The 57671-nt window shown below is 38.6% G+C and carries 54 protein-coding genes and 3 pseudogenes (1 of these 57 only partly in view); 32 read left to right on the plus strand and 25 right to left on the minus strand.

Features of this window, described 5'->3' with window-relative positions:
- The 7 genes and pseudogenes from G2999_RS13725 to G2999_RS08150 form a co-directional block, all read left to right on the plus strand.
- Nucleotides 1–401 (plus strand): annotated as a pseudogene (locus tag G2999_RS13725) (beta-ketoacyl-ACP synthase II); the annotation flags it as partial.
- Nucleotides 402–543: 142 nt separating this feature from the next.
- On the plus strand, nt 544–1422 hold the full coding sequence (gene pabC, locus G2999_RS12220) for an aminodeoxychorismate lyase (RefSeq protein WP_010180549.1): 879 nt from the start codon (nt 544–546) through the stop codon (nt 1420–1422).
- Complete coding sequence (gene mltG, locus G2999_RS08130; RefSeq protein WP_010180550.1) at nt 1419–2447, plus strand: endolytic transglycosylase MltG; 1029 nt, start codon at nt 1419–1421, stop codon at nt 2445–2447. The genes pabC and mltG overlap by 4 nt, the downstream gene beginning before the upstream one ends.
- 8 nt (nt 2448–2455) lie before the next feature.
- The gene (gene tmk, locus G2999_RS08135; protein ID WP_010180551.1) at nt 2456–3091 is read left to right on the plus strand and encodes a dTMP kinase; all 636 of its coding nucleotides are present in this window, start codon (nt 2456–2458) and stop codon (nt 3089–3091) included.
- Complete coding sequence (locus G2999_RS08140; protein WP_010180552.1) at nt 3088–3984, plus strand: AAA family ATPase; 897 nt, start codon at nt 3088–3090, stop codon at nt 3982–3984. Before tmk ends, G2999_RS08140 begins: the two co-directional genes overlap by 4 nt.
- 2 nt (nt 3985–3986) lie before the next feature.
- A complete protein-coding gene (locus tag G2999_RS08145; protein WP_010180553.1) occupies nt 3987–4757 on the plus strand; it encodes a TatD family hydrolase in 771 nt (256 codons plus the stop codon).
- Complete coding sequence (locus G2999_RS08150) at nt 4754–5302, plus strand: pyridoxamine 5'-phosphate oxidase family protein (RefSeq protein ID WP_029257465.1); 549 nt, start codon at nt 4754–4756, stop codon at nt 5300–5302. Before G2999_RS08145 ends, G2999_RS08150 begins: the two co-directional genes overlap by 4 nt.
- A gap of 65 nt (nt 5303–5367) precedes the next feature.
- On the opposite strand, the gene G2999_RS08155 is transcribed toward G2999_RS08150, so the two are convergent.
- The 6 genes from G2999_RS08155 to G2999_RS08180 form a co-directional block, all read right to left on the minus strand.
- Entirely contained in the window at nt 5368–5727 is a 360-nt protein-coding gene (locus G2999_RS08155; protein WP_010180557.1) for a hypothetical protein, read from the minus strand.
- An 83-nt stretch (nt 5728–5810) separates the two neighbouring features.
- Complete coding sequence (locus G2999_RS08160) at nt 5811–7133, minus strand: anti-phage deoxyguanosine triphosphatase (RefSeq protein WP_010180559.1); 1323 nt, start codon at nt 7131–7133, stop codon at nt 5811–5813.
- A gap of 84 nt (nt 7134–7217) precedes the next feature.
- Entirely contained in the window at nt 7218–9734 is a 2517-nt protein-coding gene (locus G2999_RS08165; RefSeq protein ID WP_010180561.1) for a chemotaxis protein CheB, read from the minus strand.
- A 124-nt stretch (nt 9735–9858) separates the two neighbouring features.
- The gene (locus G2999_RS08170; protein ID WP_083781697.1) at nt 9859–11784 is read right to left on the minus strand and encodes a hybrid sensor histidine kinase/response regulator; all 1926 of its coding nucleotides are present in this window, start codon (nt 11782–11784) and stop codon (nt 9859–9861) included.
- A gap of 48 nt (nt 11785–11832) precedes the next feature.
- Nucleotides 11833–12438 (minus strand): 5'-deoxynucleotidase, encoded by a 606-nt coding sequence (yfbR, locus tag G2999_RS08175; RefSeq protein ID WP_034955558.1) that lies wholly within the window; start codon nt 12436–12438, stop codon nt 11833–11835.
- A gap of 5 nt (nt 12439–12443) precedes the next feature.
- The gene (locus tag G2999_RS08180) at nt 12444–13661 is read right to left on the minus strand and encodes a pyridoxal phosphate-dependent aminotransferase (protein WP_010180568.1); all 1218 of its coding nucleotides are present in this window, start codon (nt 13659–13661) and stop codon (nt 12444–12446) included.
- A gap of 99 nt (nt 13662–13760) precedes the next feature.
- Between G2999_RS08180 and G2999_RS12225 the strand changes: the two genes are divergently transcribed.
- The 4 genes from G2999_RS12225 to G2999_RS12235 all read left to right on the plus strand — a co-directional run bounded on the left by G2999_RS12225 (nt 13761) and on the right by G2999_RS12235 (nt 16609).
- Nucleotides 13761–14198: a hypothetical protein gene (locus tag G2999_RS12225; protein WP_010180570.1), complete on the plus strand. Its 438-nt coding sequence runs from the start codon at nt 13761–13763 to the stop codon at nt 14196–14198.
- 25 nt (nt 14199–14223) lie between these two features.
- A complete protein-coding gene (locus G2999_RS08190; protein ID WP_010180572.1) occupies nt 14224–15018 on the plus strand; it encodes a DUF2189 domain-containing protein in 795 nt (264 codons plus the stop codon).
- 128 nt (nt 15019–15146) lie between these two features.
- Nucleotides 15147–15992: a putative RNA methyltransferase gene (locus G2999_RS12230; RefSeq protein WP_050751034.1), complete on the plus strand. Its 846-nt coding sequence runs from the start codon at nt 15147–15149 to the stop codon at nt 15990–15992.
- Nucleotides 15993–16000: 8 nt separating this feature from the next.
- Nucleotides 16001–16609, plus strand: coding sequence for a D-glycero-beta-D-manno-heptose 1,7-bisphosphate 7-phosphatase (locus G2999_RS12235; RefSeq protein ID WP_010180575.1), 609 nt, complete (start codon nt 16001–16003; stop codon nt 16607–16609).
- Here G2999_RS12235 and G2999_RS08205 read toward each other — a convergent pair.
- Together G2999_RS08205 and G2999_RS08210 are read right to left on the minus strand one after the other, a co-directional pair.
- On the minus strand, nt 16597–18153 hold the full coding sequence (locus G2999_RS08205; RefSeq protein WP_010180577.1) for a DUF3413 domain-containing protein: 1557 nt from the start codon (nt 18151–18153) through the stop codon (nt 16597–16599). The two genes, G2999_RS12235 and G2999_RS08205, sit on opposite strands and share 13 nt — an antisense overlap.
- A gap of 3 nt (nt 18154–18156) precedes the next feature.
- Nucleotides 18157–18372: a DUF1414 domain-containing protein gene (locus G2999_RS08210; protein ID WP_010180579.1), complete on the minus strand. Its 216-nt coding sequence runs from the start codon at nt 18370–18372 to the stop codon at nt 18157–18159.
- Between the two features lie 116 nt (nt 18373–18488).
- Between G2999_RS08210 and yejK the strand changes: the two genes are divergently transcribed.
- The 4 genes from yejK to G2999_RS08230 all read left to right on the plus strand — a co-directional run bounded on the left by yejK (nt 18489) and on the right by G2999_RS08230 (nt 21965).
- A complete protein-coding gene (gene yejK / locus G2999_RS08215) occupies nt 18489–19577 on the plus strand; it encodes a nucleoid-associated protein YejK (RefSeq protein ID WP_010180580.1) in 1089 nt (362 codons plus the stop codon).
- 12 nt (nt 19578–19589) lie between these two features.
- The gene (locus G2999_RS08220; protein WP_010180582.1) at nt 19590–20468 is read left to right on the plus strand and encodes a 6-carboxytetrahydropterin synthase; all 879 of its coding nucleotides are present in this window, start codon (nt 19590–19592) and stop codon (nt 20466–20468) included.
- Nucleotides 20469–20646: 178 nt separating this feature from the next.
- Nucleotides 20647–21642 (plus strand): rhodanese-related sulfurtransferase, encoded by a 996-nt coding sequence (locus G2999_RS08225; RefSeq protein ID WP_010180584.1) that lies wholly within the window; start codon nt 20647–20649, stop codon nt 21640–21642.
- A gap of 77 nt (nt 21643–21719) precedes the next feature.
- Entirely contained in the window at nt 21720–21965 is a 246-nt protein-coding gene (locus G2999_RS08230; RefSeq protein WP_010180587.1) for an EF-hand domain-containing protein, read from the plus strand.
- Here the strand turns inward: G2999_RS08230 and G2999_RS08235 are convergent.
- The 3 genes from G2999_RS08235 to G2999_RS08245 all read right to left on the minus strand — a co-directional run bounded on the left by G2999_RS08235 (nt 21962) and on the right by G2999_RS08245 (nt 24973).
- Complete coding sequence (locus tag G2999_RS08235; protein WP_029257468.1) at nt 21962–23302, minus strand: DEAD/DEAH box helicase; 1341 nt, start codon at nt 23300–23302, stop codon at nt 21962–21964. The two genes, G2999_RS08230 and G2999_RS08235, sit on opposite strands and share 4 nt — an antisense overlap.
- A 302-nt stretch (nt 23303–23604) precedes the next feature.
- A complete protein-coding gene (locus tag G2999_RS08240) occupies nt 23605–24264 on the minus strand; it encodes a CoA transferase subunit B (RefSeq protein WP_010180592.1) in 660 nt (219 codons plus the stop codon).
- Nucleotides 24265–24274: 10 nt separating this feature from the next.
- The gene (locus G2999_RS08245) at nt 24275–24973 is read right to left on the minus strand and encodes a CoA transferase subunit A (protein WP_010180594.1); all 699 of its coding nucleotides are present in this window, start codon (nt 24971–24973) and stop codon (nt 24275–24277) included.
- A 123-nt stretch (nt 24974–25096) separates the two neighbouring features.
- Between G2999_RS08245 and G2999_RS08250 the strand changes: the two genes are divergently transcribed.
- The gene (locus G2999_RS08250; protein WP_010180595.1) at nt 25097–25981 is read left to right on the plus strand and encodes a LysR family transcriptional regulator; all 885 of its coding nucleotides are present in this window, start codon (nt 25097–25099) and stop codon (nt 25979–25981) included.
- Nucleotides 25982–26126: 145 nt separating this feature from the next.
- Nucleotides 26127–27101 carry an HTH-type transcriptional regulator CysB gene (cysB, locus tag G2999_RS08255; RefSeq protein ID WP_010180597.1) on the plus strand — a complete coding sequence of 325 codons (975 nt, stop codon included), beginning with the start codon at nt 26127–26129 and terminating at the stop codon, nt 27099–27101.
- 142 nt (nt 27102–27243) lie between these two features.
- Here cysB and G2999_RS08260 read toward each other — a convergent pair whose 3' ends face one another.
- A complete protein-coding gene (locus G2999_RS08260) occupies nt 27244–27834 on the minus strand; it encodes a CoA pyrophosphatase (protein WP_010180599.1) in 591 nt (196 codons plus the stop codon).
- Entirely contained in the window at nt 27813–29300 is a 1488-nt protein-coding gene (pabB, locus tag G2999_RS08265) for an aminodeoxychorismate synthase component I (RefSeq protein ID WP_010180601.1), read from the minus strand. Before pabB ends, G2999_RS08260 begins: the two co-directional genes overlap by 22 nt.
- A 120-nt stretch (nt 29301–29420) precedes the next feature.
- Here pabB and G2999_RS08270 point away from each other — a divergent pair, with 120 nt between their 5' ends.
- Together G2999_RS08270 and G2999_RS08275 are read left to right on the plus strand one after the other, a co-directional pair.
- Nucleotides 29421–30953 carry a fumarate hydratase gene (locus G2999_RS08270; protein ID WP_010180603.1) on the plus strand — a complete coding sequence of 511 codons (1533 nt, stop codon included), beginning with the start codon at nt 29421–29423 and terminating at the stop codon, nt 30951–30953.
- A gap of 105 nt (nt 30954–31058) precedes the next feature.
- Entirely contained in the window at nt 31059–32330 is a 1272-nt protein-coding gene (locus tag G2999_RS08275) for a DNA recombination protein RmuC (RefSeq protein ID WP_010180605.1), read from the plus strand.
- A 166-nt stretch (nt 32331–32496) separates the two neighbouring features.
- Here G2999_RS08275 and G2999_RS08280 read toward each other — a convergent pair whose 3' ends face one another.
- Together G2999_RS08280 and G2999_RS08285 are read right to left on the minus strand one after the other, a co-directional pair.
- Nucleotides 32497–32892 carry an OsmC family protein gene (locus G2999_RS08280; RefSeq protein WP_029257470.1) on the minus strand — a complete coding sequence of 132 codons (396 nt, stop codon included), beginning with the start codon at nt 32890–32892 and terminating at the stop codon, nt 32497–32499.
- A 59-nt stretch (nt 32893–32951) separates the two neighbouring features.
- Nucleotides 32952–33806: a S1-like domain-containing RNA-binding protein gene (locus G2999_RS08285; protein WP_029257471.1), complete on the minus strand. Its 855-nt coding sequence runs from the start codon at nt 33804–33806 to the stop codon at nt 32952–32954.
- 64 nt (nt 33807–33870) lie between these two features.
- Here G2999_RS08285 and G2999_RS08290 point away from each other — a divergent pair, with 64 nt between their 5' ends.
- From G2999_RS08290 to G2999_RS08305, 4 genes are all read left to right on the plus strand, one after another.
- Nucleotides 33871–34593 (plus strand): 5-oxoprolinase subunit PxpA, encoded by a 723-nt coding sequence (locus tag G2999_RS08290; protein WP_010180611.1) that lies wholly within the window; start codon nt 33871–33873, stop codon nt 34591–34593.
- A gap of 13 nt (nt 34594–34606) precedes the next feature.
- The gene (locus tag G2999_RS12695; RefSeq protein ID WP_010180613.1) at nt 34607–35329 is read left to right on the plus strand and encodes an allophanate hydrolase subunit 1; all 723 of its coding nucleotides are present in this window, start codon (nt 34607–34609) and stop codon (nt 35327–35329) included.
- 4 nt (nt 35330–35333) lie between these two features.
- On the plus strand, nt 35334–36263 hold the full coding sequence (locus G2999_RS08300; protein ID WP_010180614.1) for a carboxylase: 930 nt from the start codon (nt 35334–35336) through the stop codon (nt 36261–36263).
- Nucleotides 36264–36402: 139 nt separating this feature from the next.
- A complete protein-coding gene (locus tag G2999_RS08305; RefSeq protein WP_010180616.1) occupies nt 36403–36816 on the plus strand; it encodes a CBS domain-containing protein in 414 nt (137 codons plus the stop codon).
- 34 nt (nt 36817–36850) lie between these two features.
- On the opposite strand, the gene fur is transcribed toward G2999_RS08305, so the two are convergent.
- From fur to G2999_RS08335, 6 genes are all read right to left on the minus strand, one after another.
- Nucleotides 36851–37273 carry a ferric iron uptake transcriptional regulator gene (gene fur / locus G2999_RS08310; RefSeq protein WP_010180619.1) on the minus strand — a complete coding sequence of 141 codons (423 nt, stop codon included), beginning with the start codon at nt 37271–37273 and terminating at the stop codon, nt 36851–36853.
- A gap of 156 nt (nt 37274–37429) precedes the next feature.
- Nucleotides 37430–37954 carry a flavodoxin FldA gene (gene fldA, locus G2999_RS08315; RefSeq protein WP_010180620.1) on the minus strand — a complete coding sequence of 175 codons (525 nt, stop codon included), beginning with the start codon at nt 37952–37954 and terminating at the stop codon, nt 37430–37432.
- A gap of 17 nt (nt 37955–37971) precedes the next feature.
- Nucleotides 37972–38193, minus strand: a complete 222-nt coding sequence (locus G2999_RS08320) for a DUF2788 domain-containing protein (protein ID WP_010180623.1) — start codon at nt 38191–38193, stop codon at nt 37972–37974.
- 106 nt (nt 38194–38299) lie between these two features.
- Complete coding sequence (locus G2999_RS08325) at nt 38300–39079, minus strand: alpha/beta fold hydrolase (protein ID WP_010180625.1); 780 nt, start codon at nt 39077–39079, stop codon at nt 38300–38302.
- Complete coding sequence (locus G2999_RS08330) at nt 39079–39483, minus strand: H-NS family nucleoid-associated regulatory protein (RefSeq protein WP_010180627.1); 405 nt, start codon at nt 39481–39483, stop codon at nt 39079–39081. The genes G2999_RS08325 and G2999_RS08330 overlap by 1 nt, the downstream gene beginning before the upstream one ends.
- Nucleotides 39484–39570: 87 nt before the next feature.
- Nucleotides 39571–41208: an electron transfer flavoprotein-ubiquinone oxidoreductase gene (locus tag G2999_RS08335; RefSeq protein WP_010180629.1), complete on the minus strand. Its 1638-nt coding sequence runs from the start codon at nt 41206–41208 to the stop codon at nt 39571–39573.
- Between the two features lie 174 nt (nt 41209–41382).
- On the opposite strand from G2999_RS08335, the gene G2999_RS08340 reads away from it, so the two are divergent.
- On the plus strand, nt 41383–42135 hold the full coding sequence (locus tag G2999_RS08340; RefSeq protein ID WP_010180631.1) for an electron transfer flavoprotein subunit beta/FixA family protein: 753 nt from the start codon (nt 41383–41385) through the stop codon (nt 42133–42135).
- Nucleotides 42132–43061 carry an electron transfer flavoprotein subunit alpha/FixB family protein gene (locus tag G2999_RS08345; protein ID WP_010180633.1) on the plus strand — a complete coding sequence of 310 codons (930 nt, stop codon included), beginning with the start codon at nt 42132–42134 and terminating at the stop codon, nt 43059–43061. Before G2999_RS08340 ends, G2999_RS08345 begins: the two co-directional genes overlap by 4 nt.
- Nucleotides 43062–43151: 90 nt before the next feature.
- Here the strand turns inward: G2999_RS08345 and G2999_RS08350 are convergent, their stop codons facing one another.
- Complete coding sequence (locus G2999_RS08350; RefSeq protein WP_010180634.1) at nt 43152–43460, minus strand: isoamylase early set domain-containing protein; 309 nt, start codon at nt 43458–43460, stop codon at nt 43152–43154.
- Between the two features lie 247 nt (nt 43461–43707).
- Between G2999_RS08350 and G2999_RS08355 the strand changes: the two genes are divergently transcribed.
- Nucleotides 43708–44889 (plus strand): efflux RND transporter periplasmic adaptor subunit, encoded by a 1182-nt coding sequence (locus tag G2999_RS08355; RefSeq protein ID WP_034955659.1) that lies wholly within the window; start codon nt 43708–43710, stop codon nt 44887–44889.
- Nucleotides 44889–48060 (plus strand): annotated as a pseudogene (locus G2999_RS12245) (efflux RND transporter permease subunit). Before G2999_RS08355 ends, G2999_RS12245 begins: the two are co-directional and overlap by 1 nt.
- 148 nt (nt 48061–48208) lie before the next feature.
- Here G2999_RS12245 and G2999_RS08365 read toward each other — a convergent pair.
- Complete coding sequence (locus tag G2999_RS08365) at nt 48209–50503, minus strand: TonB-dependent receptor (protein WP_010180643.1); 2295 nt, start codon at nt 50501–50503, stop codon at nt 48209–48211.
- Nucleotides 50504–50684: 181 nt separating this feature from the next.
- Between G2999_RS08365 and G2999_RS08370 the strand changes: the two genes are divergently transcribed.
- On the plus strand, nt 50685–52454 hold the full coding sequence (locus tag G2999_RS08370; RefSeq protein WP_010180645.1) for an acyl-CoA dehydrogenase: 1770 nt from the start codon (nt 50685–50687) through the stop codon (nt 52452–52454).
- A 30-nt stretch (nt 52455–52484) separates the two neighbouring features.
- Complete coding sequence (locus G2999_RS08375; RefSeq protein ID WP_010180647.1) at nt 52485–53258, plus strand: SDR family NAD(P)-dependent oxidoreductase; 774 nt, start codon at nt 52485–52487, stop codon at nt 53256–53258.
- A gap of 90 nt (nt 53259–53348) precedes the next feature.
- Here the strand turns inward: G2999_RS08375 and G2999_RS08380 are convergent, their stop codons facing one another.
- On the minus strand, nt 53349–54539 hold the full coding sequence (locus tag G2999_RS08380) for an amino acid aminotransferase (RefSeq protein WP_010180649.1): 1191 nt from the start codon (nt 54537–54539) through the stop codon (nt 53349–53351).
- A gap of 81 nt (nt 54540–54620) precedes the next feature.
- Nucleotides 54621–55391 carry an NRDE family protein gene (locus tag G2999_RS08385; RefSeq protein ID WP_010180652.1) on the minus strand — a complete coding sequence of 257 codons (771 nt, stop codon included), beginning with the start codon at nt 55389–55391 and terminating at the stop codon, nt 54621–54623.
- Nucleotides 55392–55545: 154 nt separating this feature from the next.
- Here G2999_RS08385 and G2999_RS08390 point away from each other — a divergent pair, with 154 nt between their 5' ends.
- The 3 genes and pseudogenes from G2999_RS08390 to G2999_RS08400 form a co-directional block, all read left to right on the plus strand.
- Complete coding sequence (locus tag G2999_RS08390) at nt 55546–56781, plus strand: cystathionine gamma-synthase family protein (RefSeq protein ID WP_010180654.1); 1236 nt, start codon at nt 55546–55548, stop codon at nt 56779–56781.
- A 115-nt stretch (nt 56782–56896) separates the two neighbouring features.
- A complete protein-coding gene (locus G2999_RS08395) occupies nt 56897–57409 on the plus strand; it encodes a helix-turn-helix domain-containing protein (RefSeq protein ID WP_010177648.1) in 513 nt (170 codons plus the stop codon).
- Nucleotides 57403–57671: pseudogene (locus G2999_RS08400) on the plus strand (IS3 family transposase); its annotated part runs 580 nt beyond the window's last position; the annotation flags it as partial. The gene G2999_RS08395 and the pseudogene G2999_RS08400, both read left to right, overlap by 7 nt.

A 57671-nucleotide genomic window follows, 5' to 3' on the forward strand; every position in this document is an offset into this window, starting at 1 on the left:
CGCAGCAGCATGCAAATGCAATTAATGATGCTTCTGTCGATGTTAAAGATATTGGTTATATTAATGCACATGGCACTTCAACACCTGCTGGTGATAAAGCTGAGATTGCAGCAGTTAAAGCCATTTTTAAAGAATCAGCGAAAGACGTATTGGTTAGCTCAACCAAATCAATGACGGGTCACTTATTAGGAGCTGCCGGTTCAGTAGAAGCTATTTTTACTATCCTAGCGCTTCGCGATAAGATGGCACCGCCAACGATAAACTTGGATAATCCTAGTCCGGAATGCGATTTAAATTTAGTACCACATACACCATTACCATTTGAACAGGCGTATGCCTTGTGTAATTCATTTGGCTTTGGTGGAACCAATGGTTCGCTACTATTTAAACGCCCTGATTAAGTTTCATACAATCATTTAAAAACGCAGGTATATCCTGCGTTTTTTTATGTCTAATAAGCACTATTTATCGTACTTTAAATGCACGGTTAATCATTTTCGAACAATAGTTGAATATCCCTTGGTTTTTGCTAATGTAGTGAACATGAAATTAGAAATTTACTCAGATACTGCCACTACATTGATCCCTAGTAATGACCGTGCCTTTAATTACGGAGATGGTTTTTTTACGACGATGTGCTGTCTTGATCAACAAATTCATTTATTTGATTTACATATTCAGCGATTACAATCTGATGCTAAGCGATTGTTCGTCGAAATCAGTGACTGGTCAGGATTGATTAAAGCGATACAAAATACTGCAATGTCAGCCCCAAGACAATGTGTTATAAAAGTGCATATATCCCTGGGACAGGGTGGGCGTGGCTATTCGCGAGGTGCTCAAAGTGAACCACGTGCGTTGATTAAAGTATCACCTTTTCCGGATAGTTTAGATGCATTAAGCTTATCTGTGGGACAAGGATATTTATCGGAACAATCCATGCTTGCCGGAATTAAACATTGTAATCGACTCGAGCAGGTTTTGTTTAAACGTCAAGCTGATGTACTGGGTCTTGACGATGTGGTCTGTTTAGATAGTAGACAACATATTATAGAAACAAGTAGTGCTAATTTATTTTGGTTTGCAAATAATACATGGCTTACCCCGTCACTTAACCACTGCGGTGTAAATGGTGTGTATCGTCAGTTTTTGTTGAATATGTTTACCTATTACGATATGGATTTTTTGGTTGGTGATTATGGGTTGATTGATCTCATTAATGCCGAATCTGCGTTTGCGTGTAATGCGGTAAGAGGTGTGATGCCGATAAAGCAAATAAATGTATCACATAATAATCAACAGACCTTATCGCTTAATCAGCAACAAACTCTTCAGGAACAGACAACCCTTTACACTAATAATCAATTGCCAGCGTTACAAACGTTGATACAACAATTTATGCTCATAGAGTCAAATAAATGACCAATAAAATTAAAGCAACGCTTATAACATGGTTGATGTGTCTGGCATTATTAGCAACAATAAGTGCCGCTTATCTAATCAATATTCAAGGCCGTACTTTATTTAAGTTACCTAATCAGGCAACAGTGTTAGTTGAAGTGAAATCTGGTTCTAATGTAGTGCAATTACTCAAGCAGATGAATCAGCGGGATTATCTGACCGACACTGGCGTGTTGCGAAAATTATGGCTCAAGACTAATCCTCATTTAAGTCAGATTAAAGCTGGTTGGTATCAATTATCCCATGATCAAAGTTTAGTATCTTGGCTGTCAGAAGTAGCAAAAGGGGAAGTGATCACTCATAAAATTACCCTAGTAGAGGGACAAACTCTTTGGGAATGGTTAGCGAAGATGAGCTCAACTGGCCTGATCAACATCGATGTGAAATTTGATGAAGGTAACTTTCGCTATACTGATTTAACTGGAAGGGTATGGTCTGAAGGTACATATTTACCAGAAACATACCAGTTTACCCATCTTGCCAGTGCAACAAGTATTCTCCGTCAGGCCAAACAGGCACAAGTTGATACCTTAAATCAATTATTATCTGAGTATGAATTACCAGAGTTAATTCCATCCAAGGCACAATGGATAACGCTTGCTTCGATTATTGAAAAAGAAACAGGTGCGGCTCATGAGCGTGAACATATCGCCGGTGTATTTTTAAATCGTTTGTCGCGTAATATGCGATTACAAACGGATCCCACAGTAATTTACGGAATAGGACCCTCCTTTGATGGGGATATTACTCGTGAACATCTTAAAACACCCACGCCATTCAATACTTATACAATGAAAGGCCTTCCACCATCTCCAATTGCAGCCCCATCTAAGGCTGCGCTTGAATCAGTTTTAAAGCCATTAGCGACACAAGATTTATACTTTGTGGCTAAAGGTAATGGTGAACATCATTTCTCAGAAACATTACAAGAACATAATCAAGCTGTGCGACAATATCAGCTTAATAAAACCATTAGTAAAGAATAGGCACAAGGATGACGAAGTTAGGACAGTTTATTGTTGTTGAGGGTCTGGAAGGGGCAGGGAAAAGTACTGTTATCAAGGCCATTCAGCGAGAGTTAGAAGCGCACGGACATGAACTCAAATTAACTCGTGAACCTGGTGGCACTCCCATGGCTGAAGCTATTCGTGACTGTGTTAAACACGATTGGCAAGATGAAATAGTCACAGAGCAAACTGAATTATTATTGATGTATGCAGCACGTAGTCAGTTGATTGAAAACACCATTAAACCGGCATTAGCGAATGGAATATGGGTGTTGGGTGACCGTCACGATTGGTCTTCCTTAGCGTATCAAGGTGGGGGGCGACAAGTTAATTTAGCGCATTTAAACGCGATACGTGAATTAACTTTAGATGGTTTTACTGCAAATTTAACTATTTATTTAGATATTAATCCCAAAGTAGGGTTAAGTCGTGCTGCCGCTCGAGGTGAATTAGATCGGATTGAACAGTCCGGATTAGCTTTTTTTGAACGCGCGCGTGAAACCTATTTAAACTTAGTGAAAAATTCAGATTCCGCTATCCTGATTGATGCTGAGCAAAGTATTGATAAAGTTCGCGAAGATGTGATAACGGCTGTTCGTCAATTTTTAGGGATGACTGAATGAGTATTTGTTATCCTTGGTTTACTGAGATTCACACGCAATTTATGCGTCATGCTCAGGCGAATACCTTGCACCATGCGATATTACTCCATGCTAAACCTGGTATGGGTAAACATGCTTATGTACATCAATTGGCGGATGATTTGCTATGTCATCATCTCAAATTTGGACACGCATGTGGTCAATGCCAAAGTTGTTTACTTAATCAAGCTTCATCACACCCTGATCGCTATGTCATTGCGAGTGATAAACAAATTTCAGTCAATGAAATACGTGAAGCATTAACTAAATTACAAGAACATGCTCAGTTACGTCAGCGTAAAATATTGATTATCGAACATGCCGACACAATGACTGAATCAGCGGCGAACGCATTGCTTAAGACGCTTGAAGAACCAAGCTTAAATACGTTCTTACTGTTAACTGTGAGTGATATTCAGCGCTTACTACCGACAATACTAAGTCGTTGTGAAAAAAACACATTGATCATACCTAGTTTAGATATGATCCGTGCATGGTTAAATGAACATTATCAAATCACAGCTGCAGATGATCTGATGCGCGCTTATCAATTTGCTCCTTTGAGTATTGTTAATGCGTTAACAGAAGATACTGAAATGAATTATAATGCGTTTAAACAAGATTTAGGTGCTATTAAGCAAGGCCAATTAAATAGTTTGGAGTTTGCTCAAAAGTGGCATTCACAAGCGCACCAGTCTCTTGGTTGGTTACAATTAATGCTGCAACAAAAGACAGCACAAGCAACTGATAAGAAGGAGTCATTGCGTTTTCTTGCCGTTTCAGATTTTGTCAGTCAACAAATGCAACGTATTCATCATCAAGGTACCAATAAACGTTTGGTACTCTCCCAAGTTATAGATAAGGTTATGAGTTAATCATGTTTGTAGATTCCCATTGTCATCTTGATAAATTAGATAAGTCACCCTCAGAGCTAGCCGAAGCTGTTAATTTTGCGCAACAACGTGGTGTTGAACACATGTTGTGCGTGGCTGTAAGTGTAAGTGAATTTGATGATATGGTCGAAACAGTGAGTGAGTTTGATAATGTTTCTGTGTCTTGTGGTGTACATCCTTGTTATGAGGATGAGATGACCGATTATGATACTTTGCTTGGTTATGCTGCTTTGGATAAAGTAGTGGCAGTAGGGGAGACGGGTTTAGATTACTATCACTCCACTGATACTAAAGCAGTTCAACAGCGCAGTTTTATTGATCATATCAAAGTCGCTTCCCAAGTAGGTAAGCCATTAATTATTCATACTCGTAATGCGCGTGAAGATACTATTGCATTATATAAGGCGCATAAAAATGAACAGACTTCTGGTGTATTACATTGTTTTACAGAGTCTATGGAAATGGCACAGCAAGCATTAGATTTAGGTCTATATATTTCTTTATCCGGGATTGTAACGTTTAAATCTGCTAAAGAATTACAAGAAGTTGCAAAAATGATCCCTATTGATCGTTTACTTATTGAGACTGATTCGCCATGGCTAGCGCCGGTACCATATCGTGGCAAACCCAATCAACCAGGCTACGTTGTCGAAGTAGGGGAGTTCATAGCTAATTTACGAGGGATATCAGTCGAAGCTTTAGCAAAACATACAACAGAAAATTTTTATCGTTTATTTAATACGGTTAAGCGATGACGTCGACATTTACTATTAGTGCTTGGCGACAGAGGTTAGCAAGAAGCCTACATGTGTCTCGGAGTAAACCCGAAGCTAAGTATATTCAACTAGCGACACTGAGTGATGAAGGTTTTGTGCAAAACCGAACGTTAGTGTTTCGTGGATTTGTCGATGAATCAGACCACATTATTATGATCACTGATACTCGTTCTGATAAATTCCTAGCACTACAAGCTCATTCTCATGCTGAGATATGTTGGTACTTTGCAAAAACTCGTGAACAATATCGACTTAGTGGCAACATTAACATTTTTGCCAATACTTCAGACTTAAGAACGTCAGTCTGGAATAAAATTTCTCCATCTGCTAAAGCCCAATTTTATTGGTATTTAGATGATAAACTAGTTAACGAGCTTAGTTTGAATAATAGTATTCCTGATACATTTTGTGTATTACTGTTAGAAACACAACAAGTAGATTACTTGTTGCTTGCTGATCAGCATGAACGTATTAAATATCAACTAATTGATAAAAAGTGGCAAGAAACACACATAAACCCATAGCATAGCCACTTTGCAAAAGTAGATACTGCCAACTTTGAATAGATTGATTATGTCTCATAAGATGTCTACCAGGGGCCAACCACGACATTATTTGTATTACTTACAGTATTTAATACGGTTACATTGACTTCAAAACGTTGAGCTGCTTGTTGAAGGAGTGCGGTTTGCATGTTAGAAAATTCATGATTTTCGATGTATATGCTTTCACATTGCCCTTGACTCACAATTCTCATTACCCATGCGAATACTTTTGCTTTTTCGGGTTTTTGTATACGTATTCCACTCTCAATATCTCGACCAAAACAAATAGTATCACTTAATAAATACTGCCATTTTGCTTGTTTCTTTTCTACTGAATGCTGCTTTATTCCATATTGTAATGTATCGATCGCATAAATTTGATGAAGTGCTTGAGTGGATGTCATGAGCTGAACCTTGTTTATTTATACAGTGGTTATAAATATAGTACTGTATAAATAAACAGTCAATGTTTTTTTATTGTTTTTTCCTAAAGATCCTGTCTAACAGGACTAAATAGACTTTGATGCATACGACTAGCAAATTCATCAGTCATGCCTGAGATATAATCAGCTAATATACGTTCGCCTAAACCTTCTGATTGAGCTTCTTGCCAGCGTTTTAAGGTATTACTAGGTAGTAATCGTTGTGGGTCTGAACTAAATGCCTGAAACAACTCCATGACAATTTGTTGGCCTTTGTATTCCATTATCTGAACTTCAGTGTTATTAATTACGTGCTTTCTGACATAATCTTTAAAATAGGTCAGGCAAGTCGCTTCAATTTTAGGTAATTGAGCTTGATAATCGAGTAGATTCGTTTTAAAGATCTGATGACGATGGATGTTAATTGCAGTGATGAAATTATTGACCAATGCACCTATAGCATTTTTACGTCGATAATTTTCTTCACTAAATAATTCTAATGCTAGGGTATGGATCCGCTGTGCAAGACGACCATCTGATTGTTGAATAGGCTTAACAATTTCATGCTCAAAAGTACTAATTGTTACCTTATTCATTACAATGGCGTCCTCGAGATCATGGATCCCATAAGCAATATCATCTGCGAGTTCCATCACTGAACAATCAAAACTTTTAAATTGCGTTTTAGCATGTTTATCTTGCTGTTTTTCAGCCTTTATAAACAACTGACTATCACTTGAATCGATCCCGGATAATAACCAATCAAATACAGCTGCATCACATTGATACAGGCCTTTTGGAGGTATATATGCGTTAGCAGTGATCTCTCTAGTACTACGAGCTTGACATTCGGGATAGGGATAAACTAAGTTATCAATGTAGTTTGGGTATTTCACTAAGCCTAATAATGTACGTCGACTTAAATTCATGCCATTTTTAATGGTATATGGTTCTAATTTTGAAACAATTCTAAAAGTTTGTGCGTTTCCTTCAAAGCCTCCATAATCTCGCATCATATAATTTAAAGCTATTTCGCCACCATGACCAAAAGGTGGATGACCTATATCATGAGCTAGACATATTGTTTCAATTAAATGCCCATCTAAACCTAAAAGCATTGATTGTTCAGGATATTTTTGTCTCAATTGCTCAGTAATACCGGCACCAATTTGTGCTGCTTCTAACGAATGTGTAAGACGGGTACGAAAAAAATCACTCAATCCAATGCCATGAATTTGTGTTTTGGCTTGTAGCCTGCGAAAAGCAGCAGAGTGCATTACTCTAGCCTTATCCCGCTGTGCTGCACTTCGATGGTCACCATCACGTGAATCTGTTCGAGGTTGATGACGTTGTTCCCAAATTAAATGTGATGTAGCTTTTGCAGACATTCTATAATTATCCTTTTCGAAATAAAAAAGGTAACCTTTGGTTACCTTTTTGTATGGTGTTCAATAGATATAAATAGCTAATCTCTATTTAAGTTCTCGCATACTTACCACTACACCATTATTGTCTTTACCAATTGTATATGGTGATATTGATATTTCAATTTGAGATTCCTCAGATATATCAATAACCTCATGTACTGGACCACCACCATCATTGACAGAATGAATTAATTGATGCAAACCATCAAAATCAAACTTCAATGACAGGTCCATAAATGGACGGTTTAAATCGAAGTCCATAATGTTCAAGAAGTTAGTTAATGGACGTGTATATCGACGAATACGTAATTCAGAATCTAAAAACAATACAGCAAGTTCTGTCGCAGTTAATAAGTTCTCTAAATCGTTATTAGTATCAGTAAGCTCTACAATTTTTTGCTGATATTCACTGTTGACTGTATATAATTCTTCGTTGACTGATTGTAATTCTTCATTAGTGGATTGAAGTTCTTCATTTGCAGCCATTAACTCTTCATTACTCGATTGTAATTCTTCACTGGTGGTGTCTAAATCTTCTAGTGCTTCACGGTACATACGTTGACATTCAACAAGTGACGAATCAAGTTCTAAAATACGTTGCTGAGTTTGTTCCTCGGGGGTATATACTAAATCTCCCGTTAATACCTTACTTGAAGCATTTTCAACAAAACTTATCGCAATATATTTTTCAGCTTCATCTTCTTCATTAAAAGAAAAGCAATTGAGACTATAACTTTTAAGCTCACCATTTGTATCGGTTTGATTAAATACACTCTCCATCAGTATGCCATTATTTTCTCTGATCACTTGATGAGCAGCAGATAAAACATGACTAGTTAATTCTGGCACCAGAATATCAGCTATATCATTGGTCACTTCACCAGCTTTCAACTTTGTCGTCAAAAACGAAGTATCACCATAGCTGTATATAAGTTGGAGTTTTGAATCAATAATAAACGTGGGTGGTAAAAACCGTTCTTGTAAGGTTTTAATACCAATTAAACGATTACGCGGCTTAACAGTACGTTTATTGATGCGTTCGATATATTGAGGAATTGTTTTCGGTTCATATCCTCCACGTCGAATACCTTGTGACGTAATTGAGGAGACTGGAATACGTAGATCCTGAGTTTTTTGATAAATACGTAATTTAGAATCGATAGTATGGAAGTAGTTAGAGAAATTCCCTGGTGATTCTGCACTACCGAGCACCATGTAGCCATTCTTCTTTAATGCAAAATGGAAAAATGCCAGTGCTTTTTGTTGTGCAGGTGTTTGCAAATAGATAAGGCAATTACGGCAACTTACGAGATCCATATTTGAAAATGGTGGATCTTGAATAACATTATGTGTTGCTAATACCACTAAGCTACGTAATTCTTTAGTGACTTGATAATTACCATCGGCTAATGTGTAAAAGTAGTTACTCAGGTAATTACTTGGGACTTCGTTACTAATACCGGTAGGGTAAATACCATTTGCAGCGTAAGCAACAGCTGTCTGGTCGATATCACTGGCAAATACTTTTACTTGACGCTCTAAGCCTAACTCTTTAATGGTGCTGTCAAATAACATCGCTATTGTATAAGCTTCCTCACCTGTTGAGCATCCTGTTGTCCAAACTCGAATTGGATCTTTTGGCGTTGCTTCAAGGACAAGTGGTTTGATCACTTCAACGCGTAACTTTTCCCATAACTCAGGGTCGCGGAAAAACTGTGTTACCCCGATTAACAAGTCCTGTTTAACGAGTTCTATTTCATTTTCATTTTCTTGTAAATATTCCCAATATTCCTGTAATGACAGTTTATTGTTAATACTCATTCGATGTTCAATACGACGTGATACTGTGGATTCTTTGTATGCTTTAAAATCTAAATCTGTTTGTTTTTGAATGAGCTTTAGAATTTGCTCTAGTAAACCCGTATTTTGAGATAGATGAAATTTGAATTGATCTGTCGTAGTCGCCGTAAGTGGATGTGAAATAAAGTTTTTGATGTAGCCAGGCATTTCAGCCACTTTCAATACAAAATCAACAGAACCTGTATTGATTGCGTTCTGCGGCATACCATTGAACTGTGCTTCCTCTGGGTCTTGAGAAATGACCATCGCACCTGCTTCTTTCATTGCTTGGATCCCACGGCAACCATCAGAACCTGTTCCTGATAATATAATACCCACCGCTTTATTTTGAGAATCTTCAGCTAATGTTCTAAAGAATTCATTAATAGGTAAATTAATTCGATTATCAGGCGGCAGTTCAGATAAATATATTTTACCGTCTGTGACCCGCATTAGTTTACCTGCAGGTATGAGATATACCGTGTTAGCTAGAAGAGTTTCGCCTTCTGTTGCCTGATGTGTAGGCATATTAGTATGCTTCTTAAGAAGCTCATCCATCATGCTTTTAAAATCAGGTGATAAATGTTGAACCACCACATATGAACAACCTAAGTCGTCTGGCAGTGCATCAAATAATACCTCTAAAGCTTCTAAGCCACCGGCAGAAGCTCCAATGGCAACGATATGAGAGGGGGAATCATTTACTGAATCATCATTGATCATAATATATTTGTTTTCCTAACACGCTTTTAACTGATTATAGTATGTAACTAAGATAATGCACCTATTTTTTTACACTAGAAATAAAAAGAGCAATCTTAATACTTTTATTAAGCCATTACGTTAATTATTGAGTTTGGCATTGTGACTTAATGAACTGATAAAGCTCAGGTAACTTGAGCGGTTTTGTTACTATATCGGTGAATCCATGGTCAATATATAGATGCTTATTTTGAAAATTGACATCCGCAGTCAAAGCTAAAATAGGTACCTCATTGTCATTCTCACGTATAGCTTTACACACATCGATACCATTTAATACTGGCATATGTATATCTAATATCAATAAATCAACATCTTGCATTTGATGATAAGTTTCAAGTGCTTGCTTGCCATTATCACAGATTTGAATATTATTATTTTTATTGGCCAAGATATGCTTCAATATGGTTTGATTAGATTCATTGTCTTCAGCAATAATAATATTTAAACCCGTTAAATCGGGTGGTTCAATTTGCATTTTTAAAGATTCATTAACTGTTGGAGCATCCGTTATTGGCATTGGAGCTTGAAATGTAAATTCAGTACCCACACCTTCTTCACTTGTTACTTTTAGCTTACCAGACATTAACTCAGTTAAGCTTGTACAAATTGCTAAACCTAATCCAGTTCCACCATAGCTCCTGGTGATTGAATCGTCAGCTTGTTTGAACGGTGAGAAAATGTTTTGTAATTGGTGTTTGGGGATCCCGATACCCGTATCTTTTACGCTTAACTCAATGCTCTCATCGTTACCAAGCAAACATATGTCAACAGAGCCTTTTTCAGTAAATTTAATCGCATTTGAAATTAAATTATTAATGATTTGGTTAAATCTGACGGGGTCTCCCACGCGATAAGGATTAAATTCAGGTGGGATAGTTAAATTAATTTCAATATCCTTATCTAAAGACAGCATAAATTTGTCGATAGCACTTGTCAGTAACTGTTGTAAATTTATTCCAATAGACTCTATAGCCATTTGGTGTGCGTCGATTTTAGATAAATCTAAGATGTCATTGATTATTTTTAGAAGATGATCGGAAGAGTCTATGGCCATGTTAACAAGGTTTAATGAGCCGGTATCTAAATCGTAACTTTCTAGAATTTGTAACGCTCCCATAATTGCATTCATGGGCGTTCTTATCTCATGACTCATGTTGGCTAAAAAGCGAGTTCTTGAAGCTGATGCATCTTGAGCAATGATCATATTTTCTTGAGCTTTAGTGGCTTGATTGACAATTTCTTTTTGTGAAATTTCTGATTCAGTGGTGTCTATACAGGTCCCTAATATACGTAGATTTCGCTTATTTTCATCCATATAAAATTTAGCGTTAATTCGTACATAAGAAATTCTTCCTAGTGGAGAAAGTGTGCGACAAGTGATAAGTATAGCGTTATTTTCAGCTAAGCCTCTAGAGCCTCTGTTAAATGCAGTAATAAAATCGTTGCGGTCGCTTGGGTGAATAAGATCAATCCAATGTTCGAATCGAGATACTTTTTGTTGGGGCGATAAATCAAATATCGATAACATTGAATCATCCCAATACAATATTTGATTCTCAACATGATAATCCCAAGTACCTGTTGCTGAAGTATTTAATGCAAGCGCAATACGTTGTTTTAGGAATTCGCTTTCAACGTTTTGATGATGTTGTTTCGTAATGTCTCGAATGATGCCATAACGTTTAGTAATGACATCATTGTCAAAATCCCCAGTCATAAAAATTTCTATTTTACGTTCTTCACCACTAGTATCACAAATATCATAGACACCCGTAAAGTTACTCTTATATTCTTCTAAAAAGTAAATATTTTGTGTCAGTCTCTTAATACTGTCAGTGGAGAAAAAACGCGTATTTTCTTCCAGCGAAGGAACGTAATCTTTAGAGCAACCAAAAATTACATATACATAATCACTCCAAGTCATAACATTGGTTGTGTAATCATATTCCCATAGACCAGATAATGTCTTGCTCTCAATGATGTGATTGTATTTTTGGTAAAGAAGCATTCTGCGATTGACTATTTAAATTTAAAAAATGTTACTTATTACTTTAATCTACTTTGTGTTTTTTGCCAGTTCATCTACGCCTACTGCGCAATTTTCTTCAAAACACTCTCTGAAATACTTAACTTCAGGCATATCATCAGAAAATGTTGCTAGCATTCGTTCTAGGCGAGTTTTAACGGGCTCAAATTCATGGTTTCCAAAACGAATTTCATCACATGCCTTTAAATAGGCAGATAATAGATCTGCTGCTTTGACAATTTTCTTATAGGGAGTGGGCACCTGATTCTGCACTAATAAATGACCAAATATGGGTTGTAAATCGCTGGGTAATGTATGCAAGCATTCAATTTCAGCTAATTCTTCGAGTTTTTTAAATTCACGGGTTAAGGTCGGGTTATGATATTTAGTCACATGGTTAATATCTTGTAATTTTGTTTCGCTGACTTCGTGGTATAAGGCAATAGTTGCTGCTTTTTCTGGTTCCAGTTGTCCATCAAAGTAAGTGTTACGAATTACTGCTAGTAAATGAGCAATCACAGCAACTTGGTGAGAATGTTCGGCGACATTTTCGGGTTTAATGGTATGCATCAATGCCCATCTTTTGATAAGAGGCATTCGTAACAGCCAAGCTAGAAAAGTACTTTTTTGAATCATCTCTATCAACGTTGTTGGTAATGATTGAAAAATTGACCTATACGACCAATTGCAGGAGCTAATACATCCGTATGGGGTAAAAATACGAGTCTAAAATAACAGCCTTGATTTAAATTGAAAGCTCGCCCATGGACCAGCAGAATTTTCTCACTTTCGAGTAAATCAAAAATCATTTTTTCATCATTGTGGATATTGAACTTTTTAGCGTCAACTTTAGCGAAACAATACATCGCACCTTTTGGCGGAACGCAGGAGATACCGTCAATCGCATTTAATGCAGTCGTTGCAGCATCACGTTGTAATTTTAATCGCCCAGTGTCATGAATTAGGTCATTGATGCTCTGATATCCACCTAATGCGGTTTGAATTGCATGCTGACAAGGCACATTTGCACACATACGCATTGAACTAAGCATATTTAGTGCATCTATGTATTCTTGGGCTATTCGTTTATTTCCAGAAACGAGTAACCAACCAGCTCTAAAACCAGCCACTCTATAATTTTTAGATAAACCGGACATAGTCACAATAAATACATCGTTGGCTAAGGACGCGATGCACGTATGTTGAGCATCATCATATAGAATCTTGTCATATATTTCGTCACTGTAGATCACGAGATTATGTTCACGTGCTAATGCCACGATATCGAGTAATAATGCTTTTGAATATACTGCACCAGTAGGGTTATTAGGATTAATCAATACGATAGCTTTGGTTTTGTGATTAATTTTACTTTTAATATCATCAATATCAGGAAACCAGCCTGCCTGTTCATCACACACATAATGCACTGGAGTACCTGAAGATAAACTCACTGCAGCTGTCCATAATGGATAATCTGGCGCGGGTAGTAGTACTTCGTCACCTTGATTGAGTAATGCCTGCATGCTCATCATGATCATTTCACTGACACCATTGCCTATGAAGATGTCTTGAGTCGTGGTATTGCGAACGCCTTTTTGCTGGTAGTACTGCATTACCGCTACTTTCGCAGCGTAAATCCCAGTTGCTTCAGAATATCCTTGGGCTGAAGGTAAATTATAGATGACGTCTTTTAGAATGTCGTCAGGTGCTTCAAAACCAAATGGGGCAGGGTTGCCGATGTTTAATTTTAAAATACGGTGACCTTCCTCTTCCATTGCTCTTGCTTTTGCATGGATAGGCCCTCTAATGTCATAACATACATTGTCGAGTTTATTTGATTTACCAATTTGATACATAAGGATGAACTTTACTTAAACATGAATGGTCTATATTGCTTTAGCATACCTTATGTGCGCTGCGTGTTATAGTGTTTAAGAGGGTTTATTACAACGAATATGGCAAAAATATTAAGAAATTCGTCTCATCGTCTTTCCCCACTTAATGGCTCCGTCGTATGCTGTGATATTTATGGTGCGTTTATTCATACCGGCATATGGTTAAATGGAGGTATTGTTGAGCTTGCAGGTTCTGGACTGGTCCGTCATATTTCACCGAATCGATTTTTGCAAGGACGCTCAGGTGACCATATTTTCACATTGGGTAATGACACCGCTAATGTTTTAAATAGTTATCACGCTGCAGAAAATGCGCAGAGCCGAATTTATGAATATATCAATTATGATGTAATGAGTCATAACTGTAATCGCTTTGTAGCAACCTGTTTTGACTTGCCTCATTCACGTGAAATAATGTTCTTCAGCGAATTAACCGAAAAACTTTCAAACTTTTTTCAATGTTCACTCGTATTTTACAAAATAGATACAAATTTTTAACATATCTAAAACTTGGAATATAATAATGTCTAAAGAATTTGACCAGTTACCAGAAAATGCGATTACTCAAAGCCGTATTTCTAGAGTGATCCCTTGCCGAGAACTTGATGTCGGAGATCCGATTAAATGGTTATCACTCGGTCTTCAAGACGCACGCCATGCACCATTTCTCACTATTTTTTATGGCATTATATTCGCTATTATTCCTTGGGGGATTAGTGTGTTAGTTGCATTAACAGGCTGGCATTTAGTTATATTACCTGCACTGGTCTGTTTTATGATGTTAGGACCCTTTTTAGCCGCAGGTTTATATGATGTATCTTGGGAGTTTGAAAAACAACACTCTCCATCATTACGACATTCACTTCGAGCAATTAAACGAAATGCTGTTAATGAATGGGCTTTTGGTTTAATGCTGATGATCATTATGATATTTTGGCTTAGAGTTGCAGCTTTATTACATGCTTTTTACCCACAATACTTAGATCCAAGTTTAATCAATTTATTACCCTTTTTAGCTGTTGGTACTTGCATAGGTGCAATATTTACAGTCATTGTGTTCTTTTTGACAGCGTTTACTCAGCCTATTCTGATGGAGCGTCAAGTTGATTTGGCTACCGCGGTACTGACAAGTATGAACGCTGTTTGGTCAAACAAAGTGCCAATGTTAATTTGGGGATCTATCATATTTGCAGCGGTGGCAGTTGGGTTTGTAACAGGCTTTATTGGATTTATTATTCTAATGCCGATTATCGGGTATGCATCATGGCATAGTTATATTGATACTATCGCAACAAAGCGAGAACGTAACTTTGAATAATCTCACCATGAGAACGTTGACAACGTACGGGGTGTTTACTAAAAGATAATCATTTAGGAATGAATTGGTAATAGGTGATTAAGTTTTTGTTTGATATAATTTAGCGACCGTTTTACCAATGAGATGAAATGATGTGGCAATGCCCGATTTGCGATTCTGTATTATATACGCCAAATGATTCGGTTCATCGTGATAATACTTGGCGTTGTCAACAATCACATTGTTTTGATGTAGCAAAACAAGGATACGTCAACCTGTTACCTGTTCAATTTAAACACTCATTGGATCCTGGTGATGATAAAAGCATGGTCAAAGCGCGTGAAGTATTCTTGAATAACGGACATTATGAACCGTTAATACAAGCGATTGCCAGTGATCTCCAAGGTCGAATTTCTCAAGATAAGACTTATCATCTTTTCGACGCAGGTTGTGGAGAAGGTTATTATTTACGTCGATTAAATCAGTTATTAGAAAGTCATGACATTACCTATTACGGTAATGATATATCAAAAAATGCTGTGCTTCGGGCTGCCAAACAAGCCCATTCTATGACAGCAAATCATCAATACATTGTGGCTTCTTCGTATCATTTACCAGTAAGTAAACACAGTGTTGATGTGCTATTGCAAGTGTTTGCTCCTATACCAAGTACAGAAGCGTTACGCATTCTTAAAAGAGGAGGTTTATGGTACCAAATCGTTCCCAATACCCTTCACCTGCAGGAATTTAAATCGCTATTGTATACAAATATCCAATCTCATGACCCTCATCAAGAGTTGGATGTTAATTTAATCAACGAATTTGATGTGAATTTCACTTTGTCGTTATCTTCAGAAGAAAAAGCCCACCTTATGGCAATGACACCCTATGCGCACAGTGCGACAGAAGATAAACGAAATGCCTGCATTAACAGTAACTCCTCATTGACGATTGCATTTAAGGTATATGTATATCAACAATTTTTAATGGATTAAGGAATTTCATGCTACCTGGTCAACGGATTTCAAGTATCGTTTCGCAACATGCTATTAAAAAGGCTGCTTTTTTTGATCGCGATGGCATTATTAATGTCAATCATGGATATGTTCATTCGATTGAAAAGTTTGAATTTATGGATGGTATTGTTGAAGTTATGTTGCATGTGCAATCGCTTGGATATGATATTGTCGTGGTAACAAACCAATCGGGTATCGCTCGAGGTATGTACACTGAAGATGACTTTATGTTGTTAAATAAATGGATGTGCGAACAGTTAATAGAACAAGGTATAGTAATTACGCAAACATATTTTTGTCCACATCATCCTTCTGTTGGTGATAGCATCTATACCAAAGATTGTGAATGTCGCAAACCCAAAGCTGGCATGTTGTTTCAAGCAGCTAAAGATTATGACTTTAAATTAGAACGCAGTATTTTCATAGGAGATAATCGCTCCGATATGGAGAGTGCCATTGCTGCAAAAATTCGTTCAGGGTATTGGTTAACCAGTACCAAAGATCGTGGAAAAGTATTCACAATACTATCTCAACACTCAAACCTAACGACCTTATACCAAATCAATGAACTAAGAGAGTGTCTTCATTTAATTTGAGAAAATTGACTTAAATGTTTAATTGAACGATTAAACATATCGGTATTGAGAGTCTGATTTAACTCATTTCCTGTGACAGCAGACGTCACTTTTGTTAATCCATTACGTTTTATCTCAGTTATTGTGTTATCACTTATTAAAATGAGGGCATTATTTTGAGTGGTGATTTGCCAATTCCGCGTTGCCGCAAATACATTCTGTCCTGTTGAGTATTGTGTGACATCCACATCACATCCTAAATTAGTAAAGATACTAGGTACGATATCTTCATCTATCATTACAGTATCTGCAATTTCACTATTACTCAAAGCAGCACCCATCGGGTTATTGACATTCGCAGGATTTAATAACAACACATGTTGTTTCACTTCATTAATTGAAAGCGCTAGCACCGTGTCTGATATTTCTGACCATTGTTGTGCATTAATATATGCAAACGTAACACCTGGAATGACGTTATTTGCATTAAGTGCTGATTTTAGTTCGGTAAAATCCCACGTTGAGGTTTTATTATGCGTAAACCCGGTATTAGAAGGACTATACATATTAATAGGTAATTTATAGCCTGATAAAACATCTATCAGCACCGGTGTCATATCATTGATATATTGATGATATAAATTTGGCAAACTAAATAAGCTCGTTTTTACTAATGTCTCTATATTATTCATCGGACGGAAGTAGGGGGCACTAGACCAATTTTGTGCAAATTGACTATCCAACTCAATCGATTCTGTTAAATAAACGACTAACCATGCTTTATCTTGTGCAATTGGACAATATAAAGGTTCTTTAGGATAGTCTAACCTCTCTATATTATATGTGAACTGTACTGATTTTTGTTGTGCGTAATCTGCTAGATCTAACATGCCATATCGAGACAGAGTCGTTTTAGCTGTCGACGGATAAGATAAAGGAAACATGTTGTCTTGTTGCATTATAGGTTGATATAAACGTGCATCTGCCCAGACGTGCATACCGTGTGATCCAACAAAACTCAGTAAAAATAAAGCAATGACTGATTGTCCAATACGACGACGTCTAAAACGTTCAATGCGTTTCCATAATGCATTAGCCATCAGTAGTTGAAAACCGAACCATACAACAAATAATAAACTAAAAAAACTCCATTCTTGCCATGAAAAAGCAGCAATCTGTAAGTTGGTCTCAGTGACGATGAGCTCGCTAGAACTCAAACTAATATGTAATCCTGTTCGGTTAAACAATAATGCATCAAAGGCTAATAGCGCCAATCCTAATGCAGAAACAAATGAGGCATAAGATTTAACAAAGCGAGTATTTTCTAGGGCGTAACATAATGGCAGCACTAATATGACAAAGCTTATAAAAGTAATAAAACTAATATGACCAAACCAATTAGCAAAAAGAAATATTTGACCTAATAAACTGTGGGGAATGGGCGCTGAGAAAACATAAATGGAAGCGATCACCAAAGCTAATATGATATTAAAAAAAGCAAACCAGTGTCCCCAACTAACTAATTTTGAAACGGTTTGACGGCGCGGAGACTCTGCTAATATCATCAATTATCCCTTTACACTGCGAGTTAATACTGAACAAAACTGTTCGACCATTTGTGTGCGGATACGTTCATCTACTTGGTGTGAAAATATATGAGTAACGGCATTACCTAGGACCATCAAGGATAAATCTCGGGTAGCTTGATGCTTTTCTAAACATGCTAGAACATCGTTTAGTATCACTTCGAATTGGGCATCATTATACTGAGATTGTTGTGGCATAGGGCTTTACTCTTTATTTGTGTCTTAGTTAAGAACAGACACTACGAAATATCTGAACTATATGAATAATATCGATTATAATAGCAATCACGATTATCACCAACAGTGAATTTACCATGAGCGCGATTATCAAGCATTTTGTCATGCATCAACTATCTATTAACGCCCAACAGCGATTAGAGTTAACGCCCAAAAACGCCTGTTTTGAAGTCACTCAATCTACTGAAACCTTAGCCCATGAAATCAACCAAGCGTTTAATTCCAAACCAGGTAAAGGAGTGGGGGGCTTTAGTATGTCACACCCTCAAGAAACAGATTTCGCATTTGAGCAGGATGCCTCTGCTGACACTGAATCGGCGGCGCAGGAAACCACAGGACCTACTTTCAAAGAACTGTTAGGTAATGCAATTACCGATGCTGAGCATTTTATTGATTTATCTAAAGGTGCTAGCCAATTATTAATCAAAGCCTTAGTGGAAGATGGCTTAGTTGAGACCGGTTATATTGTTTTTGTCCATTATGAATTTTTAGCAACGGAATATTTATTAATTGCGCTATTAAATACCAAACAACACGTTGAAGTGACCGATGAATTAGAATTGAGTTATTCTGATCACCTTGATGTGCCAAAGATGCAATTAGCAGTTCGTCTTGATTTAACTCAATATGCGACGCAGCCAGAACTATATCGTTACATTAGCTTTATTAAAGGGCGAATGGGAAGAAAAGTGTCAGATTTCTTTATGCGTTTTGTTGGCTGTGAAGAAAAAGTAGATATTAAGGCACAAAATAAACAGCTTATCGCACAGGTTGATGATTATTTAGCCACTGAGCATTTATCGACAGAAGAAAAGCAATTAACCCGCGGCGTCGTCGCTGATTATTATAAGCAAAAAATTGCATCGGGCGAAGACATCAATGTCGCTGAGTTATCTGCGAAATTACCTAAAAATGAAGAACAGCAATCAGATTTTAGTGTGTTTAATGCGCATTTAGAGCAGCCTTTAGAACCTATATTCCAACCTGACCGTGCGGCATTAAAACCACTTGCTAAGTTTTCTGGACAGGGTGGCGGTGTCACTGTGAGCTTTGATCGTAATTTATTGGGAGATAAAGTACACTATGACCCTATTTCGGATACTTTGGTTATCAAAGGGATCCCGCCGAATTTAAAAGATCAGTTATCCAAAGCTGATAACGACTAACGAGACTAAGCAATGCACTTATTTGTGAATGATTTAACTGTGATGGATTTTTCTTATCTTTGCCCAGAACGAGGTATGGTAGGAGAAAGCTGGATAGTGGATGTCATGCTTGCGGGTGAGCTAAATGAAGAAAGTATGGTCCAAGATTTTGGGATCGTGAAAAAACAGCTTAAAGGGTTAATTGATCAATATATTGATCATAAATTATTGGTCCCTGCAGAACATCGTTTTACTGATATCACACATTTAAGCGATGATATGGTTAAAGTCAACTTCCACCGACCTAATGAGCAATCAATTCATTTGTATTGTCCTGATGAGGCATATGCTTTTATTTATGCTGATGCGGTTACGATGGACAGCGTAGGCGCGTATTTAAAAGATGTGCTAGCACTACATTTACCTGATAATGTTGATGGGATCGAATTATTGCTCCGTGCAGAAATCATCAACACACCATTTTATCATTATACTCATGGCCTTAAGAAACATGATGGCAACTGCCAAAGAATTGCGCATGGCCATCGTTCTAAAGTGACCATTATTGTAGATGGCCAAGAGTCACTAGAAGCAGAATCTTATTGGGCAGCTCGGTGGGCCGATATTTATATTGGTTCAGCAGAAGATCAAGTAAGCATAGCGACATTGCATTCCCAATTTGGAGCAATCAATGATACTACCCACGTCGCCTTTGCTTATGAATCTTCACAAGGATATTTTGAAATGGCGATTGCAAAAAATGAATGTGAAATTGTCGATAGAGATACTACTGTTGAATGCTTAGCTCAATATCTATTGGAAGAACAGATCCGTCGTACGGATGCCACACATGTCAAAGTGATTGCTTTTGAAGGTGTCGGTAAGGGCGCGATTGTACAAGCTGAAATTTAATACATACTCTGCTTATATTGACTTTTCTTGAATAACGTTGTGACCACTGTGGCGTTTTATCTATGTTAAAGAACCTTACAAAATGTAAGGTTTTATTCGCATTCCTGCACTATTTTACGTATAATTAACTTTCAATTTTGCCCTGGATTTACGATCCATTTCGCAAGGAAACAATAATATGTCCCAAACCATCGTTTGTGCGTTGTACAAATTTGTCACGCTCGAAAATTATCAAGAAATGCGTCAACCACTGCTTGACGTGATGCTCAATAACCATATCAAAGGTACTTTACTACTCGCCCAAGAAGGGATTAATGGCACTATATCTGGGCCACGAGAAGGTATTGATAACTTGTTAGCCTATTTAAATGAAGATAGTCGTTTGAATCCGGTTTCCACAAAAGAATCATTACATGATGAACCGCCGTTTTATCGCACCAAAGTCAAACTCAAAAAAGAGATTGTGACGATGGGTGTAGAAGGTATTGACCCATTAAAAACGGTAGGAACCTATGTTAAGCCATCTGATTGGAATGCGTTAATTGCTGATCCTGATGTGACAGTGATTGATACTCGAAATGATTATGAAATTGAAATTGGGACGTTTAAACATGCTATTGATCCTAAAACGGACACGTTCAGACAGTTCCCACAATATGTAAAAGAAAATTTAGACCCTGAAAAAAACAAAAAAGTGGCGATGTTTTGTACGGGAGGGATCCGATGTGAAAAATCTACCGCTTATTTAAAAGAACAGGGCTTCGATGAAGTCTATCACCTTGAAGGCGGCATTTTACAATATCTTGAAGATGTACCTAAAGAAGATAGTCTGTGGGAAGGCGATTGTTTTGTCTTTGATAATCGCGTTGCGGTTAACCATGATCTAGAAAAAAGTATTTATGATCAGTGCTATGCTTGTCGTCTACCGATTACCGCTGAAGATAAAGCGGCGCCTGAGTTTGAGGCAGGTGTATCTTGTCCTAAATGTGCAGGCACTCACACTGAAGAACAAATTGAGCGTTTTCGTGAACGTGAAAAACAGGTTCAGTTAGCTCAAGCTCGCAATGAATCACATGTCGGCAGTGATGCACATAACGCAATGAAAAAGCGTCGACAAGAAAAAGGGGCTGAGCGTCGAGCTCGAAGAGCGGCGATGGGTAAGTCAAATATTTAGACTTTTGGATAGTTGTCGCTTGAAATTAATCAGGTATGATAGCCCTACATTCATTATTCATAAGTTTTAGTTTTATTATGGAAGATATAAAGTTGACTGAACAACAATTAGCAGATATTCGAGCGGAATTTAATTTCTTTGATAAAGATGGTAATGGCTTAATTGAGTTGCCAGAATTTATTGAGTTATTAACAGTATTAAGCCCTAAAACAAAAGTTTCAGCTGTGGAAGAGGGCTTTAACTTGATTGATGACAACCATGACGGTTCAATCGATTTTGATGAGTTTGTAAAATGGTGGCAAGAAGGATGGTGGGAGTATTAATCTTCACCATCTTCTGTTGTATCATCATTTAAAATAATATCGTTTCTGGGTTTACGTTTGATCATGACATGACCCATTTCGACGCCTTGCGTTGTATCGATACGTTTTTTAGACACTTTAGTTATCGATTTTTTCACCTTCTTTTTAGGCGCTGATGTATTGTTTGACGTGGTGTTTTGCAGTTTGTAACCAGTAAATTTAGCAGGTAGTTGTGGATATGACTGAATCGTAATATCACTGCCTACGTTGCGTTGTATGTGTGTAAACGCGGTCCAATCTCTTGGACCTACCAGTGCAATAGCCAGCCCTTTGGCTCCAGCACGGCCAGTTCGACCAATTCTATGAACATATTCTTCAGCTAATTTGGGTAAATCAAAATTCACTACTAAAGAGACTTTTTTCATATCTAACCCACGTGAAGCAACGTCGGTGGTGACCAAAACCGAGTGTTGACCTGAAATAAAACTCGACATCACATGAGCACGTTGGTTTTGCAGTAAGTCTCCACTTAATGCAATCGCATCTAAATTGGCTTCATTGAGTAAGTCTTTTAATCTCACGGTATCTTCACGCGTGGCACAAAACACAATTGCCTGATTATGTTCTACTTCATTCAATATAGCCGCTAACAACGCATGTTTATGTTCGATATGATCGGCAAAATACCATTGTTGAGTAATATCACTATGAATAGTGAAACTACTATCTAACATGATTTTTTCTGGCTGTTTTAGCAATGTATCAGTTAGATGAGTTAATGATGGGCTATCCAATGTGGCAGAAAACAGCATTGTTTGACGTTTACGATGATCTGCAGCTTGATTAATCTCTAATAACTGTTTAGCGAACCCTAAATCAAGCATACGGTCAGCTTCATCATATACGAGTATTTCTAAACCATTCAAAAAAACGGTTCTTCCAGATAAATGATCAGCAACTCGACCTGCAGTCCCTACAATAATTTGTGGATTATGGCGTAATGCTTTGACCTGATCATTAAAGTTCTCGCCGCCTACCACGAGTTGGGCTTTAAGAGGCAGGGCAGACACTAATGCTCGAACCTCAAGATAGACCTGTTTGGCTAACTCTCGGGTGGGTGCAAGTATTAAAGCTCTAGCATCACGTTTGGCAAAGGATTTTTGATTCATCAATCGGTGTATTATCGGTAATACAAATGCAAATGTTTTGCCTGAGCCCGTTTTACTACAACATAAGATATCTCTACCAATCATCGCGTAAGGAATAGTATTCGCTTGAACGGGTGTCGGTTCAGTAAAATGTTTATTAGTCAGCGTAGTAACAATACGGTGATCAAGATTGAGGTCTGAAAATGTCAAAAGCATGCCTTGTTGCAATTAATGTAGCGCCAGCGCTAAGTAGATAACAATTATAACAAATACAGAGAACCTGTACTATTTTTATATATGTTGATTAGTTGGCAATTATAACAATGACAAATTTAAATGATAGATTGAAGATGTGGAGATTGTTTATATTGATGCTAGTGTGTTTCTTGTAGGTTTTGGACTCAAAGGACATGAAGAAAAGCATTCAATCCTGAGGTCTATGTATAAAATAAAAAACGGGTAGATACCCGTTTACATATTTCACTCTAAATTATCATCAATGATACATAGAGTTAAGCAAATACCATTTCAGGAACTTCATTAGGTACTACTAGTTCACCTGCTGTTTTACTTTTAATCTCGTCAACACTGACCCCTGGTGCGCGCTCAGTTAAATGAAATGCGCCTTGTTTTACTTCTAACACGGCTAAGTCAGTAATAATTCGAGTAATACAGTTGACACCAGTTAGAGGTAAGGTACAGGTTTGTAGAAGCTTCGAATTACCATGTTTATCCGCATGAGTCATAGTCACTATAATGTTCTTCGCGCCTGCCACTAAGTCCATAGCCCCACCCATACCTTTAATAAGTTTATTTGGGATCATCCATGATGCGATATTACCTGATACATCTACTTCAAAGGCACCTAATACCGTAAAATCGACATGCCCTCCACGGATCATGGCAAAACTTTCAGCGGAATTAAAGATACTGGCACCAGTAGCCGCAGTGACGGTCTCTTTTCCTGCATTAATCATATCTGCATCAAGCTGTTCTTCTGTTGGGTTGGGGCCCATGCCAAGTAACCCATTTTCAGATTGCAACATCACTTCAATATTGTCTGGAACAAAATTAGCGGCAAGTGTCGGGATCCCAATTCCTAGATTTACATAATCACCGTCTTGGAATTCTTGTGCCACACGCATTGCGATTTGGTCTCTTGATAATGCCATGGAATACTCCTTATTTAGCCAATACTTTACGTTCAATACGTTTTTCAAAACACCCTTGAATGACGCGATCAATATAAATACCTGGGGTATGGATTTGACTGGGTTCAAGTTCACCGGGTTCGACAATTTCTTCCACTTCTAATACCGTAATTTTACCGGCTGTTGCGGCCATTGGATTGAAATTTTGAGCGGTATGACGATAGATACAGTTACCATAGCGGTCGGCTTTGTACGCTTTAACAATCGCAAAATCACCGGTGATGGATTCTTCTAATATATAAGGTCTACCATTAAATTCGCGTGATTCTTTACCTTCGCCAACCGGAGTGCCATAGCCAGTCGCGGTGTAAAATGCGGGTATTCCTGCACCACCCGCACGCATTTTTTCAGCTAATGTACCTTGAGGAGTCAGCTCAACTTCTAACTCACCATTAAGTAATTGTTGTTCAAATAAAGCATTCTCACCAACGTATGAAGACACCATTTTTTTGACTTGTTTGTTTTCTAATAAGATCCCTAGTCCAAAACTATCGACACCACAATTATTAGAAACAATTGTTAACCCTTTAGTTTGCATGGTTTTAATTTGTGCGATGAGGCCTTCTGGAATACCACATAAGCCAAAACCACCTGCAATGACTGTCATATCATCTTCTAAACCTGCCATTGCTTCGGCATAACTCGTTACTACTTTGTCAAAACCTGCCATTTCGTGCTCCATGTGTTGGATAAGATGTTGTTAACTAGTTTAGTATAAAAAAGTTTAATAATTTGTAAAATTAATTTATATTGAATATTAATAAATATTATTTATTAATGGTGGGTGTATCGAATGTCACTTTCATTTAAACAATTACAAGCATTTCTTATGATGGCTCAATCACATAATTTTGCAGAAGCTGCTATAAAGATGCATGTGACACAGCCGGCGCTATCATCAGCTATAAAAAAATGTGAAGATATTCTGGGGGGAGAATTATTTACTCGCACTACCCGAACCGTCGCACTAACTAAAGAGGGGGAAGCTTTCTTACCCATTGCACAGCGATTACATACTGAATATCAAGATGCAATGGCACAAATCCAAGCGGTTTTTGCTAAGCAAACTGGTACCTTAAGTGTGGCGGCGATGCCATCATTTGCTGAACGGTATTTACCGGAATATCTATATCAATTTCATATTTTATACCCTAATATCTCGATTAAAATTGAAGATGTAGTCGTAGAAAAGGTCATTGATTTAGTGCAAGAGGGGAAAGTGGAATGTGGATTTACATTTGAACCTAAACATAACTTAGACATCACTTTCACACCACTATTTACCGACCAATTTGTGGTTGTTATGCATGCTAGTCATCCATTGAATCAACCTAAACACCGGACATTGACTCTACATGATATTGCCACTTTTGATATGGTGGTGATGAATAGAAATAGTAATTTACGTGTGTTTATCGATAGCGTATATGAAGAGCAGGAAATAACACAGCACATCATTGCAGAGGCATCACAGATTGGTACGCTAGGACAATTGGTGAAACGGCAAATTGGTATTGCAATCGTGCCGCAGTTATCTTCACAACGTATGGAAGAATTAGGATTAGTCTGTATCGCTTTAAATGAATCTAAATTACAACGAAAAGTAGGGATTATCACTAATCCTTATCAGCAACTGTCAGTGACTACTCAGGCGTTTTTAGAAATGGTCGAAAATTAAAGTAATAATACAAACTGTATAATGATTGATTATTTATGTTTATTTTTTAAATTTATTAAATGTTAGAGCAGAAAGCACTAGCAATTTAGTCAGGTTCGTTATAGATTTTGATTATAAGTTTATAACTCCATGAATCCATGAATCCATGAAATTACAACAGTTAAAATATATTGTAGAAGTCGTCAATAACAACCTCAATGTTTCGGCTACAGCTGAGAGTCTTTTTACTTCCCAACCTGGGATCAGTAAACAAGTAAGAATGCTTGAAGATGAACTGGGTATTCAAATTTTTGGACGCAGTGGTAAGCATTTGACCCATGTGAGTGATGCCGGTAAAGAAGTGATCGAAATTTCACGTGAAATCATGGCCAAAGTTGAAAGTATTAAAGCCGTTGCTCGAGAACATAATTTACCCGATCAAGGTAAATTAAATATTGCGACGACACATACACAAGCACGCTACGCTTTACCTGATGTAATCAAAGGCTTTATGGATAAATATTCGGAAGTCTCTTTGCATATGCACCAAGGAACACCGTCACAAATAAGTGATTTAGCCGCTAAAGGTGAAGCTGATTTTGCCATCGCAACGGAGTCATTGCATTTATATAATGACCTAGTCATGTTGCCATGTTATCACTGGAACCGAAGTGTTATCGTCAAGAAAGATCATCCATTGGCACAAATATCTACGTTATCGATAGAGGATATTGCCAAGTATCCTTTAGTGACTTATGTATTTGGTTTTACAGGGCGAAGTGAACTTGATCAAGCCTTCGGTAAAGCCGGTTTATCTCCAAAAATTGTTTTTACTGCTACCGATGCGGATGTCATTAAAACTTATGTACGATTAGGTGTAGGCATAGGTGTTATTGCTTCAATGGCTGTGGATCATGAACTTGATAGTGATTTAGTTAAAATTGATGCAAGTCACTTGTTTGATTATTCCACGACTAAAATAGGTTTCCGTAAAGGTAATTTCTTACGTAGTTATATGTATGAATTCATCGAACGCTTCGCTCCGCACTTGACTAAACAAGTAGTAGAGAAGGCTATGATGTTAAAAACTAATGAAGATGTAGAGAAAATGTTTAAAGACTTAACGTTACCAGTTAAATAACGGGACATATAAACGTTAATTGCTTTTAGCATTCGACAATATTGACAGCCAAACCGCCATGAGCGGTTTCCTTTTATTTACTTTTCATATCTTTACCCGTTTCGCGCAGAGTATTGATGACTTTATCTAAAGATACTTTATGTTAACCATTACCTAAAATATGGTTGGATAGGTTCTTTAAAATACCTGCAGTTGCTCCCCATATATAGGTGTTTTCCCAAGGTATAAAATAGACCTGATAGGTCTGCTCTAAGCGTGTAACTGGATGAGATAATAAATTCTGTGGTGCTAAACAATGCGCCAAAGGGACTTCAAACGCATATTCAACTTCATTCTTATCTATTTGTAACGGAGGAATATCGTCGGTTATGGCGATGTATGGTGTGACACTAAATCCAGATATAGTGCTGTAATTTCCTATTGCGCCGACGATATTAGATGAAGTAAGGTTTAATCCAATTTCTTCTTGAGTTTCACGTAATGCCGTATATTGTAAATCAATATCTGTATTTTCATGTTTACCACCTGGGAATGATATTTGACCGGCATGATGTTTTAAATGGGCGGCGCGGCGAGTAAGCACCACGTTTAAACCATGTTCTCTTTCGACTAATACGACTAACACCGCAGCATTTCGTTTGGTCTCAAATGCAGATGCTGACGCCGGAAAATCTTGTTCATTAGGGATGAGGCGACAGTGATGAAAGGCTTTTAAAAATGTGGTTTTGTCCAATCGTGTTCCTGTTTAAGTATAGGTAATATTTTTGACACTTTAGCAAGCGTCTCATCATATTCTTGCTCTGCTTCTGAGTCTAGCACGATCCCGCCGCCGGCCCAGCAAAAGATCTGTCCTTGTTCGCATAATAATGTGCGAATACAAATATTGGAATCTACATCATGGCGGATCCCGATGTAACCAATCGCACCGCAATAGATATTACGTCGGTGTGGTTCTAGTTCTTCAATGATTTCCATCGCTCGTACTTTGGGAGCACCTGTGATAGACCCGCCTGGAAATGCGCCCGACAACAACTCAAAAATAGAACTTTCTTGTGCTAATTTGCCTGTGACTGTAGACACCATATGATGAACAGCGGGGTACGATTCGAGGGCAAATAACTTTGGCACTTTAACGGAGTGAGGTGCACAATGTTTAGATAAATCGTTTCGTAATAAATCCACAATCATCAAATTTTCGGCTTGGTTTTTTTCACTTTGCAACAGCTGCTCGGCGGAAGCTTGGTCCATCTTAGGATCAGCATAGCGTGGCATAGTACCTTTAATCGGTTTCGTCTCGACACAATCATTATGAACTTGGATAAAACGTTCGGGAGATATAGATAAAATCGCACCATGAGATGTATTAATAAAGGCCGAAAACGGGGCATTATTATTTTCTCTTAATTGTAAGTAGGCATCATATTCATGCCCGCGATACTGCGTGGTAAAACGTTGAGCAAAATTTGTTTGATAACAGTCTCCAGCAATTATGTACTCTTGTATCTTTGAGAGTTGTTGAATGTATTTAGCTTTATCCATGTTAGCTTGCCACGGTCTAGACAATGCAAAAGAGGGTAAATGTGATAATGTGTGTTTAAAAGGTGTCATCTCCACAGTAATATTTGCTAATGCTTTCATGGTGGCATCAACAAAGACGGTGGCACGCTCGTCACTGACCAGATAATACGTAGATTGTTGTTTATCATAGATTATACTATGTAAGTAGATACTGTATTGAAAATCCGGTGTCTGATATTCATCAGGATTAATAGAAGGTAATGTTTCTAATACCCGTCCTGCGTCATACCCAGCATATCCTGCAGCCCCTACCAAAAATGGTAATTGGTTGGCCAGTTGCTGTTGTTCGCTCGTTAATGTGAGTGTGGGCGCGTCTGAACCATCAAAAATAGCCGTATGCAAGAGTGATAACGCGACAAATGGATCGGTTTGCTGAGTGATGTCAGTGTGTGTCTCTGCACTTATTTGTGCATCGAATTTATCATTTACCGATAAGTGCCCTTGAGTATATTGCATCGAATAGGTGGCGACAGGGTGGCTAAGTAAAATGTCAAAGCGGGCATCATCTCCAGTATTATTTGTACTATCGAGTAAAATACTTTGTGGCTCCGAAGCAAGATAGCTAAATAAAATTTGCGAAGGGATATGGGCAAACTCAGATAATGTTTTTATTGTTAGCACGTATTTGACACCAAAGTTGTAAGGTTAAGACTTTTGTTGTGTTGCAACACAAGGTACTATTATATGCTAAATATTAACTGATGATCATGTACTTAGGATCACTTAATTTATGGAGTCGGCATGACAGTCATTCGCCAACAAGATTTTATCGATAGCATCGAAGATGCATTGCAGTTCATTTCTTATTACCACCCTTTGGATTATGTTAAGGCAGTAGAAGCAGCTTATGAGCGGGAGGAAAGCCAAGCGGCAAAAGATGCAATGGCACAAATTTTAATCAATTCACGTATGTCAGCCGAAGGAAAGCGTCCACTTTGTCAAGACACTGGTATTGTGACATGTTTTGTGAAAATTGGGATGCAAGTACAATTCGATAAGCATGATTTAACCGTTCAAGAAATGGTCGATGAAGGGACTCGTAGAGCTTATAATAACGTTGATAACCCTTTACGTGCATCGATTGTTGCCGATCCTGCAGGTGCTCGTGTAAATACCAAAGATAATACCCCTGCAGTGGTGCATATCGATATGGTGGCGGGTGATAAAATCGAAGTTATGATCGCCGCAAAAGGTGGCGGTAGTGAAAATAAATCAAAAATGGTTATGCTCAATCCTTCCGACGATATTGCTGAATGGGTAGTTAAAACCTTACCCACTATGGGAGCGGGCTGGTGTCCTCCAGGTATGCTTGGCATAGGTATTGGTGGTACTGCTGAAAAAGCGGGTGTATTAGCTAAAGAATCTCTGATGGATCCTGTTGACATTCAAGAGCTAATTGCGCGGGGTCCTGAAACTACCGAAGAAAAACTACGTGTTGATATCTTTAAAAAGGTCAATGATTTAGGTATTGGTGCGCAAGGTCTAGGTGGGTTAACCACTGTGGTCGATATAAAAATTAAATCGTTACCGACGCATGCTGCCTCAAAGCCGGTGGTCATGATCCCAAATTGTGCAGCGACACGTCATGCCCATTTTTATTTAGACGGTTCAGGCCCGGCAGATTTAAAAGCGCCAAAATTAGAAGATTGGCCTGAAGTGACTTGGGAAGTGAGCGAAAACACTCGTCGTGTGAATATGGATGAACTTACCAAAGCATCTATTTTAGATTGGAAAGTCGGCGAGACGGTCTTGTTATCAGGTAAAATGTTAACAGGACGTGATGCGGCACATAAGCGTATCCAAACCATGCTACAAAATGGCGAAGGTTTGCCAGATGGTGTCGATTTGACTGATCGTTTCATTTATTATGTTGGCCCAGTCGATGCCGTAGGTGATGAAGTAGTAGGCCCTGCCGGCCCTACAACAGCAACGCGTATGGATAAGTTTACCGATATGATGCTTGAACAAACTGGTTTGTTAGGCATGATTGGTAAAGCGGAGCGTGGTCCAGCAACAGTTGCAAGTATTGCAAAACATAAATCAGTTTATCTAATGGCGGTAGGCGGTGCAGCTTACTTGGTATCCAAAGCAATTAAAAAATCACGTGTTGTGGCATTTGAAGATTTAGGTATGGAAGCGATTTATGAATTTGAAGTCGAAGATATGCCTGTAACCGTTGCGGTAGACTCTACCGGTAGTAATGCGCATGAAACAGGTCCGGCTATTTGGAAAGCCAAAATTGCTGATTTAGATGCGGCGCTGAAAGGCGAATAAGCATTAGTTCAATAGCTGATAAATAAACTGTATTTACATACAGTGCTTTGATATATTATAAAACGTCGCCTCTGCGGCGTTTTTTGTTTTTTAAAGGTGCAATGTATGACGATATTTGTAGAACAGCTTACCAACATCATTATCACTAATTTATGGTGGGTACTGATATCCTCAATCATAGTGAGTAGTGCAATAACGTATTGGTTTACGCAGTCTGTTTTACGCGCAAAGCAGGATTATTATATGCAGACGATGAATGCGCAACTTACGTCACTACAAGAAGCTAATACCGAATATAAAGTCGCTAACGGGGCATTAAGTGCTTCACTGCAATCTTTACAGCAGTCTTCTAAAGAAAAAATGGCCATCATGCAACAAGCTGAGCAGCAACTATCTGATAAATTTGAACGCTTAGCCAATCAAATTTTTGAACAAAAAACCAAACAGTTTTCCCATGTTAATCAACAATCAATGCACCAAGTCGTTCAACCGCTGCAAGCCAAACTAGATGAGTTTAAACACCAGATATCTCAACAGTCTCGTCAAGAGGGCTTAGAACGCGCTGCATTGAAACAAGAAATCCACAGCCTTAAAACGCTTAATGAAACGATCAATGTACAAGCATTAGCTCTCACTGAAGCGCTTAAAGGTGATAATAAACAACAAGGAAACTGGGGTGAGGTGGTGTTGGAATCTATTTTATCTAACTGTGGATTAACGGAAGGCCAAGAGTTTATTCGTCAAGTGTCGATACGTGATGATCAAGGGCGATTATTACAACCAGATATCGTCGTCAACTTACCAAACAATAAAGCGGTGATAATTGATTCAAAAGTATCACTTACCGCATATGAGAGGATGTTTAAGGCAACGGATGATTCAACACGTGCGTCTTATTGTAAAGCTCACTTACAATCAATTAGACAGCACGTGAAAGGGTTATCTCAAAAAGACTATAGTCGTGCGTATGGGATTGAGTCACTTGATTATGTATTGTTGTTTTTAGCATCAGAAGCTGCATTTCAAACAGCATTAAATGAAGACCCTAATTTAATCAATGATGCACTACAGCAAAATATTATGTTGGTGAGCCCAAGTAACTTAATGATTGCATTAAAAACCATTAACAACATTTGGCAAACTGAAAAACGGATCAATATGTCTCAAGAAATTGCCGAACAAGCGACAAAACTTCACGATAAGCTTGCAGGTTTTGTCCAAGAAATGGAGAAAATAGGGAAACAGATCAATATGACCCAAAATACCTATGAAAATGCAATGAAGAAGCTATCTACGGGGAGAGGCTCCATTGTGAGTATGGGAAATAAATTGGAAGCAATGGGAGTGAAAACATTTAAACATTTGCCAAAAGAGTAACTGCCAGTATTGATTGTGTCGCGGATACATAATACTAGTTATATAGTATTGTTATTATTAATCTACGACACAATCATTCATTATGGCTAAAACCTGACTTTAATTTTATCGAAACTTTCCGAGAAAACTCATTGAACAACACATATTGATGTCGATAGGCAGGTCACTAAGCTTCCGCTGCGTAACTTGTGGTTATATCAACAGTCTTGTCTAACATCAGCATTACTGAACAATATTTCTCTGTTGATAGTTGTACTGCTCTGGCGAGATGTTTTTCATTAATATTATTGCCTGTCACAATATAGTGAGCATGAATTTTAGTAAATACGCGTGGCGCATCAGTGGCACGCTCTGCAGTCAGTTCACAGCGGCAATCAGTAAAATCTTGGCGAGATTTTTTCATAATTTCTACCACATCAACTGATGAACATGCACCCACTGCCATGAGTACTGCTTGCATGGGAGACAACGCTTGTTTATTACCATCTAAGTGTAATGATTCCCCAGTTCCCATGGTACAGTCAAAGCCTAAATCTCCAGTCCAAGATACCGTTGCTTGCATATTATCTGACATTGATATTTTTCCTCTGTGTTATATTTTCTTGTAAATAAGACGGACCGTTAAAGTAATTTAATCGCGTCTTTAGTTAATGATATACGTTTTTGTTTAAATAGTGTGCCAATGGCTTTTTTATAAGCGCCTTTGGATACGTTAAATTTATATGCGATATCCTCCGGAGAGCTTTTATCCGTCAGTGTTGATAATCCATCATGTGCTTGTAAATCTGCGATGATTTGTTCTTGTAAAGACATGCGACTTTTGGGGTTATCTTGTAGTTGGGTAATATCTATTTTACCATCGGGACGGATCGCTTTTACCCACGCATTAAATTCGTCACCCACTGCATGCTTAGCTAAAGCCTGATCATTAAATAATACGCCTAAAAGCGCATCATTGATCCTGACTTTATAGCCAAGATCGGTAATATGCCACACTTGACATGTTACTGTCTCACCCTGTTTAAGTTGGCCGTAAGCATCAGTCTCGCTAAAAAAGCGATGTAATTTGGTTGCCCCAAGTACTCGTTGTGAATCATTTTCATAAAAGACATGCACATAGTAGGGCATACCAATGATCACCGGACTTTGAAGATATTGAATAGGTACGAGTAGGTCTTGTTCTAAACCCCAGTCAAAAAATGCACCAAAATCCGTCATGCCGGTAGCTTGAAGGAGCATTGTGTCACCACTCATTGCTTTTGGCTGTTTGAACGTTGCGACACATTGTTGTTGTTTATCAATGAATACAAAAGCCTCTATCTGATCACCTACACTCAAAGTACTGCCTTTTGCAGCAAGATACACATAGGTTATGAACTCTTCGGTGTCGTTTTCATGTGATGCACTGACACAAGTGTATCCATTTTCAAGAACTTCATGAATGATTAAGGTGTTAATTTGACCGATTTTTAGCATAGTGACTGACATTGAATTAATAACATATTACTATCATACAGCATTGATAGATAAAGGCGTAATAATGAAATTAAATTGTGATCTGGGCGAAAGTTTTGGGGCGTATACGATGCCAGTCGATAAAGGTGTCATGCCGCATCTTGATTTAGCTAATATCGCCTGTGGTTTTCATGGCGGTGATCCCGTTCATATCCAACGTGCTATTCAATTAGCCACCCAGCATAATGTTACTATTGGTGCTCATCCGAGTTACCCCGATAGACAAGGATTTGGCCGACGACATATGGCATTAACGAGCGATGAGCTGGTTGCTTTACTGCATTACCAAGTCGGTATGTTGCGTTCAATGTGTGAGTTTGCAGGTACTTCGTGTGATTACGTTAAACCTCATGGCGCCTGGTATCATGATATTGTAAAAAATAACGAAGTAAGACATGCAACCTTTAAAGCGATGCAATCTATGGCCTTAGATTTACCGATTGTATTACCCGCTACCTGTGATCCATCATTATTAGTAAAAGATGCTGACCAATACGGTTTGACAATTTGGTTTGAAGTATTTGCAGATCGTGCTTATTTGGATGATGGAACGCTGGCACCTCGTACTCAACCTGGTGCGGTACTTAGTGAGAAAGCAGCATTGGCACAAGTATCCCAATTACTCCAACATCAATCTGTTACCACAATTAGTGGGCAATCTCTGGTATTAAATGCTGATACCTTATGTGTGCATTCTGATACACCTGCGGCTGTCAAACTTGTAAAAGCCATTACTCAACTTATGTAGAATGCTAATAAATATGACCGACTCACAATTTACTATGGTGAACAATAACCTACCTCTTGAGGTACAGTGGGTAAATCCCACGACGATGATGTTTAGCTTGAATCATTCGTCAGCGGATAAAAATAAGTCGGTAGCGCACATCTTTTGCGTGATGATTAACGAATTGCAACGCGTGTTTGGAACCAGATTAACTAATATTGTAGTTGGATTTAATGAAACACTCGTTCATTTTGAGCCTAATAAGGTCAGACATTTGGATGATATCAATACCGCCAAACAAATCATTAACAGTATAATCACCTCAAGATATTCTCATGCCGAGGATCCCTCATTAGTCATATCCGCTTCACACCATCAAATTGGCATGTCATTCAGTGATGAATATGATTTACAAGCTGTGGCAGATAAGACACAGTGTTCAGTGAAGCAATTGATTGAACAATTTTGTAGTTTGACTTTTACGGTGATATTAAATGGTTTTATGCCTGGTTTTCCTTATATGTCGGGTTTACCTCAACATTTACAGCTACCGCGACTCTCCACTCCACGTTTAAAAGTGCCGAAGGGTGCGGTTGCTATCGCAGAAACGTATTGTGGTATATACCCTGAATCTAGTCCCGGTGGCTGGCATATTTTAGGCACCACTGAGCATGTTCTATTTGATATTCGACAGTCTCCCTCTGCGACATTTCAAAGTGGTGATACAGTTCAGTTTTTTGCAATAAAAAGTATCTGATAGCATGATTGAATGTCGCTTAACTCAACATCCCATTTTTATCGTTGATCAAGGTCGTTCAATGAGCGGATTAAGTGGTGTGACTCAGTCAGGGCCATTGCTAGTTCATCAATACTATCACGCGAGTAAAGTCCTACAACAATCACAACTGGTGGCAATGGAAATTTCTGGGGACTGTGAATTTCTGATCCACCAACCTATGTGGATAACTGTGTGTGGAGAAGAGGCCCAGGTGAGTATCGATGAGCAGTATGTGTCGATGAATCAACCACTCCTAGTTAAACCTGGACAACCATTACGTATAAAAGAGTTGGCACCAGGGACAAAATTAATTATAGGACTCAAAGCACGTCTGTCATGCATGCGTTATTTTGATTCAATCTGTGGCGTATATCGTGAACGCTTTGGTGGGGTAGCGAATGGTAAACCAATGATTACCGGTGATATATTTCATGTGGATGCAATATTCGAAAAACCACATTTTGGTATGAATCCAACCAACGCTATAACACCATACCAGACAGCACGTTATTCAGTTTCACTTCAGAGCAGCAAGATTGATTTTGTCCCTAATTATCAATATCAACATTTCAGTCTGCATGCACGTTATTTATTGACCGAGCAAACTATGCAAGTGAGTAACAAAGCAGATCGAATGGGTCTACGTTTGATATGTGATGAACCTATTCCTGCGCCAAAACAAACTGCCTCACAAGCACTTGCGTTAGGTGTGATTCAAATTCCACCCGATGGCCAGCCAATTGTTATGGGGCCGGACCGACAAACTCATGGGGGGTATCCTGTTATTGGTACCGTGCCTGATTATGCGCTGGCTCAATTAGCACAAATACCTGCAACAAAGCATTTTCATTTTAATCAAATATCGATTGAACAAGCCATTGTGAATTTCACATTGTATCAATCACAATATTGATGAAATAAGTCATTTACACTGCTGATTTCCTTTATGTATTAAATAATACTAGTCATTATTTCAAATACCTTCTATATTAATATATATGACTACTTTAACCCTACATAGTCATCAATTACTAATGCTTGGAGAACAGTCTATGGAATCTTTAAAAGTCGTTGATTATATAAATAAACATCCAGTAAGGTTCAAACCCAATATGCCAGTTGCTGAAGCAGTTGAATTATTACTAGCCAGTAAACAATCAGGTGGGCCTGTAATTGATGATAAAGGTAAGTTAATTGGTTTTTTATCAGAGCAGGATTGCTTGATGCAAATGCTTGAATCGACATATTATCGTCAACAAGTGGCGACCGTGTATGAAATTATGTCTCACGAAGTGCATCCAGTGAATCCGAATGACTCTATTTTAGAGCTTACTCAGCGTTTCATTAAAGAGCGTTATAAGCTTTACCCTGTGATTAATGACAACGGGGAATTATTAGGTACCATTAATAGGTCTAATATCTTGTATGCCATCGATATACATTTAAAAGATGGATTTAAACAATAACAACATTGAATACATAATAAAGATTAGTTAACTACTAATCTTCATCACAATTTGGGTCGTTACACTCACCGTACATATATAATGAATGGTGGGTGAGTTTCATGTTATTTTGTTCTGCAACTTCTTCTTGGCGTCGTTCAATAATAGGATCTTCAAATTCCACGACTTTACCACAACGTAAGCACACTAAATGATCATGATGTTCTTTGTGGCTAATTTCAAAGACCGATTTACCGCCTTCAAAATGATGACGAATTAAAATACCAGCATCATCAAATTGGTTTAATACACGATAAACCGTTGCTAAACCAATATCTTCATCATGGTCTAGGAGAATTTTATATACATCTTCAGCGCTGATATGCTGATTATTGGGTTGTTGTAAAATCTCTAGGATTTTTAAACGTGGTAAGGTGACTTTTAAGCCCGCTTTTTTTAATTCTTTGTTCTGGTCCATAATTATTCTTATTCATCCGCGGTGTCAAAAGATGAGTACAGTATAATATGGGACTGATAAAGAATCAGCCCCTTTTATCAAATACTTTACAAAAGGGGAGTAATACCACTTGGAAGTGATGTGTAAAGTAATAAAAGCTAAGTGCTATAATTATGTTTATGAAAGTTCCGCTAAACACATTTCTTCTTGGATTTGACTACACCAAGCATTGACTCGTGCTTCGGTTAACTCTGGCTGGCGGTCTTCATCAATACCTAATCCCACAAAATGTTCATCATCAGCCATTCCTTTAGAGGCTTCAAAGTCATATCCTTCAGTAGACCATTTACCAATCAAAATTGCTCCGCGAGCTTCGACAATATCTCTAACCATACCCATAGCATCGAGGAAATATTCGGCATAATCTTCTTGATCACCACAGCCAAAGATAGCGACCAATTTATCATTAAAATCTATTTCTTCTAACTCTGGGAAAAAGTCATCCCAATCGCATTGAGCTTCGCCATAGTACCAAGTCGGTATACCAAACATTAGTAAATCAAATTCAGCAATTTCTTCTTTAGTGCTTTTTGCGATGTCATGGACATCGATTAATGTTTTACCTAGTTGTTTTTGGATCATTTTCGCGATGTGTTCAGTGTTACCTGTATCGCTACCAAAAAATAAACCCACACTTGCCATTTCAATACCTCAATAAATTAATTTATGCCGTTAGACTGCCAGAAAATTTGGATAATACCTTTAGCTACAAACCCCATAGCCCCTAAAAGTAATACACCATACGCAACAAACCTACCATAGCGTGGTACATCATTTTTACTTAATACATCGTGTATAGCATATCCCATTAACACAAATAGTATAAACAAGCCTAGATTAAGTGCTATAGATTCGATGAGTTCGTAATGTTCTGTCAGCATGACTATTTAATATCTGTAAATTCTTTCAGCATTATACCATAGCCATCAACGAGTTCGCATCCGTTGTATTTGAGAAGTGTAAAGTTGTTTGTCCTATGTCAAACTATTACATAGATGAATTTACAAAATTTTCTACAATACGATTAAACACCAGTGGTTTTTGTGCATGTAACCAATGACCAGTACCATTAATTATCTTTGATGTAGCGTGAGGAAATAAACTGAGTATCGTGGACTGATATTCCATCACTATATAGTCAGAATCTTGTCCTTTAATAAATAACGTAGGGCCATAGTATTGAGTTGACAGTTCTGGCCAAGCGATTAATTTATCATAGTCTCGTGCCAGTAAACGGTGGTTAAAGCGCCAACTCCAATTACCTTGTTCGTTTTTATATAAACTTTTCAATAAAAATTGTTGTGTTCCCTCATCGTCCAATAATGAATTAAATTGCTGTTTTATGTCATTTCTATTTTGAACCTGGGTCAAATCAACTTTTTCAAGTGCATGCAAAACTGCTTGATGGCGATGAGGGTAGTTAACAGGTGCAATATCAGCTACAGTCAACGATGCAACCATTTCTGGACGAGATAAAGCAATATACATACACATTTTACCACCCAGAGAATGCCCAATAAAATGGGCTTTTTCGATTTCATGATGAGCTAATGTGTCCATAATCATCTGACAATAATATGGGAAATCAAACTTCTCCGTTCGAGGAGACTGACCATGATCAGGTAAATCAAGCTGTATTATATTTAGTGTGGATGAAAGGGTTTTTGCTAAGAGATTAAGGTTATCGTGACTGCCAAATAACCCATGAATTAATACAGCCCAAGATGATGATTCATCATGAGCTGTAATTTTACTGTGACACAACATTAAACGCTAAAATCTTCTAATTGTTTACCGGATGATAAGGCTTCACTAAACACTACCGGCATACGACCGATACCCGTCCAATCAGTTCTAACACCATCAACAGAAATACTATATTTGATTGGTCGTTTAGCGCCACGACGGCGTGACTTAGTGGATTTACTCGTTTCTAAGTTAGGGGCAAAATCAGAGATATCTAATCCAGCTGCTAACATTTGTTGTTTAATGGCCTCGATTTGTGCCGCTTTTTCTGCTTTTGATGCTTCTTCAGCAGCTTGTAACTCAACACGTTTTTCGACCACACTTGCTAGTTTTTCTTGTGCATCTTTTAACTCTTCAAGAGACAATTCTTTAGTTGCCCCTTGTAACCGGCGTGTATGCAAAAGTATAGCAGTAAAATCACTCATGTAATTTCCTTTTAGATTTAAAATTAAAATAAAACGTACTCTAACAAAACAAGTATAAGCAATATTCAAATTAAATTAAAATATATTTTACATGTTTGGATAATTGGGGCCTCCTGCGCCTTCTGGTACTATCCAATTAATATTTTGACTCGGTTCTTTAATATCGCATGTTTTACAGTGAATACAATTTTGAGAGTTAATATTAAATTTAGGATTACCCGAACTATCTTCAATTATTTCATAAACACCAGCAGGACAATACCTTTGAGCGGGTTCGTTATAATTAACCAAATTAAATTTGAGGGGTAATTCGGGATCATTAAGTCGCAAGTGACAGGGCTGATCTTCTTCATGATTAGTATTTGATAAAAACACAGAGCTTAATTTATCAAAGCTAATTTCATTATCATATTTTGGATATTCTATTGGTTGTGATTCGCTAGCATTTTTCATCTGGGAATGGTCAGCATCGTTATCAAATAAATTAATTGGCAATTTGCCATTAAATATATTTTGATCCAATGTATTAAATGCGCCTCCAACAATATTTCCCCATTTATGAATCGCAGGTCCAAAATTTCGTGATCTGTAGAGCTCATCATATAACCAAGAGGATTTAAATAGTGTCGTGAAATCAGTTAAATCACTAACTTCATTGTCTATATTATTAAAGATAACTTCGGCTGCTAACATGCCCGATTTCATGGCAGTATGATTACCTTTAATTTTAGCAAAATTTAACGTACCGGCTTCACACCCCACCAATACCGCGCCTGGCATTGTCATTTTGGGCATGGAATGATATCCACCTTTGGCAATGGCTCGAGCGCCATAGCTTACACGTGTGCCACCACTTAAATATTGTTTGATAGTAGGGTGGTGTTTAAGTTGTTGAAATTCATCAAAGGGGCTTAAGTGCGGGTTGGTATAGTTTAAGTCGACAATTAGACCGAGTAACACTTGATTATTTTCCGCGTGGTATAAGTAACTTCCACCGGTGGCTTCATTTAAAGGCCAGCCAGCGGTATGTATAACCAGTCCAGGTTGATGCTTAGCTGGGTCAATATCCCAAATTTCTTTAAATCCGATTGCATAATGTTGTGGTGTTGAATCTTTATCTAACTCAAAGCGTTCAATGAGCGTTTTGCCTAGATGACCACGACACCCTTCAGCGAAGATAGTGTATTTAGCTCGTAATTCCATACCGGGCATGAAACTGTCTTTATGTGTGCCATCTTCAGCAACTCCCATATCACCGGTGATGACCCCTTTGACACATCCTTCTTCAATAATGGTTTCTGCTGCAGCAAAACCTGGGAAAATTTCAACGCCTAATTGTTCTGCTTGGGTTGCTAGCCATCTTGTGACATTCGCCATGGACACAATGTAATTACCCTCATTATGCATGGTTTTAGGCGTCATAATATTAGGTAGTTTTATTCCTTTATCATGACTGGTTAAGTAGTAAATTTCATCTTTTGTTACAGGTGTATTAATTGGCGCGTCTAGCTCCTTCCAGTTAGGTAATAATTCATCTAATGCTTTAGTTTCTAATACTGCTCCGGATAAAATATGAGCGCCGACTTCAGAACCTTTTTCTACAACACAGACCATGAGTTCTTTATTTTGAGCTTGAGCTAGTTGCATTAATTTTATGGCTGAAGATAGACCTGATGGGCCTGCGCCGACGATAACAACATCAAATTCCATGGATTCTCGTTCCACTTTTCACCTCTTTTTATTATGAGTGATACACAGATATAAAAAATACAAATAATCTGTGGGGTAATTACAGTGTAAATTATAGTGACTTATCTAACTGAAGTTGTCACGTATGTTAACTTCTTAATGTAATATTACATTAACATTATATTTGCATCCAATACACATGAGGTGGTTATGAAAATATTAGTGCCTGTAAAACGGGCCATCGATTACAACGTTAAAGTAAAAGTTAAAGCGGATGAATCAAACGTTGATTTAGCCAATGTAAAAATGTCAATTAACCCATTTTGTGAAATTGCAGTGGAAGAGGCTGTACGTTTAAAAGAAGCAGGAAGTGCAACAGAAATAGTGGTGGTATCCATCGGCACGGTTGCTTGTGTTGAACAGGTCAGAACCGCTCTCGCGCTAGGTGCTGATCGCGGTATACATATTAACACTGATGCGGATTTAGATTCGTTACAAATCGCAAAATTACTCAAAACCGTCGTTGACGAAGAAACACCTGACTTAGTTATTTTAGGAAAGCAGGCAATTGATTCTGATAATAATCAAACCGGTCAGATGCTTGCAGCATTATCAGGTATGGGGCAGGGCACGTTTGCATCTGAAGTAGCCGTTGCTGATGGTAAAATCGCAGTTACTCGAGAAATTGATGGCGGTTTACAAACGGTATCATTATCGTTGCCTGCAGTTGTGACAACAGATTTACGCTTAAATGAACCACGCTATGCTTCATTACCTAATATTATGAAAGCGAAGCGTAAGCCCGTTGCGACAATTGAAGCTGACAGCCTTGGCGTCAATTTGAAGTCTAACGTTTCTTTACTAAAAGTAACGGCTCCATCACAACGTAATGGTGGTATTAAAGTGGCTGACGTAGCCGAATTAGTTGAAAAATTAAAAACAGAAGCAAAGGTGATCTCATGAGTGTTTTAGTTTATGCAGAACATGATAATCAAGAGTTAAAAGCCGAAACCGCAAAATTAGTATTTGCAGCATGCCAACTGGGTGATGCAGTCGATATATTAGTGGCAGGTAGTGGGTGTAACGAAGTGGCCTCTCAGGCTGCGAAAATTGCTGGCGTGAAACGTGTGTTAATTGCTGATGCTGAGTGTTACGCGCAACAATTAGCTGAAAATGTATGCCAATTAGTGGTCGCTTTAGCAGATAACTACACACATATAATTGCGGCAGCCACGACTACCGGTAAAAACTTCATGCCACGTGTGGCAGCATTAAAAGACGTCGCACAAATTTCAGATATTATAGCAGTCGAATCACCTGATACCTATGTTCGACCAATTTATGCTGGTAATGCTATTGCCACTGTGCAAAGTAGTGACTCTTTAAAAGTGATTACTGTCCGTGCTTCATCCTTCGATGCTGCTGAACTGACAAATGATGCACCTATTGAAGTCTTAACCAATTCACATGACGCAGGATTATCGAGCTTTGTTAGTGCAGAGTTAACCGAATCAGAGCGTCCAGAATTAACGGCTGCAGATGTTATTATTTCTGGCGGGCGAGGTATGCAAAACGGGGATAACTTTGCATTATTAAATGGTATTGCTGATAAACTAGGTGCTGCTATTGGTGCATCACGAGCCGCAGTTGATGCTGGTTTTGTGCCAAATGACATGCAGGTTGGACAAACAGGTAAAATCGTTGCGCCACAATTATATATAGCAGTTGGGATCAGTGGTGCAATCCAGCATTTAGCAGGAATGAAAGATTCAAGAGTGATTGTTGCGATAAATAAAGACGAAGAAGCACCTATTTTCCAGGTGGCAGATTATGGTCTTGTAGGAGATTTATTTGAGATATTGCCTGAACTTGAAGCCGCTTTAGGGTAGTTTGCCAAGTACATCATAAAATAAACCCCTAATAGCTTAGTGCTGTTAGGGGTTTTATGTATGTAATAATCTATGGCTGAACGCTGTGTTCTACACTGCTACAACTGAGTTTTCATCAAACGTAAGTTCGTTTGGTGTATACTCATCGGCCTGCCAATCATTTTCCCAAGTCGTGTCATTAATCAAATAACGAAAAGCGTATTTATTATTAGCCGGTAAGTTAATTGTTTGGGTAAAATCACCTGACTTTAAACGTCGCATTGGCGATACATCTGTTGCCCAATCATTAAACTCTCCAATTAATTTCACTTGCTCTGCATTGCCTGCTTGCTCTGCAGTAATTTTGAAGGTGACTTTACATTCTGGTTTTGATTTTAAATAAGTTTTCTTGAAAGGCATAATTGTTTTCCATCCTTGTAATTAATGTGTGTAACTTTAATACATAAATCGTGCATTTATTGCTCAATAATACCCTATCCACGGATGATAACAAGTTTTTTTGTAATAAAATTACATAGATGTGTAGGCTGAAACATTTGCTAACAATCCAGTAATGCTAACTGATATATAAGACTTACATCGTTTCACTAAAGCGCATAAAATCGAAATTATTATGTTTTATAACCAAAATAAAGAGTTTATCTATATGAAAGCTTTACGCTCAGCGGGTATCCCATTAATTATTGTAATTGTTGCTATTGTCGTAGCGGTTGTATTGACGTTAAACAAACCTAAACCTGAGAAAAAGGAACTAGTAGAAAAAACGTTCTTAGTCGAAGTGCAACCAGTTAGTATCTCTGATGTCACTTATACGGTTACAACGCAAGGTAACGTGATGGCAAAAGTGGAAAGCGCACTATCTGCTCAGGTAAGTGGGCGTATTGAAGCGGTATCCGATATTTTTGTGAATGGTGGGATGTTCAAAAAAGGGGATGAGCTTGTTCGTTTGGAAAATGCAGACAAAATTACCGATGTCAAACTAGCGCAAGCTGAAGTATCACGAGCTCAAGCATCTTACGAAGAAGAACTTGCTAGAGGCAAAGTGGCGGAAAAAGAGTGGCGTTCGATAAACAGCACAGTGGCACCTGAACTTGGCTTACGTAAACCTCAATTAGCGCGAGAAAAAGCGTCTTTACAAGCAGCTAAAGCTAACTTGGAGCGTGCTGAGCGAAATCTTGATCGCACCGTCATTCGTGCTCCTTATGATGGTATTGTCCAACAAAAAAATGTGGATATTGGTCAGTTTGTCAATATGGGAACAGTCCTTGCCAACATTGCCGCGACGGATAAAGCGGAAGTGAGATTACCTTTGACTGATGCTGATTTGGCTTATCTTAATCTTGATGCTAGTAAAGCTGGCAATGTATTACTTACTGGTCGTGTAGGTGGTAGAACAGAACAATGGTTAGCGAAATTAACTCGCGATGAGGGAGTTATAAATATGCAAAGTCGAGTGATTTATGCCATCGCTGAAGTATCGGATCCCTATCAACGTGATCCTGCCACACAACATAAAACATTACGTTTCGGCAGTTTTGTGAATGCAGAAATTACCGGTGCCTCAGCAGAAAACATCGTGGTATTACCTCGTAATTTGGTGCGACTTGACGGCACGGTTATTACCGTGACGGATGAACGTGAAATACTCATTAAAGATGTAGAAGTACAACGTGCGGATGATGAAAAAATTTACATAAGTGCCGGTTTACAAGCGGGCGATAACATTGCGGTAAGTGCAGTACCTAACGCATATGATGGTATGAAAGTTCGCTTACCAGGTGATGAACCACCGAAAACGATGACTTCCACGAAAGAGGAGAGTGAATAATGTCCCAAGAAATTGATACGCATAAAGGCATTATTGCATGGTTTGCGCGTAATCATGTTGCGGCCAACTTACTTATGTGGATATTACTCTTTGGTGGAGTATTTGGTATTTTTACTATTCACAAGCAAGTCTTTCCCACGTTTGAGTTTAATGTTATTTCAGTACAGGTACCTTATTTAGGCGCGGCTCCTCAGGAAGTTGAAGAAGGTGTCGTTTTAAAATTAGAAGAAGCGGTAAAAGATTTAGAAGGTATTAAACGTTTAACATCGCGTTCGGTTGAAGGTTTTGGCTCATTAAGTATCGAAGTTGAAGATGATTATGACGTACAATTATTGTTAGATGAGGTCAAAGTCCAAGTCGACGCAATTCCTTCATTCCCTGCTAATACCGAAAAGCCAGTTGTCTACCGCGTCAAAGCACCACAGGATGTCTTATGGATTTCATCTTACGGCGATGCATCCGAAAAAGAACTTAAAGAGTTTTCTAAAAACTTACGTGATGATATTGCTAATTTACCGGGAGTATCTGATGTCAGAGTGGTAGGTGATAGACCTTATGAGATTTCCATTGAAATTTCTGAAGCGAACTTACAAAAATATAATTTGACGTTTAATGAGTTGGTCTCAGCTGTGCGTCGTTCCTCTATTGATATTCCTGGGGGCTCAATTCGTTCTGATAATGGTGATATCTTATTGCGCGCCAAAGGCCAAGCCTATGATGCGTATGACTTTGCCAGTATTGTACTGGTCACTCGTCAAGATGGTACTCGTTTATTATTAGGCGATATTGCGACAATTAACGATGGGTTTGTTGAAGATAATGCGTTAGCTTATTTTGACGGAAAACCTGCTATCAGTATTCAAGTTCGAGCAGTAGGCGACCAAAATGCATTAGAGATATCTAAGCGGGTGAATGAATATCTTGACGGTGTGCGGGGTGATTTTCCGCCAAATATTCAGGCCGATACATGGGGAGATAGTTCGTTTTATTTAGCTGACCGTCTCAACATGATGCTTGAAAACATGGGCTTTGGTGCATTGCTTGTGTTCCTTGTCTTATCGTTATTCTTGAAAATCAGACTCGCATTTTGGGTAATTTGGGGACTACCGGTCTGTTTTCTTGGCACGCTGGCTGTATTACCAATGGAATTTTTAAGCGTATCAATTAATATGATTAGCCTCTTTGGCTTTATCTTGGTACTTGGGATCGTGGTGGATGACGCCATTATTATGGGGGAATCTGCATATACTGCGATGGATAAAGACGGTCATTCTGTTGATAATATAATTAAAGGGGTTAAGCGAGTTGCGATGCCTGCTACGTTTGGTGTCTTAACGACTATAGCTGCTTTTTCTCCTATGATGATGGTTTCCGGTACTTTTGGGGTTATATGGAAAACCATTGGTGGGGTGGTGATTGTTTGTTTAGTATTCTCGTTAATTGAATCAAAATTAATTTTACCAGCGCATTTGGCGCATATGAAAAACACGCCATACGATCCGAAAAAAGCAAATGCGTTACAACGTTTTCGAGATTTTTTTGCAGAAGGGATCAAAGTATTTATTTACACTAAGTATGTGCCTTTCTTAAAAAAAGCGATTAAAAATCGTTATACCACTCTTGCCACATTTATTGGGATTTTTATTTTAACCATTGGGCTATTCACCGGTGGTATTGTGAAGTTTGTATTTTTTCCTACGATCCCATCTGATTTTATGTTTGCAAATGTAGAATTAGAGCAAGGTTCATCGTTGATTCAACGGGACAAAGCCATTCGTACATTGATGCAATCCTTAGATGATATGGATGTGCAGCTGCAACGTGAAACCGGCGAGGGTGCAGTGAAACACTCGATTGCATTTAGCCAAGGTGCATTAGGTGGCCAAGTGTTCGTCGAGTTATCAAAAGGTGAAGACCGTTCAATCACTGATATTGAATTATACGACCGTTGGCGTGATAAGGTACCAGAGATACCGGGCGTTAAGACCTTTAATATTGGTGCCCCAGGCGGTCCTGGTGGTGGTTCTGACCTGTCATTTGAGTTCAGTGGTAAAAACATTGATAACATGCGATTTGTCGCTGATGAATTAAAAGATTTTCTATCTCAGTATGAAGGGGTATCGGATATCAATGATAGTTTTGCCAATGGAAGTGATGAGATACGTATTAATATCAAACCACTTGGTGAAGCATTAGGACTGAGTCTATCGAGTTTAGCCCAACAAGTGCGCTATGGATTTTATGGCGCGGAGGCGCAACGGATCCAGCGTGATGATGAAGAGATTAAAGTCATGGTACGTTATCCGAAAGAGCAACGTAACTCGATTGGTAATCTAGAAACGATGCGAGTGCGAGCTGCAAATGGTGATGAAATTCCTTTCCAAGAAGTGGCTGATATTGAAGTCGGTCAAGGGTATACCTCAATTAATCGTGTGGATGGAAACGTTCATCAGTGTGACAGCGAAGGTGAATCCAGACATTATTGAACCCAATACCATATTGCGTGATGTGATGAACCAAGAGATCCCTCAATACGTTAAGCAATATCCAGACGTGTCATTTAAGTTACAAGGTAACTCAAAAGAACAGCAAGATGCGCTGGTGTCACTGGCTCAAGGTTTCTTGTTTGCGTTATTTGCTATCTATGCCTTAATGGCGATCCCGCTTAAATCTTATTCACAACCTTTAATTATCATGTCAGTCATTCCGTTTGGCATTGTTGGGGCGATCGTGGGGCATCTGATTTTAGGCAATTCGGTGAGCGTTTTATCGATTTGTGGGATCATTGCTTTATCAGGCGTGGTGGTTAACGACAGCTTGATCATGGTCGATTTTGTGAATCGTGCCCGCGCCGAGGGGAAAAGTATGATTGAGTCAGCTATTCAGGCTGGATCGGAACGTTTTAGAGCCATCATATTAACGTCATTGACGACTTTTATGGGGTTGATGCCGATAGTATTTGAACGTTCGTTACAAGCGCAAGTTGTCATACCGATGGCAATTTCATTAGCGTTTGGGATCTTATTCGCAACCGTCATCACACTGTTACTTGTACCGTCTTTGTATATGATATTAGATGATATTAAAGCGGTCTTTTCAAAGACATATCGTGCAAAACGAGATTTAGAAAAAGCAGCTTTAGAGACCGAATCTAAAGCATTAGAGGCATAAAGTAAGGAATTAGCGGCTTAAGTTCACTACTGAATATTAGCCAATAAAAAACGGTGTTAAGGTTATCCTCAACACCGTTTTTTTATGTCGTTTTATTATCAGTGGCTAACAACTACAGTTGATAAACCGAAACGAACGCTAGCCAGTCTTAATAAAAGGACGCTTTAAATTCAACACCGACAATACGTGGTTCGTTAACAATGGCCGTTAGGTTATTAAAATCGATACCACCGCGCAGGTTTTGTTCATTGGTAATATTACGTGCAAACATAGCTACAGAAAAATCATTAACAAAATTTTCATAACCAATGCGTAGTCCACCTTCAAAATTATCATCTGTTTTAAATTCTACAGAGTCATATAAGAAGATATTCGTTTCACCTTGGAACGCCCAATCAGTAAAGAAGAAATATTCACCATTATCACCCGCTGGTACTGAATAACGCGCTGTGAAATTCATGATAGTTTCAGGTGCTTGTGGAAATGGGTTACCATCGATTAACGCTCGGTTATCCACAGTCAACGCATCATTCACGGTACAATTTGGACCAAATTCAGCTGATGCACCACATGGGAATATTGACAGTGAACGATCTTTAATCGCTGTTTTGTTATAACTATACCCTGCGGTAAACACTAAAGAATCTGACGCTAGATATTCCGCATCAATTTCAAAACCAATACCGGTCCCTTTATCAGCATTAATTAACGCTGTGTTATTCGCGCCACCACCAATAGCAGAAAACTGAATATCATCAATGATGTAGTAGAATGCAGCAGCATTTAATCGTAATGAGTTTTCTAATAGGTCTGACTTAAAACCGATTTCAACAGAATCAATCGTCTCTGCGTCAGCAACAGAAGGAGCACCTTCAAAAGCGACATCACGTGCTTGAATTGTTTGAGCACGGAAGCCATTAGCATAACGGGCAAACAACGTCGTATTATTATCTACTTTATAGTTACCAGATACTTCAAAACTGAGTTTGCCATCATCAACATTAATAGGGTCATAATCTTGAACACTGGCAGCACCGATGACTAAAGCAAAGCCATCAACATTTTGCTCACCAACGACTAAGGATTTTTCATCATGTGTATAACGCACACCACCTGTGACGGTTAAACGTTCGTTTAACTCATAGGTAGATTGACCAAACAATGCCCATGTGGTGTTTTCATGAAACACTTCTGATGCACCAAAGAAACCGTCTACACTAGTGACACTGAATGATGAGTCAAAATAATATGCACCGGCTTGCCAATTAAGTGCGCCATCATAGTTACTTGCCCAACGTATTTCTTGAGTTAACTGCTCTAAATCGTTTAATAAATCTTGAGTGACTGCGGTAAATGGAATAAAACCTGGATAGGATGTCTCGTCAGTACCGTCGCCATTGATATCACGTGCTGGATCGACTGACGCACCACCATCAACATCACCTAATGAGAAACCTTCCGCCGTTTCTAGTGCAGTGATTGAGGTGAAGCTGATATCGCCCATGTCGTATTCGATTGTTAGGCTGCTACCGAAACCTTCGTATTTTTGTGGATTATTATCAAAGCCATTACCTAATAGGTTGGCATCATAATAAACCGTTTCACGATCATAAGAATCGTTTAATTGATTGCTTCCACGAGACAAGGCGTTTGCTCTAAAGACCGAAGCAGTGCCATCTAAATCACGACCATGCACGTTTAGTAGCACTGATAAGTCATCGCTTGGCGTATATAACAACTGCATACGATAGGCTTTTTCGTCATAGCCACCTAAGGCATCGTTTTGACCTGAGAAGGCATTGTTGATGTAATCATCACGCGTTTGTGACAGTACTGAAACACGTGCACTGAGCTCATCGGTTAAACCGCCACCGACAGCCGCTTCAATGTTTTGTGTCCCGAAACTAGCCACACCAAACTTCACATATGCATCAAATTCGTCTGATGGTTTGACAGAATCAAATTTCACAATCCCAGCAGTCGTATTACGACCAAATAAAGTGCCTTGTGGGCCACGAATAACTTCTACTTGTTCGACATCAAATAATGGAAAACTTTTTAACACAACATTTTCCATCACGACATTATCCATGACGACAGAAACGGGTTGTGATGCGGCTAAATCAAAATCAGTATTACCTAAACCACGCATGTAAAAACGTGGGGCAACACGACCGTTTGAGCTTTCTGCATATAAGCCAGGAACTCGTGTCGCTAAAGTTAATATGTCATCGCCACCTGAAAATAAACTTTCAAAGCGTTCACCGTTAAGAGTCGCAATTGAGATTGGTACCTCTTGAAGCGTTTGAGTACGTTTCTGCGCTGTAACAGTAATTGTTTCAAGGCCTTTATCAGATGAAGTTTCATCTTGGGCGAAAGCTGAATAGCTGGCTAAAATTGATGACACAGCAAGTGCTAATGATGCTTTTTTATATGCACGCATAGGTTTGATTATCCTGTTATAGATGTTGTGTTGAATGTATGTGTGACTACACGATTTTTAATCGGACATATTATAGACTATTTCTATACTGAACCCTAATGAATTCATGGAATTGATTCGCGTTTACTAGGTTATTTATGTCAGTATTATGTTAGGCATTTGTTAAAAGATAGAGTCAACTATGAGCTTATTTCCCCAGTCAGAATTACATTTTCAATTGTATGAATGTTTAGATACTGAATCGTTGTTAAGTCGTGCGCGTTTTAGCGAACATAATCTTGACACCTTCAATGCGGTTTTAGATACGGCAGAAAAAATTGCAACGGATGTGTTTTTGCCGCATAACGCAAAAGCTGATCATGCTGAGCCACAATTTGATGGGCACAAAGTGAGTATGCTTGAGGATGTTAAAGTCGCTTATGATGCATTTTGTGATGCCGGCTTTGTTGCGGCACGTTTTAATTTTGAAGACGGCGGGATGCAACTACCAGAAACCATTATGACGGGATGTTCGGGATTCTTTATGGCAGCGAATCCATCGACTACTGCATATCCTTTTTTAACCACAGCTGCAGCTAATGTGATTAAACACTTTGCCTCTGAGACCTTACAGGCTCAATTTCTACCTAAAATGTTAACAGGACAGTACAGTGGTACGATGGCATTGACTGAGCCACATGCTGGCTCTGGCTTAGCAGACATCACCACGACTGCGTATCCAACCGAACAAGGCCATTATTTGATTAAAGGAAGTAAATTATATATCTCAGGGGGAGAGCATGAGCTGTCTGAGAATATTATTCATTTAGTGTTAGCAAAAATTCCAGGTGGACCTGCCGGGGTAAAAGGTATTTCATTATTTGTTGTCCCTAAGTTTCGTTTAAATAATGACGGGCAGCCGGAGCAACGTAATGATGTCACACTGGCCGGCTTAATTCACAAATTAGGGTATCGTGGAACGACATCTACAGCCCTGACATTTGGTGAAAATGGTGATTGTCATGGTTATTTAGTGGGAGAGCCACATAAAGGTCTGCAGTACATGTTTATGATGATGAATGAAGCCCGAGTCGGTGTTGGTTTTGGTGCTGCTATGATCGGGTATCGTGGTTTCCAATACAGTTTGGACTACGCTAAAGATCGTATCCAAGGGGGTAAACCTATTGTCGAGCATGGCGATGTTAAACGCATGCTATTACTGCAAAAAGCATATACTGAAGGAGCGATGAATTTATGTTTTTATGGGGCGAGATTAGTTGATGATATGCATACTCATGATGATGAATCCACCCGTCAATCATCAGCGCAATTACTTGATTTACTCACACCTATAATAAAAGCTTGGCCTAGTGAGTACGGTCCTAAATCTAATGATTTAGCTATTCAAGTGTTGGGTGGGGCAGGGTATACGCGTGAATATCCTGTCGAACAGTTATGGCGAGATAACCGTTTAAATCCCATTCATGAAGGGACTAATGGTATTCAAGCACTGGATTTGATAGGGCGTAAATTATGGCAAAATAATCAAGCCGCATTAGGTGAACTACAGCGTCGATTCCAATTGGATTTAGCTAAAGCGAAAGGTCATGTTTCAGTCCAATGTGCGGGTGTCATCATGCCCTTTTTATCGCAGTTACCTCAGGTTATTGCAGTGATTGGCGAAGATTTACATAATGAACAACAAGCCAATACACTAACGAATGCAATGAGTTTTATGGAAATATTCTCATCTATCATTATTAGCTGGATGTGGCTAAGACAAGTGACTGTCGCAGAAAAAGCGTTAGTTGAGCACCCCGAACTTACTCTCGAGCAACAAGCGTTTTATCAAGGTAAATGTCAAACTGGGTTGTTTTACATACAGACGCAACTCCCGTTAGTTCAACCACATATTGATTTGTTAATTAGACATGATGACTCGTGCTCAAGCATGCAAACGTCATGGTTTTAATTTTTCACACAACTTTCTAAGGAATTCACTATGCAAGTGTTAAATACTCAAGCGTTTGTCGGTAAAACCATATTAATTACCGGAGGTGCAGGCGGCATAGGTGCTCAGACGGCACTATCTTTAGCTAAATTAGGGGCCAATATTGTATTATCAGATATTGATGATGATGCCGTTCAAGTCACTATGGGCCATCTAATTGAAACTGGTGCAAAAGCATTATACGTGCACACTGATGTTAGTGACGTAGAGCAAGTATCTGCGTTATTTACGCAAGCCGTAGAGGCATTTGGTCGAATTGATGTTGTGTTAAATAACGCTGGTGTTGAGTATGCTCCTACACCCACTCACTTAACTGATGATGACTTATTTTTAACGAATATCGATATTAACCTCAAAGGTGTATGGTATTGCGTTAAAGCGGCGTTAAATATAATGTTAGCGCAGAAAGGGGGGCAGATCATTAATGTCGCTTCGGTGGCTGGATTGCGTTCTGCCCCATTAATTTCAGGTTATAGTGCTACCAAGCATGCTGTTGTCGGTTTAACAAAATCTGTCGCAGTAGAATATGCGCGGGCAAATATTCGTGTCAATGCGGTATGCCCCAGTTTTATTGATACACCGATGGTGCAACGTACGTTAGCGCATATGGATGAAAGGGGGCAAAAGTCAATTATTGGAGCTAGTCCAATGAAACGATTAGGACAACCTCAAGAAATAGCTAATGCGATTGTGTGGTTAGCTTCAGATGAGTCTAGTTTCATGAACGGGCATTGTTTAACACTCGATGGTGGGATGCTGGCTTAATCTGGATGAGAATTTAGATACAAAAAAAGGCGTGAGTTTTTGTTTCACGCCTTTTTAATTGATTTACGTATTAGTAGAGACTAGCCGTATTTAGAGCACTGATACTAATGCTTTAGATAATGCATCAACATTACTTAAGTTAATACCTGCAATATTCACGCGTGACGAATCAACAAAGTAAACACTATGTTCGGCACGAACTGCTTGCACTTGCTCTGGTGTGATACATAAGAAGGAGAACATCCCTTTTTGGTCATTCACAAAGCTAAAGTCTTTTGGTGCACCGTTCTCAGCCATTTTAGTTACCAATAAGGCTCGTAAATCACGCATACGGTTACGCATTTCGTCCACTTCGGCAACCCAAGAGGCTTTCAATGCATCATCATGTAAAATGATATCAACTAACGCACCGCCATAAGAAGGTGGCATTGAGTAAATACCACGAGCGATTGCTTGAATTTGTGATTGAACAATTGGGGTTTGTGCTGAGTTCTCAGTGACCATCACTGCAAGACCAACACGTTCGCGATATAAACCGAAATTCTTAGAGCATGATGCTGCAATAATGACCTCAGGAACAGATTCCACCATGAGGCGCATACCAAATGCATCTGTTTCTAAATCATCACCAAAGCCTAAATATGCACTGTCGATAAACGGTAACCAACCTTGTTGTTGGGCTACTTCTGCGACTTGACGCCACTGATCTTGAGTCAAGTCAGCACCAGTAGGGTTATGACAGCAAGCATGTAATAAAACTACGTCGCCTTTAGGAATAGTTTTTAATGTATCTAACATCGCATCAAAACGAATAGATGCTGTTGCTTTATCAAAATACGGATAAGTATCTAATGCAAGGCCTGCATTTCCGATCAATGGGATATGATTGGCCCAAGTAGGGTCGGATACCCATACTTTCGCATTATCGTTACAGCGTTTTAATAACTCTGCAAGGATACGTAGCGCACCACAACCTCCTGGTGCTTGAACTGCAGCCACTCGATTCGCTAGTACAGCAGGATTGCCTTTACCGAGTAATAACTCGAGCATACCATCGATATAGCCTTGTACACCTTGAGGTGTGATATAGGTTTTAGAGGTTTCACTTTCTAATAAACGAGCTTGTGCTTGAGCCACAGCACCAACGATAGGCGTATTACCTTGTTCGTCCTTATAAACACCGACACCAAGATCAATTTTATTGGGGTTAGTGTCAGCACGAAAAGCAGCAGAAAGTCCTAAAATAGGATCAGGGGCAAGAGCAGGAAGAACTTCAAACACGAGAAAATACCTTATTATTACGATTGAGAGACGCATTATGCCATTTTTAATGGTAAATGCACTTAATTTAGGATGTCTTATCTAAGAATTAATTATAAACGAATATGCCTGAGTCTGCGTAACTTGACCTGTTGGGTCATATGAACGCTCTTCCCAATTTAGCGCGTGATGATGATCTACTGTAATCACGGTAGAACAGCGGGTCCCATAATCTGGGCTTTTGATGAAAATCGAAGAAAGCATTTTTTCCCACGGTTTTGCAATACCTGTATCGGGTAGGGTCTCATCACTGGCTTGGGTAGGATCGGATAAAATAGCAAACAATTGCTCAACTACTAATGGCTGTTTGGACTGACATAATGCATTGAGTGCGTTAACGCCTTGTTGTGTTTTTGGCCAAGGCGTATTGAGTTGAGCATTTGACAGGCCATACACACCTTGTTTAAGCGCATGGTGTTCTTGGGTGTGACTGTTGAACACCTGTAAATTTTTCCAGTCTCCGTAAACTAAATTAAAGCCATTGTAATCAGTCGCTGTATTTTTTAGATGCTGGGTATGAACTTCCCATGAACCTTTATATTGCAGGGCATTCACCACTAACTCTCCACGGGTCATTGCATCAAAACGTTCTTTAGATGGTGCTCTAATATTCGTTAAAGCTGCAATATGACCGTTTTTTGCGACACCCAACCAAGTGCCTCCAGCTTGGAGGTCCTTACCTGCCAGCATGTGAGGCTTACTTTTCCAAAAATGAGATGGCTGGGTTAAACGCGCATGAAACTCATCACGATTAGCTGCAATAATTAGAGGATAGTCAGGATGCTGATCGACCGCAATAAACAAAATACACATAAATTTATTTCAAATGATGAAGAATAAAGATGTCATTAGTATAAATAATAACAAACTTTTATGAAACATCTCTAAGAAGTCGCTTTTAGAGCACACGGTCTGTTTGAAAATATGATAAAGTTTAAAATAAGTATAGTTTAATGGAATAGTATTTTTGAAAGAGTTCGGTAAGACCACGCAACTAGTGCATGCAGATAAATCATTAAATCCACAAATAGATGGTGCAGTACATTCTCCCGCTAACCAATCTGTTTTATTTGAATTTCAAGATGCTCAAGACATCGTCGATGCGTTTCAAGGCAAGATAGCTGCACATGTATATTCGCGGTCATCTTCATCAACTAATACGAGCTTACAAAATGTGATGAATCATCTTGAACAAGGTATTGGGGCGGTCACCTTTGCCACTGGTATGGCTGCAATAAGTACTGTAATGCTGAGTTTATTAAAGTACGGTGACCATATCATTGTCAGTGATTTCCTGTTTGGAAACACCAGAAGTTTTTTTAAACATCTACAGAAATTAGGCATTGAAGTAAGCTTTGTTGATGTCACTGATGTTCAACATGTCGTCAATGCCAAACAACCTAATACGGTGTTAGTGTTTTGTGAAAGTCTATCTAATCCTATGACTCATATTGCTGATTTATCAGCGATTGGAAAATATTGTCAAGGCCAACAACTGTTATACATTGTTGATAACACAATGTCGCCTAGTGTGATTTTTTCAGCAAAAGATGCAGGTGCGAGCTTGGTGATTTCATCTTTAACAAAATATGTGTCAGGCCATGGACAGGTGTTAGGTGGCAGTGTAGTAGATACTGGATTATTTGATTGGCGTCATTACGCTAACGTTGAACCTATGTATCAAGTTGGAGATAGTGCTCAATGGGGTCTAACACAAATTCGTAAAAAAGGATTAAGAGATATGGGGGCAACATTACCTGCGCCTTCAGCTTCTACTATATTAGTCGGGCTTGAGACCCTTGATTTACGCTATCAAAAAGCGTGCGAAAATGCGCGCAAATTAGCTCAACACTTTATGAATCATCCTAAAATTAAACAAGTGTTTTACCCAGGTTTAGCCTCTCACCCTCAACATTTTTTGGCTCGTGACCACTTTTCAAGTTATGGTGCTTTAATGAGTATCGAACTACCTGAAGGTGAAGATATTATTCAATTCATTAATCGTTTGAATTTAGTGATTTGTTCAACTCATTTAGGGGATACTCGAACATTAGCCATACCGGTCGCGCAAACGATTTTTTTTGAAGCGACTCAAGTAGAGCGTGATAGAACAGGGATCACTGATCAAATTGTGCGCTTGTCTATTGGTATTGAAGATGTTGATGATTTGATTGCTGATTTTGAACAAGCTTTAAACGCCTAAGATTTAATAGGTTAAGTTGAAATAGAACAATCTGAATTAGTTTTAAAAATTATAATAAAAAAGCTACCTATTGAAGTGACCCCCGAAAGCTAGACAAAACCTTCGGGGGTTTTTTATGTACAAATCAAAATATCAACCAGCATTTAAAGTTATGTTGGCTCGATGCGCACTAAACGGCGACTCATCGTATTCTCTGGCCAAAGAGTACTATGTTTCCTCAAGCCAAATACGTTACTGGGCACAGATTTATTCTATACATGGTCCTAGCGGATTAATATCACCACTTATTGATGCTTCTGCCAGTATCAAACTGTCTATTCTTAATGCCATGCATGAAAATGCTTGGTCACTTGGATATACCAGTGCTACATTTAAATTATCTTCTCCAGGTATTTTATATCGTTGGCAACAAGACTTTGATGCTTATGGGTTATCTGGACTGCATCCCAAACCAAAAGGTCGAAAAGTGAAGCATAAAGCCGTAGGCAAACAAACGAAATCAATTCAAGCGATGACGGATAAAGAACTACGTGAAGAGCTCGAGTACCTACGTACAGAGAACGCTGTCTTAAAAAAGTTAGAAGCCTTAGCTCAACAAAAGCGCACTCAAACCAAGAAAAAGTCTTAGTCGCGATAGAGTTAAAGGCAAGGTGTAAGCTTCCGTTATTGCTAGAGATATTAGGTCTGGCACGCAGTGTATACTACTATCATGTTGCTAGAGTCAGTGCTGCTGACAAATATGCGGATGTCAAAGCATGTATAAAAACGATTTATCATGAGCACAAAGGGCGATACGGATACCGCCGCATAATGTATACGTTGAGACAACATGGTCACTATATCAACCATAAAACGGTGCAGCGTTTAATGCAGCAACTTGGATTGAAGTC

The sequence above is a fragment of the Glaciecola sp. HTCC2999 genome (genome assembly GCF_000155775.1).
Taxonomy (GTDB): domain Bacteria; phylum Pseudomonadota; class Gammaproteobacteria; order Enterobacterales; family Alteromonadaceae; genus Opacimonas.

Excerpts from the sequence above, each read along its gene's own strand:
- G2999_RS08345 (WP_010180633.1), top strand. The coding sequence starts at position 42,132 with ATGAGTGTTTTAGTTTATGCAGAACATGATAATCAAGAGTTAAAAGCC.
- G2999_RS08140 (WP_010180552.1), top strand. The coding sequence starts at position 3,088 with ATGAGTATTTGTTATCCTTGGTTTACTGAGATTCACACGCAATTTATG.
- yejK (WP_010180580.1), top strand. The coding sequence starts at position 18,489 with ATGAGCGCGATTATCAAGCATTTTGTCATGCATCAACTATCTATTAAC.
- G2999_RS08225 (WP_010180584.1), top strand. The coding sequence starts at position 20,647 with ATGTCCCAAACCATCGTTTGTGCGTTGTACAAATTTGTCACGCTCGAA.
- G2999_RS08325 (WP_010180625.1), bottom strand. The coding sequence starts at position 39,079 with ATGTTGTGTCACAGTAAAATTACAGCTCATGATGAATCATCATCTTGG.
- G2999_RS08290 (WP_010180611.1), top strand. The coding sequence starts at position 33,871 with ATGAAATTAAATTGTGATCTGGGCGAAAGTTTTGGGGCGTATACGATG.
- G2999_RS08370 (WP_010180645.1), top strand. The coding sequence starts at position 50,685 with ATGAGCTTATTTCCCCAGTCAGAATTACATTTTCAATTGTATGAATGT.
- G2999_RS08350 (WP_010180634.1), bottom strand. The coding sequence starts at position 43,460 with ATGCCTTTCAAGAAAACTTATTTAAAATCAAAACCAGAATGTAAAGTC.
- fldA (WP_010180620.1), bottom strand. The coding sequence starts at position 37,954 with ATGGCAAGTGTGGGTTTATTTTTTGGTAGCGATACAGGTAACACTGAA.
- G2999_RS08385 (WP_010180652.1), bottom strand. The coding sequence starts at position 55,391 with ATGTGTATTTTGTTTATTGCGGTCGATCAGCATCCTGACTATCCTCTA.
- G2999_RS12695 (WP_010180613.1), top strand. The coding sequence starts at position 34,607 with ATGACCGACTCACAATTTACTATGGTGAACAATAACCTACCTCTTGAG.
- G2999_RS12235 (WP_010180575.1), top strand. The coding sequence starts at position 16,001 with ATGCTACCTGGTCAACGGATTTCAAGTATCGTTTCGCAACATGCTATT.
- G2999_RS08240 (WP_010180592.1), bottom strand. The coding sequence starts at position 24,264 with ATGGCATTATCAAGAGACCAAATCGCAATGCGTGTGGCACAAGAATTC.
- cysB (WP_010180597.1), top strand. The coding sequence starts at position 26,127 with ATGAAATTACAACAGTTAAAATATATTGTAGAAGTCGTCAATAACAAC.
- G2999_RS08355 (WP_034955659.1), top strand. The coding sequence starts at position 43,708 with ATGAAAGCTTTACGCTCAGCGGGTATCCCATTAATTATTGTAATTGTT.
- G2999_RS08365 (WP_010180643.1), bottom strand. The coding sequence starts at position 50,503 with ATGCGTGCATATAAAAAAGCATCATTAGCACTTGCTGTGTCATCAATT.
- G2999_RS08270 (WP_010180603.1), top strand. The coding sequence starts at position 29,421 with ATGACAGTCATTCGCCAACAAGATTTTATCGATAGCATCGAAGATGCA.
- G2999_RS08165 (WP_010180561.1), bottom strand. The coding sequence starts at position 9,734 with ATGATCAATGATGATTCAGTAAATGATTCCCCCTCTCATATCGTTGCC.
- G2999_RS08205 (WP_010180577.1), bottom strand. The coding sequence starts at position 18,153 with ATGATATTAGCAGAGTCTCCGCGCCGTCAAACCGTTTCAAAATTAGTT.
- G2999_RS08285 (WP_029257471.1), bottom strand. The coding sequence starts at position 33,806 with ATGCTAAAAATCGGTCAAATTAACACCTTAATCATTCATGAAGTTCTT.
- G2999_RS08190 (WP_010180572.1), top strand. The coding sequence starts at position 14,224 with ATGTCTAAAGAATTTGACCAGTTACCAGAAAATGCGATTACTCAAAGC.
- G2999_RS08320 (WP_010180623.1), bottom strand. The coding sequence starts at position 38,193 with ATGCTGACAGAACATTACGAACTCATCGAATCTATAGCACTTAATCTA.
- G2999_RS08305 (WP_010180616.1), top strand. The coding sequence starts at position 36,403 with ATGGAATCTTTAAAAGTCGTTGATTATATAAATAAACATCCAGTAAGG.
- G2999_RS08170 (WP_083781697.1), bottom strand. The coding sequence starts at position 11,784 with ATGCTTCTTTACCAAAAATACAATCACATCATTGAGAGCAAGACATTA.
- G2999_RS08395 (WP_010177648.1), top strand. The coding sequence starts at position 56,897 with ATGTACAAATCAAAATATCAACCAGCATTTAAAGTTATGTTGGCTCGA.
- G2999_RS12230 (WP_050751034.1), top strand. The coding sequence starts at position 15,147 with ATGATGTGGCAATGCCCGATTTGCGATTCTGTATTATATACGCCAAAT.
- pabC (WP_010180549.1), top strand. The coding sequence starts at position 544 with ATGAAATTAGAAATTTACTCAGATACTGCCACTACATTGATCCCTAGT.
- fur (WP_010180619.1), bottom strand. The coding sequence starts at position 37,273 with ATGGACCAGAACAAAGAATTAAAAAAAGCGGGCTTAAAAGTCACCTTA.
- G2999_RS08340 (WP_010180631.1), top strand. The coding sequence starts at position 41,383 with ATGAAAATATTAGTGCCTGTAAAACGGGCCATCGATTACAACGTTAAA.
- G2999_RS08230 (WP_010180587.1), top strand. The coding sequence starts at position 21,720 with ATGGAAGATATAAAGTTGACTGAACAACAATTAGCAGATATTCGAGCG.
- G2999_RS08275 (WP_010180605.1), top strand. The coding sequence starts at position 31,059 with ATGACGATATTTGTAGAACAGCTTACCAACATCATTATCACTAATTTA.
- G2999_RS08210 (WP_010180579.1), bottom strand. The coding sequence starts at position 18,372 with ATGCCACAACAATCTCAGTATAATGATGCCCAATTCGAAGTGATACTA.
- G2999_RS08300 (WP_010180614.1), top strand. The coding sequence starts at position 35,334 with ATGATTGAATGTCGCTTAACTCAACATCCCATTTTTATCGTTGATCAA.
- G2999_RS08180 (WP_010180568.1), bottom strand. The coding sequence starts at position 13,661 with ATGTATCAAATTGGTAAATCAAATAAACTCGACAATGTATGTTATGAC.
- G2999_RS08250 (WP_010180595.1), top strand. The coding sequence starts at position 25,097 with ATGTCACTTTCATTTAAACAATTACAAGCATTTCTTATGATGGCTCAA.
- tmk (WP_010180551.1), top strand. The coding sequence starts at position 2,456 with ATGACGAAGTTAGGACAGTTTATTGTTGTTGAGGGTCTGGAAGGGGCA.
- G2999_RS08155 (WP_010180557.1), bottom strand. The coding sequence starts at position 5,727 with ATGACATCCACTCAAGCACTTCATCAAATTTATGCGATCGATACATTA.
- mltG (WP_010180550.1), top strand. The coding sequence starts at position 1,419 with ATGACCAATAAAATTAAAGCAACGCTTATAACATGGTTGATGTGTCTG.
- G2999_RS12225 (WP_010180570.1), top strand. The coding sequence starts at position 13,761 with ATGGCAAAAATATTAAGAAATTCGTCTCATCGTCTTTCCCCACTTAAT.
- G2999_RS08330 (WP_010180627.1), bottom strand. The coding sequence starts at position 39,483 with ATGAGTGATTTTACTGCTATACTTTTGCATACACGCCGGTTACAAGGG.
- G2999_RS08220 (WP_010180582.1), top strand. The coding sequence starts at position 19,590 with ATGCACTTATTTGTGAATGATTTAACTGTGATGGATTTTTCTTATCTT.
- G2999_RS08150 (WP_029257465.1), top strand. The coding sequence starts at position 4,754 with ATGACGTCGACATTTACTATTAGTGCTTGGCGACAGAGGTTAGCAAGA.
- G2999_RS08160 (WP_010180559.1), bottom strand. The coding sequence starts at position 7,133 with ATGTCTGCAAAAGCTACATCACATTTAATTTGGGAACAACGTCATCAA.
- G2999_RS08145 (WP_010180553.1), top strand. The coding sequence starts at position 3,987 with ATGTTTGTAGATTCCCATTGTCATCTTGATAAATTAGATAAGTCACCC.
- G2999_RS08280 (WP_029257470.1), bottom strand. The coding sequence starts at position 32,892 with ATGCAAGCAACGGTATCTTGGACTGGAGATTTAGGCTTTGACTGTACC.
- yfbR (WP_034955558.1), bottom strand. The coding sequence starts at position 12,438 with ATGATTCAAAAAAGTACTTTTCTAGCTTGGCTGTTACGAATGCCTCTT.
- G2999_RS08245 (WP_010180594.1), bottom strand. The coding sequence starts at position 24,973 with ATGGCAGGTTTTGACAAAGTAGTAACGAGTTATGCCGAAGCAATGGCA.
- G2999_RS08375 (WP_010180647.1), top strand. The coding sequence starts at position 52,485 with ATGCAAGTGTTAAATACTCAAGCGTTTGTCGGTAAAACCATATTAATT.